The organism is Sinomicrobium endophyticum (assembly GCF_052983315.1).
On record NZ_JBRKIS010000040.1, the window covers coordinates 1 to 57,671 of the forward strand.

Genomic DNA, 57,671 nt, shown 5'->3' on the forward strand with positions numbered 1-57,671 from the left:
CCTAAAATCCGCATGTCTATAGTAAATCATTACCCCCCGTTTTGATTTTGGTGCTTTAAGGATTAAACGTTGCTTTTTTTGTAGGTTTCCGATATCTTTTTAAATGTTGGGGCATACTTCCCCTGTTAAAGTTTTTATACTTTCTCTGTGGAGGTCATTATTTTACGGAGCGTTTTTGTTTTTGCCAGCTAAGTTTTTAAGGGCATATTTCCATAAACCCTGAGGGATACTTGTCTGGAACGTTTTATCCATTTTGATGGCAGGAGGATAAACCTAAAAAGGAATTTTTTAACACGATAGCAAGGCTTTAGTGTTTTGTATTTGGAGGAAAAGCATTCCATGATATGATGGTAAAGGTTGCGGCAGATTGCTGTTAAATATAAAAAAACGGTATTCTTGCCCAAGGCGGAGAAAGGCATCCCGTCCCACCCGAAATCGTTCTTGAGGATATCAAACTGACGCTCCATGTTCCCCCTGTGATTGTAGAGCCGAACCAGTTCGGTGATATGGAGTTCAAGGTTATTGGTGAGTATGGCGCGGTATTGATAAGCATCCCCGGTAAAAGCATCGGTTTGTTTTGTAGGTTTGAACGACCGCTTGACCACCAGTCTGTATTGGACAGGTTTTTCCCCGGCCTTTTTGGCCTGTTGTTCGAATGGGGTCACTAAAACCTGTCCAATTTCCATAACGTTATTATTGGCATCCGATATGGTGTCCCAACTTTCTACTTTTTTGAAATATTTTTCCACATAACTGTTTTTACAGCCAATGTAAAAGTACCTTACCTTTTGTTGCACTAATTTCACAACATCATATTGATAGGAAGCAGCATCGGCCCTGAAGTGGTCAATTTTACGGTCTATATTAGCTTCCAACAAATGGAACAGGCGAGATAATGTATCCCACTGAAAGGACTTTGCGTCACTGTTCCCGTTCCTGTTTTCTATGTAAAGGACCTGGTTCTCATTAATGGTGCAGACCCCGGGTTGATACCCCGGGGCACGCTTATAGGTCATTTTACTATCCTTTTTTTTATTGAAAATGATGGTATTGTCATAATCCACCAGGAGTTCCTTTTGTTTAAAAACACCCAAATGTTTCAATACCTCCATGTTCAATTGCCCCAAGACCGAGTGGGTGCTGTATGTGTGAAGTACAGAACCTCTTTTGGTCTTACATTGGGCAGTGGGTTCGGATAAATTACCTATACGCCGTAGCATCGTGTCGGAACTAGGCATATTCAGGTAAGGATTGCCTTTGAAATGATGTTTAAGATGGGTTTGAAGATCCTCGATACAGTCGCCACCACATAAGTAAATGCTTAGCAATGAATACAAGACATCGCTCCAGGAATATTTGGATTGGGGCGCAAGCTCTGGCAGGTTATTATCCAATAATTTACCTATACCGGATGCCGAGAGATACTCTAAAACAAAATTTAATCCGCCAAAAGCAGAAATAGGTTTACTTTTTTGTATTTTCATCGTGGTATTTTTCTAGCAACACCAATTTAGGTGAAAATACCGAAAACCGCAAACACTTTGCTTATAAAGGTTTGCGGTTGGTTTTATAAAGTATCTTACGGATGTTAGGACCCTTCGCAATACGATTGTCCTTGCCATCATCCGATGTTTTTTTAGAAACTGTTTTGGTCTTATCTCCCGGTTATTCCACTGCCATACCACAAAATCCAATGGGAAAAGCAATACCGTTTTATAACACGCTCAATCTGAGTTATTCTTTAAAATCTATTGAGTTATACACATAGATACTATTTGTATTGATATCATAAACAAAGAGTTAAATATTCGTATACGTATAAAATGAATAGGTATTTCAAAAGAACCTGACTTTGTGGGCTTTGTGAAAAACTTTGAGCCCTTTGTGGTTTTCCCTGTCACGGGTCTTATTGTATCACAGAGATTCACAAAGTATTGTAGAGAAATTAAATGTATAACTCAAAAACTTTATATATCCTTTTCCTCTTCTTCTTCCTCCTTATAAGCGAAATAGAATACTTGTGGCAATACCGTAATGGACAGGATCATACAAACAATAAGTCCTCCCACTATCATTATGGCAAGCGGTTTTTGTATTTCAGACCCCATTCCGGTGGAAAGGGCGGCGGGTAAAAGCCCCATAGAGCCCATCATGGCAATCATCAATACGGGCCGGATACGACCATATACGGCATCGGATATCGCTTTTTTCAACGGCTTCCGCCTTTTCATTTGCTGCCGGATGTTCCCTATGAGCACAATACCATCAATCGTGGCCACCCCGAACAGAATAATAAATCCTATCCCCGCGGAAATTCCAAAAGTGGTACCGGTTATCCAAAGGGACAGATACCCCCCGATAAAGGCAAACGGTATAACAATACATGAAATAAGGGTGTCTTTAAGGTTGCCTTCAAAATTCATCCACAACAAAAAGATTATGAGCACAAGACAAACGGGAACTATGGTGTACAGCCTTTTGGTAGCTCTTTCTTTGGATTCGAACTCCCCGGCCCACTCGGTTTTTATATGTCCCGGAAACTTCACCTTTTCACTTACTACCTGCCTGGCTTCGTCAATGGTACTTCCCAGGTCCCTGTTCTCTATACTGAAACCTACGCCTATATACCTGCTGCTCCCTTCCCGGTAAATAAACGCGGGACCAGTATGGAAATCAATCGTGGCGATCTCTTTTAAAGGGACGCGTTTACCGTCTTTGGTGGGGATAAGGATTTCCCCTATCTTTTCATCCGTGTTCCTGTAGTTTTTGGCAAAACGCAGGCGTACGTCAAACATTCTTTCATTTTCATAAAATGTTGTGGCTGCCTGCCCTCCTATAGCCATTTCTACCACTGCCTGCGCATCGGACATATCTACCGCATACCGGGCCATTTTATGGTCGTGCAGTTGTATACGAAGTTCCGGCAAACCGATGTTCCGGTATACATTGAGGTCTTCTACACCACGCACTCCTTCTAACGCTCCCGCAACCTGGTCGGCATAGTCTTCCAGTTCAAAAAGGTCATCCCCGAATATTTTCACAACCAGGGAACTCTTTACCCCTGCTACGTATTCTTCCACGTTATCCTGTATGGGCTGGCTAAACCCGAATACAATTCCCGGATAGGACTGCAGGGTGCCCCGTAATTCCTCTACCAGTTCCGTTTTATCCATACCTCGTTTCCATTCGTTTTCGGGATATAGCTGTATGTGGAACTCAATATTGAAAAAGCCGGTAGGATCGGTACCATCGTTTGGCCTCCCCGTTTGTGTCAGTACGAACTTCACCTCTTCATATTCCCGAATCTTGTTCTTCATTTCCCTGGTAAGGGTTACGGCTTCTTCGAGGTTGACACTGTTCGGTAACGTAGCCCGGACATACACTGCTCCTTCATTGAGTTTTGGTAAAAATTCCGAACCGTGGTTTAAAAAACCGAATACGGTTACTAACAGCAGCGCACAAAAAGCACCTATGGTTACTTTCTTATGTCTTGTGGCCCATAAATACCAATTATACAGTCCGTCCCTGAAAAACCGTGTAATGAAATTATCTTTCTCCACTATATTTTTGGTCAGGAGCAATTTACACATCGCAGGCACGTAAGTAAGGCTCAGGATCAACGACCCGAGCAGGGCAAAACCAAGTGTAAAAGCCAGGGGTGAGAACATTTTTCCTTCTACCTTCTGGAAAGAGAAAATGGGCAGTAATGCTACTATAAGGATAAACAGGGCGAAAAATATATAGGATGCTACCTCCTTGGCACTCTTTTTAATAATGCCCGATTTGGAAATCTTATTGAACCGTTCCATTCCCAGTTCCTTTGCCTTACGTTCCAGCCCTACAAACACCCGCTCCGCTATAACCAATGCCCCTTCCAGCAGCAATCCGAAATCGAGGGCCCCCATGGAAATAAGGTTGGCCGGCATTCCCATGATCCGTAACATGGTAATGGCAAAGAGAAAAGCGAGGGGAATTACCGACGCAACAATAAGGGTCATACGCCAGTTGTACAGGAATATAAATACGATCAGGGACACCAGTATGATACCCTCCATAAGATTTTTGGTTACCGTATTCACGGTTACGTCAACCAACTCTGTCCTGTCTATAAAAGGCTCTATTTTTACATCCTTAGGCAGTATTCTTTCATTGAGATCTTTTATCTTATCCTTCAGACTGCTAATGACCTCCCCCGGGTTTTCTCCCCGGAGCATGATCACGATCCCCTCCACGAGGTCATCTTCATCCTGCAGTCCCACCTGCCCCAGACGTGGCTTTGCGGCTATTTTCACTTCTGCCACATGTTTTACCGTTACAGGTGTAGACCCTTTTACTTCAATCAGGATATTCTCTATATCTTCCACACTTTCCAGAAGTCCCACTCCGCGTACTACGTAAGCCTGACTTCCCTGCTCTATGATATCGCCACCTACATTGATATTACTTTTGGACACCGCTTCAAACACATCGAGAGGTGACAACCCGTAGTTTATCAGTTCGGTAGGGTGTATCCGGATTTCGTATATCTTCTCTTCTCCCCCGAAACTAACGATATCCGCCACACCGGGAACAGCAACCAATTCGCGTTCTATCACCCAGTCCTGTATGGCCGTAATTTCCTTAATGGGCCTGTCACTTTTTATCACATAACGGAAAATCTCTCCCGTTGCCCCGGACGGCGGTTCTATTTCCGCTTCGGCCCCGTCCGGAAGTTCGACCCCCTGAAGCCGGTTGGAGGCATACTGCTGCGCAAAGAAATCATCTGCCTTATCATTAAACAACACCGTAACTACAGATAAGCCGAAAAGCGATATGGAGCGCACTTCCGTTTTTCCGGGAATGGTATTCATTTCCTTCATTACGGGAAGAGTGACAAACTTTTCCACTTCTTCGGCACTTCGCCCGGGCCATTGGGTAATAATACGCGCCCTTGTATTGGTTACATCCGGGAAGGCTTCTATGGGGGTGTGTATATAACTTACAATCCCCGCAATCAGTAACAGTGCCGTAAAGAAAAATACGACAACGGAATTCTTCAGGGAAAATGCTACTATGCTTTGAACGAATTTAGTCATTTCTGGTATGTATTATTAATTGGAGAAACGAAGGGGTTCCCGCATTCGGATATTCGTTTTTGCAGAACATGCCCGTCCTGCTATCCAGAGAACAGACAGTCTCTTAATCGTTTCCGGAATCTTTGATCTGCTCGTAAATGAGCAACTGGTTCCTGGTCACTACCAGTTCATTTGCTTCCACCCCTCCGGTAATATAAGTCTCATCGCCATTTTTACTGAAGACCTCAGCCCTGCGTACTTCCAGATCACAATCATCTTTATACACCACTACGAAATTCCGGTTGTTATTAAAGATCAATGCGCTGGTAGGGATGGTAACCGCTTTCCTGTCCCGTTGCTTCTTAGCGATAATATCGGCAGACATTCCGGGCTTAAGCTCCTGGTTTTCGTTAGGGATGACAACCCATGCTTTAAGCACTCTTTCTTCGTTGTCAAATACCTGTGATATGGAGGTGATCGTTCCTTTAAAAATCTTATCCGGGTACGAAAGTGTCTGAATATCCACTTCCTGTCCGATGTGTAATTTGGTAACATTCCCGGCGTAAATATTCAGGATCACCCACACTTCACTCAGGTCGGCTACGGTAAACAGTGTATTGCCTTCTGCGGATATCTGCATTCCCGAGGCAATGTTCTTCTCCGTAATAGCACCCGACATAGGTGCTTTTACCTGAAAACCGTCCTTTCCCTTACTACTTCCGTACAGCCCCAGTGTAGCTGTCACATTTTCCAGGGCAGCCTGTTTTGTCTTCAGCTCGCTTTGTGCGGTAAGGAAATCTTTCTGGGAGGCTATACCGTCTTCATACATGGATCTGACGGAAAGCAATTCTCTCTCCGCAACCATTATTTCCCCTTCCAGGCTTTTCCTCTCGGACTGCAGGTTATTCAGTTCCGAGCTTTGTATTTCTGCCAGTACCTGCCCTTTGGAAACCACATCTCCCAAGGAAAAATAAGTTCGCGAAACCACCCCGCCTACAAGACTGGTAAAAGGGACTACCTTGTCCGGGTTGCTTTGTACAATACCGGTAAGAGCTATCCGTTCCTGCACAGGTTGCAGACGGGCCGGCTCCAATATGATATCCTCACGGAACGATTCGTCCAGGCAATATCTTTCCGTTCTGGAAGTCTCCGGTGTTTTTTTATTACAGGAGATAAAAAACGGCAGGACGGTAAGCACTATTGTTACGGTAAATACGGCATACATATTTCTCTTACCGAAAATATTGTGGCCATTGCGGTTTACTTGTTTCATTTGGTTATTACGCTTTAATTTGGTCTATATCTTTTCCTATTTCGAATTGAAGGTCTTCGAGTTTTTCGTTGGCATTTTTTGCCGATTCCAGGATAATATCCCGGTTTTGCAGATAAGTTTCCAGGAAATCCAGGTATTCGAGCATACTAATGTTTCTTTCCCTGAAATTACGGGTGTAGCTATCCAGGAGGGATTCCAATTCGTCTCCGTAAGACGGATCAATACTTTCCAGGAAGGATACGGAAGTCATCAGGTCGTTATAAGCCAGCATTACTCCCGACTTCACTTCGAGTTCTTTTTGTTCGAGCATTAACCTGGCCTGCTCCTGCCCTATTTTCGCGGCTTTGATATTTCCCTGGTTACGGTCGAACACCGGCAGGTCGAGAGAAAAACCGAAGCCCACGAAGTCCAGCATAAAATTACCTCCACGGTCATATCCCGCCTTAAACGTAACATCGGGCACCCTCATGGCTCTTTCATAGGCGTAAGACTTATCAGAATACGTTTTCTCAAGTTCCGCAAGTTTTAATTCCGGCTGATAATCCAGTGCTTTAGTGATAAGGTATTGGGGCAGCACTTCTTTTATCTTTTCTACGGAAGGGACAAAACCTTCTTCGTCCAGGACAAGGATAATTTGTACCGGCAACCGCATCAGCACTTTCAGTTCCTTTTGCACTTTATTGGTTTCACGTTCCAGGCGGTTTATTTCGCCGGAGATCTCCAGGCCCAGGGCTTTAAGCCTTATGTATTCTCCTTTGCCGACATTCCCCTGCTCCACCTGTCGTTGATAGGCGGTTACCAGTTGTTTTACGGAAGACGCTTCTTTTTGATATACTTCCTTATACATCTGCAGGTACTGGAGCTCGGTGAGGTTATTCCGGAACTCCCGTTTGAGGTTTCGCAACAGGTCTTCCAGATATTGTCCTGCCATGTCTACGGACACCTGCTCCAATGCCATCATTTTTTTTCGTTTACCGGCAGTACGGACCAACTGTTCCAGTTCTATATTTATTTGCTGATTTTTCCAGTCATTACCGGAAAGCGGTGGCAATCCTTCCCCGAAATAGTTCAGGTTATTGGTTCCTTTACCTGTAGTCCAAAGGTTAACCTCATCTACGGAAAACGTGGGATTAGGCCATAATTTAGCCTGAAGAAGCCTGGCCTCGGCCTCATCGATCTTTAATCTTTCGGCAAGCAATTGCAGATTGTTTTCCAGAAATACGGTTTCGCATTGCTGACGGCTGAGTACCAGTGTATCCTGTGCCCGGGCTTCCGGAAATCCAAAGCACAGCACCGTTAATACTTGTATAAAACACCTCATGTGGACCTGTTCTTTTATTGAGGTGTAAAGAACCTGATAACGGGCTTAAAAAAAGCTTAAAGCGGATAAAATTTAGCTTAAAGGAAGGGTCACGGTAAATATATTGATATCCCCGTTTTCGGAAGTATAGGATATGCTCCCCCGGTGAAGTTCCATAATTTTATGTATAAAGACCAACCCAAGGCCGAAACCGGGTTTTCCCCGGCTGTTATCTCCGCGAAAAAAATGCTGAAAGAGGTATTGTCTTTCTTCTTCGCTAATGGTTTTTCCTTTGTTGACAATGTCCAGTTCTAACTTTCCGAAGAATGCCTTTATACGTATCCCGGTACGGTCATCACTGCCATAATGAATGCTGTTGAGCATTAAATTGGTAAACGCGGCCCGGAGCAATCTTTCATTTCCCGAGATCATAAGCCGTCTTTCATCTTCCGGGATCTGCGTATACTCCACCTGGAATCCGTGTTCCGGAAAGAGAAGCTTAAGTTCGTCGGCAAGGTCAAAAAGAAGTTCGTCAATACGGATTTCCTTTCCGGTAATACCGTCGGCAGATTCGGCCTTGGCTATTTCCAGCAGTACATTGATGATCTCCCCGAGATTCTTGGTATCTTCTTTCTGGCGACGGATAAGTTCCTGCATAACCTCCGGGTTCGTTTCCTTTTCCAGCTTTTCGAAATTAGATACCAATACCGCGATCGGGGTTTTCAACTCGTGGGAAATATGATGTATGGCATATTTCTGAAACGCGAAAGCTTCACGGATACGATGTATGAGTTGGTTAAACCTGTTGGTCAGTAACAGGATTTCCTTTTCCTTACCCTTTACTACAATAGGCTCGGCTTCTTTCTCCAGGTCATAACGGGTAATCTTCCGGGTAATTTCCGCAATAGGGCCGGAAATCTTACGGGACAGGTAATAAGACAGGAGCACAAGCACCAGGGAAATAATAATGAAGATCAGCACCAGGGTATTCCTCAGAAACCCGAGCTTCGAATATCCGAGGGCATCATACGCCTTACTGATACCATAATAGGATTTCCTGCCGGACTCAAAATAAATACCTACCACATCGTAAGACCCGTCCTTTTTTTCAATCCACCTGGTATTCGGGGATAGGGCGTTCAATATGGTTTCCGCATCGGGAATAGTGGTATCGTCCAGACTGGTATATATTCTCGTTTTATTATTGTTGTAGATCAGTAACTTTTCATCGTACATAGAATCGATGGTCTTCCGGTCATAGGACAGGAGGATTTCGTTATCTACCTTTTGTACTTCGGCGAGATATTGCAGCGTTGCCGTGATTTTTTGCTTCTGGCTTTGCTGGAATTCTTCCTCCCGGTATTCGTAGAAAAGGGTATAGATGAGAATCAGGGATAACCCCAAAAGCGGGATTACCGCCGCGGTAAAGTATACCAGTATTTTTTTTCGAATGGTCAAAATCGGTTGATCTTTTTACCGGTTAATCTTCAAAATAATAGCCGTATCCCACTTTGGTTTTAATAGAATCTTTACCGAAAGGTTTGTCTACCTTGTTCCGGAGAAAATTGATATACACCTCTATGGTATTGGTATTACCGTCAAAAGAGCTCCCCCATATTTCTTTGATCAGTTCTTTTTTGGATATCACCTCTCCTTCGGCTCCTATTAGCTTTACCAACACCTGGTATTCCCGGGGAGTAAGGGCTATTTCCTTTCCCTGCCGGGTCACTTTTTTATGTGCCTGGTGAATAGTTATATCTGAGGCGGAAAGGACTTCTTTCTGCTTTTTATCCTCCCGGTTGTTCTCCCTTCTTTTCATCAGTGCATTTACCCGGAGGAGTAATTCCCGCATATAAAAGGGCTTGGTAAGATAATCATCTGCCCCGCAATCGTACCCTTGTATTTTATCTTCGAGTTCCCCGAATGCCGTAAGCATTAATACCGGTGTAAAACTATTGTACCTGCGAAAACTTCTGCACACCTCATAACCGTTTTTTCCGGGGAGATTGATATCCAGGATAACGCAATCAAAAGTATTTTTTTTCAATATCCTCTCTGCCAGCAAACCGTCAAAAGCACTGTCTACTTCAAGTTTTTCTGCAGCTAGAGCTTCTTTGATATTGCCGTTGAGGGCCGGGTCGTCTTCTATGAGCAGAATTTTTTTCAATGGCTTGATCCAGGTTTTTTATAAAGTTTACGCTAAGATAGGAAAAGTACTGTCACGGTCTTTCTGTAAAGAATTTCCTGTACTGCAATATCCTGAAATCGATAGTAGTAAATTCCGGATCCCGTTGCTTTTGTTCCTTGTACAAAGGTATACTCCCGACGGCCCTGTTTGCCGATCCGGAAGGCGCGGTGAGGGAAACTGTTCTTATTTCCCTGTTTTTTCCATTGGTTTCCGCCAGTCTGAACTTGTGTATTCTCGGAACTTCATCCGAAACCACTTCGAGTTTCATGTCGTATTCCCTGAGATGCCTTCTAAAGAAATATTCCGGGCCATTTTTACTGTTTCCCCCGGTAAATAACAATGTATGCACCGCAGGATGCTTTTGCAGATAGCCCACGAGGTCGCGATATTCTACGTTTTGCATCCCCAGGTCGGAAGCATCTATTTTTTCGCGCTCACAGCATTCTACGATATCGCAGATTCCTATCTTTTGTTCTTTCAGAAATGTTTTGCGTTGGGCAATGGCTTCGGGTGTGGTTTCGAATTTCAGACGGAGATCAAATATTCTGTCGAGAATAGTCCACAGCTGACCATCTATACTGCCGTAACAAAAATTCACATCGCCTTCTTTTAAAACTCCGATAGAAAACCTTGGCGGGGGCAAAGTACCTACAATGAGACGGGTGGCCCCCTCCGGAATGAAAGGTGGAAAGGGATGCCGGTGTTTAAACAGGGATGGTCTGCTGTTTTTCGGGTTCGGGGTATCGGAATTCATTATCGGGTATTCTTTTCCGCTTATTTATCGTATAAAAACCAGTTCATTCTTCTTTACGGAATGCTCTTCGCTAAAGGAGTATCCTTCGTAATCAAATCCTTTAAGATCTTCGACGGTTTCAGCGCCCGTATCCAGAATATAACGCACCATAAGCCCTCTTGCTTTTTTGGCAAAAAAACTGATAATCTTCAACTGGTCATTTTTCCAGTCTTTAAATTGCGGTGTTATTACCGGGACTTTAAGGGTTTTGACATCTACCGCTTTAAAATATTCGTTGCTCGCAAGATTTACAAAAAGCTCATCCTTTTTGAGTTCTTTATTCAGCGTTTTGGTAACCGTATCTTTCCAGAATTCATAGAGGTTGCTCTTAACCCCTACCTTAAGAGATGTTCCCATTTCCAGGCGATAGGGCTGTATGAGATCCAGCGGTTTTAAAACTCCGTAAAGTCCGGACAGGATGCGCAGTGAATCCTGCAGTTCGTCCAGTTTATCCTCTGGTATGGTATAGGAATCCAGTCCTTCGTAAACATCCCCGTTAAAAGCATAGACGGCCGGGCGGGCATTGTCCGGAGAAAACGGCAGGCTCCAGTCCTGGTTTCGCTGCCAGTTGAGCTCGGCCAGGTTATCCGATATATCCATCAGTTTGGAAAGACTTTTCGGGGATTTCTTTTTCAGTATTTTATTCAGTCGTTCCGCCTGCTTTAAAAATAAAGGTTCGGAATATTTTTTCGTAGGCAAACCGGATTCGTAGTCCAGCGACTTTGCCGGGGATATAACTATTTTCATATACTGTTAATATTTATTTGTTTTTCAAGGGTCATCCCGATGGCCCCGATAACTATCAGGGTCGGGAGTAATGCCCTGATTATCATATCACCCCGAAAGCTTTCGGGAGATATCCGAATTTTCGGCTATAGGCATTTCATAATCTTTTTCTCTTAGTTTTCTTCAAATTTAAAGGAAAAACAAACGGGATCTCCGACATTTCCAACGTTCTTTCTGATAGTAGTATTGTTGTTGTTTATATTTCGGGTTGCAGGTTTCAGGTTCCAGGTTGCAGTCAGTTCCAGGTTGGGCAGTGCTCCAAGCGGAGGTGGCTGAGTGTTCCGGCTCCGCCGGAATGTATCGAAGCCCCGGGTTCCACGTTCTATTTGCTGGCAAAAAGTTCCACATCGCTTTCGCTTACTTCACTACCTCCGAGAATTATAAGTCTTTCCACTACGTTGCGCAGTTCGCGTATATTTCCCGTCCAGTCGTATTCCTGCAAACGTTTTATGGCACCTGCGGAGAACTTTTTCAATGGCATTCCCTGCTCGGTGGCTACTTTTTCCGCAAAATGTTCAATGAGTAATGGTATATCTTCCCGCCGGTCGTTAAGGGCAGGTACGTGAACGATAATTACCGCCAGCCTGTGGTACAGGTCTTCCCGGAATTTTCCTCTTTCTATTTCTTTTTTCAGGTCTTTGTTCGTAGCCGCTATAACACGTACATCTACTTTGATATCTTTATCGCTCCCTACCCGGGTTATTTTATTTTCCTGTAAGGCACGAAGTACTTTGGCCTGTGCCGAAAGGCTCATATCTCCGATCTCATCCAGGAATATGGTTCCTTTGTCAGCCGCTTCGAACTTTCCGGCCCTGTCCTTTACAGCCGAAGTAAAAGCGCCTTTTACATGTCCGAACAGTTCGCTTTCTATCAATTCCGAAGGAATAGCGGCACAATTCACCTCCACCATCGCCGCTTTGACACGCTCACTTTTTTCGTGAAGCCAGTGTGCCACCAGTTCTTTACCCGTACCGTTAGATCCGGTTATCAATACCCGTGCATCGGTAGGGGCTACTTTTTCTATGATCTCTTTTATCCGGGAAATGGCTTCGCTTTCCCCGATCATTTCAAAATTCTTACTTACTCTTTTCTTGAGTTGTTTGTTTTCCCGTACCAGTTCTTTCTTATCCAATGCATTTCTCACCGTATTCAAAAGCCTGTTCAGATCCGGCGGTTTGGAAATATAATCATAGGCTCCGAGTCTCATGGTTTGTACTGCGGTGTCCAGATCGCCATGTCCGGATATCATTACAAAAGGTATATCGGGTTTTATCGTTCCTGCAGCTTCCAGCACTTCCACCCCGTCCATCTTCGGCATTTTTATATCGCAGAGGACCAGATCGTAATCTTCCTTCCTGATCTTTTCTATACCGGCAAGGCCATCTTCGGCTTCTTCTACTTTATAGTCCTTATTCTCCTCTGTCAGTATTTTAACCAGCACTCTTCGTATGGCGACTTCGTCTTCTATTACTAATATTTTTGGCATGGGTTTGTTTTTATCGTTTTTTTTAGTGCATGACAAAATTTGTTTTACACAGATTTATCGGTAAATCAGTTTGACCCTAACCCTAAAGGGAACCTGATTTTCCTCTCCCGATAATTATCGGGATCACCCTTTAGGGCTGGGGTAAAAAATCGAGAAAAATCCACCCAGATCGAATTTTGTCATATACTCTAAAATCATTTTTAATTTCGGAATTGCTTAGTCCGGTGCTAACGGGAACATAAAAAGAACGTCTTCAAAAACTCCGGAACTCCCGGTTCGTCAACTTTAAGAAACCGCTTATTCTCCCTGTGGTATAATATGTATATCTCTCTGCGGGAACGGTATGGCAACTTTGTTTTCGCGGAATTTCTTATCTATTTCAAAACGTATTTCACTTCGCACTCTGGGCGCAGGAAAGCCATCCGGGATATAAAAGTATACTCCAAAATCCAGCGAAGAGTCTCCGAAGTTCTCGAAAAGCACAAAAGGTTCCGGGAATTCCAGTATACCGGGATGTTCGTAAACACATTTGAGCAGCAATTCTTCTACCAGTTTCACGTCCGATCCGTACGCCACTCCTACTTTCACATCGTCCCTTATGGTATTTCCGTTCTGTGTCCAGTTGAACAACGGATCGGACATAAATTTATGGTTAGGTACGATCAGCACCCGGCCTCCGCGGGTTTCCACTCTTGTTGTTCGCAGGTTAATACTAACTACTCTTCCTACTTTATCATCTACCTCTATAATATCCCCGACATGGAGGGATTTATCGGTGATAATAAGTATTCCGGACATAATATCCTGGAACAATTGCTGCAGGGCAAATCCCAAACCTACGGCTAAAGCGGCAAAGGGTGTTAGTAACACCGTAATATCTATACCCGAAGCATCCAGGGTAAACATAATGACCAGGACATAAATAATGTACTTTATAAACTGAAATATGCTTATGAATTTGTTTTTATCCCCTGTAGAAAGCTTTCTAGTCATAAGCCCACGGAGGAACTTTAAAATAAAATTAGCAGCTATGAGGGCAATTATAAGGGCAATGATCATGCCTACGGTTACATCTATTTTCGCTGTGTCAACTAACTTATATTGCCAAAAATCTTTTAAAATTTCCATGGTTTGGGAGGTCAATTATTTAGTTTATGAATATTTCAACCACTTGTATAATTCTTTATAACTGGGCTTTTTACCGTACATAAGTATTCCTACCCGGTATATCTTGGCCGCCAGCCAAACGATGGCCAGAAAGGTAATGATAAGCAGGATTATAGATGTCACAAACTGCCACACAGGGACTCCCCCGGCACCTATTCCTCCGGGTAAGCGCATGAGCATGACAATGGGAGACGTTAACGGGAATAATGAAAATGCTACGGCTATGGGCCCGTGAGGGTTATTGAACACAGAAAAGAAACCTACATAGATGGCCAGCATAAGCGGTAATATTACGGGAAACATAAACTGCTGCGTATCGGTTTCGTTGTCTACTGCTGCTCCTATAGCGGCATAAATGGAACTGTAAATAAGGTAGCCCAAAATAAAATACACCACAAAAGAAAACAACAAAACGCCCCAGGATATATTGAGCAGCTCCATCATATAGAGCTGTACCTTTTCCTGCATACCTCCGGGCATATTGTTCATGGCGTCTACGGCGTTCGGGGGTATTCGGGAACCTCCCAGTTCTCCCATACTTACCCCCAGAAAAGCGGCAAGCAGGAACAATAACAGGCCTGCGGAAATGATCCAGATGACAAACTGGGTTATCCCTGCAAGGGAAGTCCCTATGATCTTACCCAGCATAAGCTGAAAAGGTTTTACCGAAGAAATGATGACTTCTATGATCCTGCTCGTCTTTTCCTCGATAACGCTCCGCATTACAAAAGCACCGTAAATAATAATAAACATCATGATAAGGTATCCGAATGCTCCGCCTATAACAGCCTTCATCTCGTTGATACCTCTCAGTTTTTTCTGTCCCGTAAAATTCTCCACATTAACTTCGTAGGTCTTCCCCATATCTTTCAACACCTCATCGGGAACGCCGAAGTTCCGGAGTTTTACTTCCCGGACCTGGCTGCGGATCACTCCTTCCATAGAAGAAAGGGTTCCCAGGCCGGGGGACTCTTTACAGAAGAATTCTATATTTTCTGCTACCTTTTCAATATCCCCTCCTTTCGGAATGTAAAGCAGGCCGTAATACGCCGCGTGCTGCGCAGAGTCTTTGGCGGTTTCCAGCGATATACCCCGGAATGCTACAAAAGCTATGGAAGCGTCATCTTTAAACTCTTCCCGGAAAAAATCTCCTTCATTGAGCACAGCTATTACTTTCCTGTCTTCGTTATTGGCTTTGGTCAGAAAAAAAACCAATGCCGCCATTCCCACTATCAGTAACGGGCTAAGAATGGTCATTACTATAAAAGACCTGTTGCGAACTTTAGCCAGGTATTCTCTCTTTATGATCAAAGGCAGTTTATTCATTACTGTCACTGTCTTTTACGGTTTGTATAAAAATATCGTTAACACTCGGAATGACCTCTACAAAATGGCTCACCGTTGACCTGGATACCAGGTACTGAAGAAGATCGTTGGGAGAATGCCCGTTTTGCAATTGTATCCGGAGTTTAAGTTCTTCAGACAAGGATTTAAAAGTAGCGTCCGAAACCGTAAAACGCGCTTCCAGTTCCGATCGTAAAGCTTCTTTGTTGTCCGAATCCAGCCCTACTTCAAAAGTATTACTGCGGTATTGCCGTTTTATCCCCACCAGTTTTCCATCCAGTATTTTTTGTGATTTGTTGATGAGCGCTATATCGTCGCAAAGCTCTTCTACCGATTCCATACGATGCGTAGAAAAAATAACGGTGGCCCCTTTATCCCTGAGATGTAGTATCTCGTCTTTAATGATATTGGCGTTGATAGGATCAAACCCACTGAAAGGTTCATCAAAAATAAGCAACCTGGGGTTATGCAATACCGTCACTACAAACTGTATCTTCTGGGCCATTCCCTTAGACAGTTCCTGTATCTTTTTGTTCCACCAATCCCCTATCCCAAGCCGGTCAAACCAGTACTGTAACCTTTCCTTTGCTTCTTTCCTGGACAATCCTTTTAACTGGGCCAGGTAAAGCGCCTGCTCTCCCACTTTCATACTTTTGTACAAACCTCTTTCTTCCGGCAAATACCCGATAAGCGCTATATGCTCGGGTTGCAAGGGCTTTCCGTTGAAAATCACGGTCCCGGTATCCGGATAAGTGATCTGGTTGATAATCCGTATCAGGGTGGTCTTTCCGGCGCCGTTGGGACCGAGCAAACCAAAAATACTACCTTCGGGTACCTTTAGCGAAACATTGTTCAGCGCAGTGTACTGTCCGTATTTCTTGGAGACATTATTCACCTCCAGCAGATTACTCATATTTGGTATGTTAGTTTTCACGTAGTAGCATCCAAAGATATTGAAATCACTCTTAAAGAGGGAAAAATCGGAAAATTTATTTACCGGAGAGCCTGTTTCGGCAGAGAAAAACTGTGATTTCGTCCCTGCAAAACCCCTGAGCCATATCCCGGACTCCTTAAAAAACAATAATTTAATGTTTATATGCCAGGAATATGATATATATTTGCGCCCTCATTTTCGGGGTTGATTTGAGGCAATGAACATCACAAAAACTCCGAAAAAATCACATAGTGTTAAAAATCAAGTCAAAATTATGGCGGACATCAGAAATATAGCGATCATAGCTCACGTAGACCACGGTAAAACCACGCTGGTAGACAAAATAATGTACCATTGCCAGTTATTCCGTGAGAACGAGAATACGGGCGATCTGATCCTGGACAATAACGACCTGGAACGGGAAAGAGGAATTACCATTACCTCCAAAAATGTTTCGGTAACTTACAAAGGCACGAAGATCAACATTATCGATACTCCCGGTCACGCCGACTTCGGTGGGGAGGTAGAACGCGTTCTGAATATGGCAGACGGTGTTTTGTTGCTGGTAGATGCTTTTGAAGGGCCTATGCCGCAAACACGATTCGTATTACAGAAAGCTATCGACCTGAAGTTGAAACCCTGCGTGGTTATCAACAAGGTAGATAAGGAAAACTGTACACCGGAAGAAGTACACGAAAAAGTATTTGACCTGATGTTTGAACTGGGTGCGGAAGAATGGCAGCTCGATTTCCCTACCGTATACGGTTCGGCCAAAAACAACTGGATGTCCGAAGACTGGCAAAATGTTACGGAAAACATCGAACCTTTACTGGATATGGTAATAGAGCACGTACCCGAGCCGAAGGTTTCGGAAGGAACGCCGCAAATGCTCATTACTTCCCTCGATTTTTCCAGCTTTACCGGGCGTATCGCCATAGGAAGGCTGCAAAGGGGACTACTTACCGAAAATATGCCGATAGCCCTGGTAAAAAGGGACGGAAGCATCCTGAAAGCCAGGATAAAAGAACTGCATATCTTCGAAGGTCTTGGCCGTAAAAAGGTATCGGAAGTACATGCGGGTGATATCTGTGCCATCGTTGGCCTGGAAAGCTTTGACATCGGCGATACCGTTGCCGATGCGGAAAACCCGGAAGCACTGGCTTCTATCGCTATAGACGAGCCTACCATGAGCATGCTCTTTACGATTAACGATTCCCCGTTTTTCGGTAAAGAAGGTAAATACGTGACTTCCCGTCACATCAAGGACCGTCTGAACAAGGAACTGGAAAAAAACCTTGCCCTCAGGGTAAACGAAACCGAAAGTGCGGATAAATTCATGGTGTTTGGCCGTGGGGTACTACACCTTTCCGTGCTGATCGAAACCATGAGACGTGAAGGTTATGAACTCCAGATCGGGCAACCGCAGGTTATCATCAAGGAAATAGACGGTGTAAAGTGTGAGCCCGTGGAAGAACTCACCATTGACCTGCCGGAAAATCTTTCCGGAAAGGCTGTGGAATTCGTCAGCCTCCGAAAAGGAGAAATGCTGAGCATGGAGCCTAAGGGAGAACGTATGGTTTGTGTATTCCAAATCCCGTCCAGAGGTATCATCGGTCTCCGGAATCAATTACTGACCGCTACGGCAGGTGAGGCCATCATGTCGCACCGGTTTATAGAATACCAACCGTACAAGGGAGAGATCCCCGGCAGGAATAACGGTTCCCTTATCTCTATGGAAAAAGGTAAAGCCATTCCGTATTCTATTGATAAATTGCAGGAAAGAGGTAAGTTTTTTGTAGACCCTAACGAGGAAATTTACGAAGGACAGGTGATCGGAGAAAATTCCCGTGGGGATGATATGACGGTTAACGTAACCAAGACAAAAAAGCTTTCTAATGTCCGTTCTTCAGGAGCTGATGACAAGGCAAAGATTGTCCCTGCCATAAAATTCTCGCTGGAAGAAGCACTGGAATACATTCAGAAAGACGAATATGTGGAAGTTACTCCCAAAAGTCTCCGGTTGCGAAAAATATACCTGACAGAAAACGACAGGAAACGCTTTAAAATAGCGTAACGACATACTAATAATATAATAAATCCGGGAAGTGGCTCTGTCGCTTCCCGTTTTTTATTGCAGGTTGCAAAGTTGTGGAGTTTTTTAGTTGGTAGTTCTGAGTTGATTCTACGCAATCATCATGTTTAGTAGTTGAAAAAGTTTTTTGTATTTATATAAGTATTTTTAGTAAGTGGCAAAAATTGTTTTAGCCACGTTTCTCATAAAATCAGTTTACCTCTTCAGGACTAGAGGGGGCCTAATTTTCCTCGTCCCGATAATTGTCGGGAGAAGAGGGGTGGACCGCTTTGCGGGACGGGGAGTTTTGACCAGCCCGAACCTTGGCGTATATACGCAGTGTTTACGGTCATACCAATGGTTAGGGATTTCAAACCCTCCCCCTTCGCTGCGCTCGGATACCTCCCTCCTCCTTCGGCGGACAAGATTCATCTGAAGGGAGGAGCCTTTTGGATTTTCCTAAACATACTTCTTTTTAAGCCCACTATAACACTAACTAAATGACATTGCTCTTTAGATCTGGGGTAACAAATCGAGAAATTATCGAAATTCGGTTTTTACCTTGTATCAAAATAAATATTACTTTCCTATACTTTCTTCCTTGGATTAATATTTCAATTTCCTCATAACTCCGGAACTCCCAAAAAAATGTATTCACAGGATTCATAATGACTCTTCCGGGAATATTTTCATGGCATTATTCCTGTCCGGATTCTCCTAACAAGTCTTCCAGTGCGGGCCTTATACTGGAATATGTAAACAAAAATCCCATATCTGTTATTTTCCGGGAACTTACCCGCTGGCTGCTAAAAAGCAGGTAAGACATTTCTCCGAGCAGGCAACGCATAATAAAGCGGGGGACGTTGGGCAAGAAAAGCGGTTTATGAAGTACATGTGCTATTTCTTTGGTCAGTTTTTCGTTAGTCACCGGGTTAGGCGCCACCCCGTTAAAAACACCCGAAACACCTTTTTCCGCCACAAACAGGAATATTTCTGCCAGGTCTTCGATATGTATCCACGACTGCCATTGCTGACCGTTGCCGAGAGCTGCGCCGACAAAATACTTTACCGGTCTGGCCATTTTTGGCAACGCCCCGCCTTTCGCGGAAAGAACCAGGCCTATACGTATTTTGGCCACCTTTATTCCTAAACGCTCCACAGAATCAGCAGCAGCTTCCCATTCCTGTATTACTTTTCCGGGAAAGGAATCATCCGCTTCCGGCTCATCTTCGTCATAATAATGAACTTCCGAATCCGGGTAATAACCGATAGCCGAAGCCGAAAGCAGCATTTTCACCTGATGCCCGTCCTCACACGCCAGTGTCCGGTGGAGTAATTGCAGGGATAATCTCCGGCTGTCCAGGATACGTTTTTTTCGCCCGGGGGTCCATCGTTGTGCTATGGTTGCGCCTGCCAGGTTAATTATAGTATCCACACCGTCCAGGCATTCCTTGTCTATCTCACCCTTATCCGGGTTCCAGTAGAATCCCTTACGCGTATCCGTCTGCTTTATCTTGGAACGGCTCGTGCTGAGATAGTGCACTTCAATCCCTCTCCGTTCACATAAACGAACTATCTCACTGCCTATCAAGCCTGTCGCCCCGGTAATTAAAACTCGCATTTTTTCTTTTCTTGATCTTCTTAAAGATACGGCATATTGCAGTAGCGACATAACTATTTAGAAAAGGTTTAACGTATGGTGATCTTTGATTTACGGGCAGGGTAAACGCATTAAAAAAACTATAATTGGAACGTTTAAAATTCCAGGTTGCAGGTTGCAGGTTACAAGTTTGGGCATGAATGAAACCTGCAACCTGCAACTTGTAACAAAAAAATCCCCCAACTCCAAACTGTAATACGGTTACCGCTTACGGATTACCAATTATCTCTCCTATATAATGCGTTCGTCCTGGATTTACGGGTTACGATTGTCGGTTTATCGGTTGCCATTTCTATGTTTCTCATAGGAGAACACGATCTATTCCGCTTGCAGGTCACAATACCAGAATGCATTGTCCCAGGCAGGTGTACTATCACTCTCCGCTCCGTATGTTCTCCGTACTTTTTCCCCGATCCGAAATTTTATGGGATACCGGAATATCGGGCCATCGTACACAAAAGTATGAAACTCCCCGTTCTCCCCGCAAACATCTACCCCGTCGGGTAAATCCCGGATAAAATCCCGATCGATCTCCCGCCCGCAGAAGTCTTCTCCCAACAGCCTGGCATTCACACATACCGTTATTGCTTTAAAACCCAGGTCAAGAAATTCTTCGAGAAGCGTATGCGTATCTTTTTTCCACAGGGGAAAAATTGCCTTTAGTCCGGTTTCCGCAAGCTTTGTCTCCCGGTATTGTTTCAGGTCTTCCAGGAAAATATCCCCGAAAGCGGCGTAGCGATATCCCTGTTTGCCGAACTTTCCGGTTTCTTCTTTCATTGTCCGGTTATAGGTTTCCATATCCACGGTTGCAGGAAAATAGATCTTGTGTAGCGGTATCCCTATACTGGCTGCCTGAAGGTCGAGTAACTCCTCCGGAAGCCCGTGCATGGACACCCTGCCGAAGTCCCTGTTCACCGTGGTCACCAGGCTTTGCACGTCGTATATCCCCTCTTCCCGTATCTTATACAGGGCCAATGCGGAATCTTTACCGCTACTCCAGTTAAAATATGTCTTTTTCACAGGATTTGTCATTAAAAAATACCATTACAATCCGGTCATTTCCATATATTTGTGCTCGAACACAACTCTAATCTCCATGAAGACACCTATTTTTACATTCATTCTCCTTCTAATTTCGGTCACGACCATAGCACAAACTTTAGATCCGGTATGGGAAAATCCCGATGTCACGGAAATAGATAAACTTCCTCCGCGGGCTTCCTTCTTTGCCTACGAAAATAGCACTCTTGCGGGACAAGGCAAAAAAGAAAATTCCAAAAGGTTCGTATCGCTGAACGGTACATGGAAATTCAACTGGGTGCGTGATGTTGCGGACCGTCCCGAAGATTTCTACCAGGAAGATTACGATATTTCGGGCTGGGATGACATCCGGGTGCCGGGTAACTGGGAATTACAAGGATATGGTGTCCCCATATATGTAAACCACCCTTATGAGTTTAAAGTAAAAAACCCCTCCCCTCCCGATATTCCGGACGGGTATAATCCGGTTGGTTCTTACAAACGGACATTTACACTTCCGGCGGACTGGAAGGATCAAAAAGTATATATTCACCTGGGCGCCGTGAAATCTGCCTTCTATATCTGGGTAAACGGGCAGAAGGCGGGTTACAGCCAGGGGTCCAAACTTCCTGCCGAATTTGATATCACCCCTTATATAAAACCGGGTGAAAACCAGGTGGCCCTCGAAGTATATCGCTGGAGTGACGGCAGCTACCTGGAATGCCAGGATTTCTGGAGAATTTCCGGTATTGAAAGAGACGTTTACCTTTACTCCACACCCAACACCCATATTAAAGATGTGGATATACTGGCCTCCCTAAACGAGAAATACACCGACGGTATTTTTAAACTGGATGTTGCACTGGCCAACCTGCCACGTAGAAAAAGTAGACATACCATATCCGTACGTCTCCTGGATGACAATAAAACGATATACGAAGATTCCCGGCAACTCACCGACAGTGTTATTTCCTTTTCGAAAACGATTCCCGGAGCAAAGCAGTGGTCTGCCGAATTCCCCAACCTGTACCGCCTGGAAATTGTCCTTTCCGAAAAAGGACAGGAACAGGAAGCCATATCGCAACGTGTAGGTTTCCGGACTACCGAAATTAAGGGAAACCAGTATTTCCTGAACGGGAAGCCTATCCTTATCAAAGGGGTCAACCGCCATGAGCATGACCCGGTTACCGGACATGTGATCTCCGGGGAAACCATGGAAAAGGATATCGAAATACTAAAACAGTACAATATCAATGCCGTGCGTATGGCGCACTATCCGAACGATCCGTATTTCTATGAACTATGTGATATATACGGTATTTACGTAGTGGACGAGGCCAATATAGAGTCGCACGGTATGTATTACAACCTGGAACACACCCTCGGCAACGATCCGAAGTGGCTCAAAGCCCATATGGAACGCATACAACGCATGGTGGAGCGGGATAAAAACCATCCCTGTATCATCACCTGGTCTTTAGGCAATGAAGCGGGTAACGGATGGAATTTTTACAATGCTTATAACTGGATCAAAGAACGGGACCCCTCCCGCCCGGTACAATACGAACGCGCCCAGAAAGAGTGGAATACAGACCTAATTGTACCACAATACCCTTCTCCGGTCTCTATGGCAGACTTTGCAGAAAAAGGATATAACCGTCCCATGATCATGAGTGAATACGCCCATGCTATGGGAAACAGCCTGGGGAATTTCAAAGAATACTGGGATGCCATTGAGAAATATGATATTTTACAAGGCGGATTTATCTGGGATTTTGTAGACCAGGGTATTTTAACCGAGAAAAACGGCAAAAAGATCTATGCTTACGGCGGCGATTTCGGACCCGAAGGCACTCCCAGTGACGGAAACTTTCTCATCAACGGACTGGTCATGCCCGACCGGACACCCAACCCACATATGTACGAAGTAAAAAGGGTACACCAAAATGTAAAATTCGCAGTTAAGGACACTTTAAAAAAGGCTTTTACGGTTAAAAACTGGTATTTCTTCCGGGATATTTCCAATTACCGCGTAGACTGGGAATTATTGGAAAACGGGCTTGTTGTAGAAAAGGGAAGCCTTGATAATTTTAATCTTCAACCACAGGAAGAAAAAGAAATTTCCGTTCCGGTTACGTACGATTTTACCGCCGGAAAAGAATACCTTTTGAATTTTTCGGTGAACCTGAAAGAGGAAGAACCTTTTGTACCTGCCGGGTTCGAAATTGCTTATGACCAGTTTATACTGCAACCGGGGAGCCTTACCGTAGAGAAAGCCTTCGAAGGAAACATTGTACCGGAAGATAGAAAAGGTGTGCTACGTTTAAAAGGAGATACCTTTTCCATAGATTTTAATACGACACGGGGAATTATCTCCGGGTACACCTACAACGGTGACATATTACTGGAAGAAGCCGGACAGGTAAACTTCTGGCGTGCCCCGGTAGACAACGATTACGGTGCGGGAACACAACGGAAATATGCGGAATGGAAAAAGGCCGGAAAATCGGGAGAAAAGGTCACTTATAAAACAGCCAGGTCAAAAAAGGAAAACGCCATTGAAATAATCTTTAGCAAATCGTTGCTGAACGGCGATGCGGAATTTATACAGACTTATACGGTATACGGAGACGGCAAGGTACACGTAAGCAATAGCTTTAAAGCCGAAAAAGGCGAGCATCCCCCGATGTTTAAATTCGGGAATACTATGATACTTCCGGAAGGTTTCGAGGAAGTAGCATGGTACGGGAGAGGGCCTTTCGAATCTTATGCCGACCGGAAAACGGCTGCGAGGATCGGGCTTTATGAAGGTACGGTTTCCGGGCAATACCACCCATACGTACGTCCGCAGGACAGCGGGAACAAAACGGATGTCCGTTATGCTACGCTGCGTAACGGCAAAGGTGTTTCTTTACGCATCGCGGGAGATGCCCCGGTGCATTTCTCCACTTTACACTACAGCACGGAAGACCTGGACGGTGGTATGGAGAAAGCGCAGATGCACTCCGGTGAACTCGTGCCGCAAAAAAGGACTTTCATCAATGTAGATGGTATGCAATCGGGTGTGGCCGGTATTGACAGCTGGTACAGCCTGCCGTTGGAAAAATATCGTTTGCCATATGCTTCTTATAACTATGGCTACTGGATAATACCTTCCGAATAGAAAAAAAGCAATCAAAAAGCACCCTTCTTCAGGTGAGGAAAGGCGCTTTTTATTTTAGAGTATGTTTAAAAAGGATTGATTGTAGCGAAAAACACCCTTGCGCCGGCTGGCTCGTTCGCTAAAATAACCCACAGGGTTATTTTTATACGCTCCGCCCTGTTCCATATGAAGGCTTTTTTGAGCTGTATAGCCGTAGCTATGGGGCGAGAAAAAGACAGGATCGAACGTTAAGAAAACAGCCAGTGGCTGTTTTTAGTGAAGGGGCCAGGTGGCGCGTTGGCAACAAAAAGGGCATTTTTTAGCCTCCCGATAAGTATCGGGATGAATTCTTTTTAAACATGCTCTTATATCATTCAAATCATCCCTTTCGTTACAGAACAAAACTACGAATAGCAAGAATATAACTCTCCAGTCCGAAACCGAGTATCACACCTTTCGCATGCGGGGAAATATAGGACTGATGCCGGAAGGATTCCCGCCCGAAAGTATTGGATATATGTACTTCCACGACAGGAGTGGATATTCCCTTTATCGCGTCTCCTATACCAATGGAAGTATGGGTATAAGCTCCTGCATTGAGAATAATGCCATCGTAGCTAAACCCGGTTTCATGGAGTTTATCTATAATCTCTCCTTCTATATTGGATTGATAATAACTGAGTTCAATATCAAGGAATTCACCACGAAGTTTTTCCAGAAAATCTTCAAAGGTTTCGGAACCGTATATTTCGGGCTCACGCTTTCCGAGGAGGTTCAGGTTAGGCCCGTTGATGATAATGAGTTTCATACTTTTTGTTTCTTTAGATCGGAACCCCGTAAAAGTATCTATTTTCGGGAGTATAAAAAAACAACCCCGGAAGATTTTGTAAAACTTCCGGGGCTATCACCAACTATAAAACATCACCTATATACGGATCTGGCCATCACCGTATACGTAATATTTATTTGTTACCAGTTGTTCCAGTCCCAATGGGCCCCTGTGATGTAATTTATCCGTACTTATAGCCAGCTCGGCTCCTACACCCATCTGCCCCCCGTCGGTAAAACGGGTGGAAGCATTCTGGTATACTGCCGCGCTGTCTACCTGTTCCATAAAGGCAAGGGCAACATCGTCATCTTCCGTAAGTACACAAGCGGAATGTCCGCCGGAGTACTTGTTAATCCGATCTATGGCTTCTTCTACATTATCTACGGCTCCGATTACTGCTTTCAGCGCGAGGAATTCTTCATACCAGACAGATTCTTCGCTTACCGGAGAAGCATCCGGAAGTATTTTCTTTATATCGGTATCCGCAAGAAGTTCCACGGAGTTTTCGTGTAATTCCTTTGCCAGTTCTTTTACCTTGTCCTCATACCCGGGAATATTTTTGTCCACCAGGATCTTATCCAATGCGTTACACGCGGATATTTTGTGGGTTTTGGCATTGACAATTACCTGAAGGGCCTTGTTCCAGTCCGCATCTTTATTAATATACAGGAAATTATTTCCCCGTCCGCTTATCAGTACGGCACATTGCGCGTGGTCTTTTACGAACTTAATGAGCCTTTCCCCTCCACGGGGTACGATAAGGTCCAGTTTTTCGGGCGGATTTTTCAGGAATTCCTGGGTTTCCTGGCGGTTCATGTTCAGCAACCGGATCCAGGCTTCGGGTTCCAGCCCGTTTTCTTTCAGCGCCTTGTGCCAGAACTCTTCCAGTTTTTTATTACTGTTCCAGGCTTCCTTACCTCCTTTGAGCAGTATTTTATTATTGGCTTTAAAGGCCAGAACGGCTGCTTCTATAGTCACATCAGGACGGGACTCGTAAATAATCATTATGGTACCGAATGGGGCTGTCTTGTTCAATATTTTCAACCCGTTATCCAGTTCCCGGGACGATTTCAGTTTTCCTACGGGATCGTCCTGTTCCCTGACTTCTTTTACCGCCTGGATCATACCGTCTACTTTAGCCTGGTTGACCACCAGCCTGTCGTACATGGCACGATCCGAACTGTCAAAGGAATCGAGGTCCTTTTTATTCGCCGCTATAATGGCTTCACGTTCTTCATCCAATATGCGTTCCATGGATTTCAGGACGTTGTTTTTTATATCTTTTGCTAATAGTTTCATTGTCTTTGTTTTTTGGGGTCCGAAGCTCGGAGTACGAAGTCAGAAGTGAAGTTAATTCATACACAATACTTCTGACTTCGGATTCCTGACTTCCGACTGTTCTTTATTCCACGATCCGGGTCCCCACGTCTTTTCCTTCTACTATATCGAGGATAATACGGTCTTTTTTACCGTTGGCAATATACGTAGGGATATTTTTGGCCGCGGTATCCTTGGCTATCTTCAGTTTGGATGCCATACCACCACGACCGGAGGTTTCCCCCTTATCCGTTTCCTCAATATACTGCTCTACTTTCTGATCTACTTTAACTTCGGAGATCAGTTCGGAATCATCATTATCAGGGTGACCGGTATAGAAACCGTCTATATCGGTAAGAATGATAAACATATCCGCATGGATAAGCTCGGCGATGAGGCTTGCGAGCTCATCGTTGTCAGAGAACATGGAATGTGTTACCGAAACGGCATCGTCCTCGTTAGCAATGGGTATTACTCCTTCGGACATCAGCCCTTCGTAACAGTTGATCATGTTCTTGCGGTGCTCTCCGGGATTAAAATCCCTTTTCGTGGCCAGCACCTGTGCACACCGCATCCCGTAATCGTGGAAAAGGCTATAGTAATAGCGCATCATCCTCGGTTGTCCTATAGCGGAATACACCTGTCTTCGAATAGATTTGTTCTTAATTTCACTATCTCCCAGTATCTCCCGTCCTGCGTTGGCCGAACCGGAACTGACCAGTACGGTCATAATATCCTGTTCGTACAGTTCGGCGATCTGGTCTACCAGTTTTTTTAAGATAGGCTGTACAATGCGATTGTCTTTATTGATCATTACATTAGTACCTACCTTAACTACTATTCTTTTTTTATACATATTCCTTATTGTTTTCTTTACCCAGCTGCACTGCTCTCTCGAAAGCAGCATGTGCCGCGTCCTTAATAAGCTCTTTTACATTGTTTTCTTCCATAGAATCCAAGGCTGCGCGGGTAGTTCCTCCCTTGGAAGCCACTCTATCCATCCATGCGGTGGGGTCGAGATCGGAGCTGTTGAACAGCTCCACTGCTCCCTGGAAGGTCTGGGCCACCATAAGGCGGGCATCTTTCTGGGAAAATCCCATTTTCACGGCAGCCTCCATCATGGACTGCATAAAATAGAATATGTAAGCGGGACCCGATCCGGAGATCCCGGTTGATTTGTCTACTTCCATTTCGGTAGCCAGGAGTATGGATCTTCCCGTAGTATCGATAAGGCTTTCTACGGTAAGCAATTCCAGCCTGGAAACCTGCTTGGATGCGGTAAAGGAGGTAAATCCGTGTCCTACTTTTGCCGCCAGGTTAGGCATGGCACGTACCACCTTTTTAATACCCATAGCTTCCTGCATGGTTTTGATGGTTACACCGGCCATAATAGAGATAAAGATCTGTCCCGGCTTTTTGTGTTCTTTAATGGCTTCAAAAAGCGCATCGCTGTTATATGGTTTTACCGCGATGAACACAATGTCCGCCTGGGGCAAACAATCCTCAATTTTTTCGTAAACGTCAAACTCGTCGTTTTTCCGCAGCTCATCGGTTTTCTCCCGTGCACTGTCTAAAATCAATAGGTCCTTTTTCTTTAATAAGTCTGATTGGGCCATTCCCTGGGCATAAGTTAGCCCCATGTTTCCGGCGCCAATTACTAGAACTTTCATTTGATAAAGTTTTATAGTTATTATTTATATTTGTTTTTATACCCGCAAGGAACGTGCTGAATTTTGTCCGAATCAACAAAAACACAGCAGAAACTGCAAAGTCAAAACACGTAATATACTAAAAAACAATAACTTATTTGTGTTTGAATATTTTTTTAACATTTTTACACAAATTTCTGTACACCAAAAATAAATAGGAAAAGACCGACATATCTGCATAAACCTGAAAAAAAGGCAGGTTTTATTTTTTAATCTAACACTTTGTTAATAAAATAAAGCAGTGTCAGGTTATGTCACTATGCCCTTTTAGCTGTCAATCACCGATATCCGGACATAAAAAAACGGGGACCCTTTCGGATCCCCGTTATTTCTCTTTCTAAAAAAGGTTGTTATCTAAAATCTGTAACCGAAACCTACCTGGAAATTTCTGGTTTTTATATCTACACCAGAGAAAATTAAATCTCCGATATATATATCGTCAATCTCTGTTATATCAGTTAACCCTAAACTGTACCTGGCGTCAAAAAAGAAACCTCCGGGCAGTTCATATCCAGCTCCAAAACTCAAACTGAAATTTGTTGTATTAAAACCTTCCGTTCCACCATCCGCATCTACTAATATTCCTAATTGTGGACCAGCCTGTATATTAAAGCCTTCCACCACATAGAATTTGGCCAGCACCGGAATGTTTATATAAGAAAGATCTCCGTCCTTAAACCCTTCATTGGAAAAAAGGGCTTCGGGCTGAATATGAAATTTTTCGGAAATTCCGAAATCCACAAGTCCACCGATATAAAACCCGGTTTTACCATCCGGTGAGCTGCTTCCCCAATTATCAATATTTGTTTTAATATTCGAAAAGTTCAAACCCGCCTTTACTCCGAAGGTAACATCCTGTGCAGCAGCACTAAATACAAAACCAAGGGCCATTACGGCAATAAGTAATAATTTTTTCATATTGATGAATTTTAAAATTAACGGGGCTAATATAAAGTATATTTTTATTTAAGATTGTAAAAAAATGTTTTCCTGAACAAACCCGGACTCCATCAGAGTACGGATATGCCGTGAGTGCACCTGAAACACTCTGGAAATTATCTGTCCTGTACCCCGGGGTAACGCTTATACATCACCTTTATATCGTCCTTCCGTAAACCTTTCGCTCAAGCTTAGAATAAATTATGGCCTACATTTCACATCTATTAATGACATTGCCTTACCACAACATAAAGATGAATATTCTTATTAAAATACAAATTATTACGCAATAATATCCTATTTTTATTGTCACATAAATTCTTTCTTAACTCAAATCATTACATAACATGAAAAGACCTTTGCTATCTTTCCCAAAAAAGACGGGTGTATTTCCCGCATTGTTTTTAACTTCTGTCCTGTTCCTGTCGGGTTGTACAAAAGAAGACGAAATGTCTCTGGCTCCCGGTAAAGAAAACATGCACAACGCTGCTAAGCCCGAAGAGGCATATCCCGGCTACGAAGGCGAAATAGTGACCATCAACTACCTTCACCAGGAACTTACGGTAGTAAAGCACGGAAACGAGTTTATTTTAGACGGGGATATTATCATTGACCAGAAGACTTTGGACGATTATAACAAAGCTTTCGATAAATTAAAGGTACAAAACGCAAACCGTAATACACCGGAGGACATACAAGCCGTTGCCCTGGAAGCAGCGCAAAGCAAGCGATGGAATAATGCCAGGATACCGTATACCATTAACCCAAACTTACCGCGTAAAAACAGGGTAACAGATGCCATTGCACATTGGGAAGCCCGTACAAAACTGAGATTTACACAGCGGACAAACCAGACCGACTATATAGAATTCACGGATAACGGGGGATGTTCTTCTTACATAGGAAAAAGAGGTGGAAGACAGACCATAAGTGTCGGGTCCGGATGTTCTACGGGTAATACCATCCATGAAATCGGGCATGCCATAGGCTTTTTTCACGAACAGACCAGGAAAGACAGGGACAATCATGTTATCATTCACGAGAATAACATAGAAAGCGGTAAGGCCCATAATTTCTACAAATACACCACCCGCACCTCTACCGGGGCGGACGTGGGAAGCTTTGATTTCGGGTCCATTATGATGTACGGGCCGTATTTCTTCTCCCGAAACGGGCAACCTACCATTACCAGACGGAATGGCTCTACGTACAGCTACCAGCGCAACGGCTTGTCCTCGGGCGATATAGCGGGTGCCAATTATCTTTATCCCTGATGCTTTATAGCCAAACCAAATCCATACTACATTCCAAAAACCTGTTTTCCCATAGGGCAAGCAGAAGGTATAAAAAAAGCGAAAGTTGAACAACTTTCGCTTTTTCAGATTTTATTTTTATCTCGTTTCTTACTTAAAAGAAAAGATACCCCACAGACAATTGGAATACGGAGTTTTTAGCGGATACATTATCTGCTATATCGCTGAATCCGAAGTTATATCTCGCCTGTGCAAAAAGGCTGCCAAATTTGTATCCTACACCAACTGCGCCTCCCATATCCAGGGTTTTAATATCCCCGAAACTATCCGGGAAGTCATCATCTTTAACATTAAATCCGAATTGCGGGCCGGCTTCAATGCTCAGATTGGGTATAACGTAATACTTGGCCAGTATCGGGATATTCAGGTAGTCCAATTCCAGATCATCTACTCCTTGTGCGGAATAAATAACCTCGGGTTGTATAGCAAATTGGCTAAAGCCTATCTCTGCCAGTAAACCTATGTGGTATCCTGTTCTACCGCTTCCGCTGACATCGCTCAGATCTGCAAAGTTAACCCCTCCTTTTGCTCCGAAATGAAGGGACTGGGCATTACCGTAAAACGACATACCTGCAACGGCCATAATCACTAAAACAATCTTTTTCATCACTAATGGTTTTTTGTGTTTTATAAAGTAAAGATAGCCATATTTTGTCCAAATCCACAAAAAGTGTATTATTTTTATTACAAGATTTTCGGTAAATCTAAAAAACTGATGTACATCGGGATAGAAAGATTCCGGCTGGCGTATGTGGGGATAAGTCCGGCTTTCTTATGGATGTTCCCTATATATTCTGTATATTTATCGATATTCAACATATATTTTCTCACCATGAATCACAATATCAATATTATCGAATTTCCATCCAATCTGGGACTAAAAGAGCCTGAGCCGGGAGTCGAACCGGGGGTCCGGAATTTACCGGACTGGCTTCGGGAAAACGGTTTTTATGATCTGATAAAGCCTCAAAACATCTATTCGCTGGCACCTCCTCCCTATTCTATGAAAATGGATAAAGATGCGGGGGTCCGGAATACGGGAACCATAATCCGTTATGCCAAACAACAGGCGGAATTACTGGAAAAAGTTTTTGACGAGGGGCCATTCCCCGTTATCCTGGGCGGCGATTGCAGCATTGTGATGGGTAGTGCCATGGCCCTGAAAAAAAAGGGGAATTACGGCTTGTTTTACCTGGACGGGCATACGGATTTTATGTTGCCGGAACTGTCGCAAACCGGCGGACTTGCCGGTATGGACCTCGCTGTGATAACCGGGTACGGACACCCGAAACTGACGGATATAAACGGATTAAAGCCTTATTTTAAAGAAGAAAACGTATGGTCTGTAGGCAACCGGGAATACAAAGTGGATTATGTGGCTCCTATACTGGAATCCGACATCCATTACTACGACCTTGAGGACTTGCAGGAAAAGGGAACGGAACAGTGTACCAATGAATTCCTTCAAATGGTTGAGGAAAATAACCTGGACGGCTATTTTATCCATGTAGATGCGGATGTCCTCGATGATATTATCATGCCGGCGGTAGACAGCCGGGCAAAGGACGGACTCACGTACGCGGAACTGGATCACATCCTGGAAAAACTACTGGCCCACGAAAAAGCTGTCGGCATGGAAATCACTATCCTGGATCCGAACCTGGACCCTACGGCAGAATACACAAAGGAGTTTATCGCTAACGTGGGGAAATGTATCCTGGATGCCCGAAAATATCCGGATATATGACCTGACTTTACTTCTATCAGGATTTATTGGCCAGTTGCCCGCAGGCAGCATCTATATCTTTTCCCCGTGAGCGACGGATGGTAACGGTAATTCCGTTTTCTTCCAGTACTTCACGGTAAAGTTCCAATGCGGCAGGGTCGGCCTGGGCAAATTTTTCGTCTCCTATTGGGTTATATTCTATAATGTTTACCTTGGAAGGCGCGAAACGACAAAACCGGGCCAAGGCTTCGGCATCTTTTCTTTTGTCGTTAATACCTCCCCATACGACATATTCGTACGTGATCCTGCTTTTGGTTTTCTGATACCAGTATTCCAGGGCTTCCCGGAGTTCCTGTAAGGGGAAATGTTCGTTAAAAGGCATGATAGACGTACGTACCTCTTCTATGGCCGAATGCAGGGAAACGGCAAGTTTGAATTTCACCTCATCATCCGCCAGTTTCCGGATCATTTTCGGAACACCGGAAGTAGAAACAATGATCCGCCTGGGAGACATGCCAAGGCCTTCGGGAGAAGTGATCTTCTCAATGGCTTTTAATACATTGTTGTAATTCATAAGAGGTTCTCCCATGCCCATGAAAACGATATTACTCAATGGCCTGCCATAGTACAAACGGCTTTCGTTGTCTATGGCTACCACCTGGTCATAGATCTCATCGGGATTCAGGTTACGCATGCGTTTCAGGCGTGCGGTGGCACAGAACTTACAGTCCAGGCTGCATCCCACCTGACTGGATACACAGGCAGTAGTACGCGTATCTGTAGGTATGAGTACGGATTCTACGATAAGGCCGTCATGCAGACGTATGGCGTTTTTAATGGTACCGTCATTACTGCGTTGCATACGGTCTACTTCTATATGATTGATCACAAAGTGATCTTCCAGCATCTGCCGGATATCTTTGGAGAGGTTTGTCATTCCTTCAAAAGAATGTACGCCCTTGCTCCAAAGCCATTCGTAGACCTGGTTACCCCGAAAGGCCTTATCGCCCCGGTCTGCAAAAAAATCGCGAAGCTGTTCCTTACTAAGGGCTCGTATGTCTCTTTTTACTGCCTGCATATGGGTACAAAGGTAATGAACTTTACTGGTTTCAGGTTCCAGGTTCCAGGTTCCAGGTTCCAGGTTCCAGGTTCCAGGTTTCAGGTTTCAGGTTTCAGGTTTCAGTTCCAGGTTCCAGGTTTGGTTTGGTTTGGTTTGGGTTCATCAGGTGACTGAGTGACAGCCGCAGGCTGTTGTATCGAAGCCACCGGGTTTCAGGTTTAAGCCATGAGCGGAAGTCTCTGAGTGTTCCGGGCACAGCCCGGAATGTATCGAAGCCTCGTTTTCCGAACACACCTGTAAACCATAAATCCCGGATCCCGTACATTTTAAATATGTTCCGGGATCCGGGATTCTGATGTTACATCTGCAACAGACGCTTACAGTATAAGCATGGCATCCCCGTAGGAATAGAATTTATATTTTTCTTTTACCGCTTCTTCATACGCCTTTTTGATCAGGTCGTGACCTGCAAAGGCAGAAACCATCATCAGTAATGTGGATTTCGGCGTGTGGAAATTGGTCACCATACAATCTGCAATACTGAAATCATACGGAGGGAAGATAAACTTATTCGTCCATCCTTCGTAAGAGTTCAGCAATCTTTCGGAAGACACGGAACTTTCCAGTGCACGCATTACGGTTGTTCCCACGGCACAAACTCTCTTCTTATTGTGCTTGGCTTGGTTGACCACTCTTGTAGCTTCTTCCGGAATAAGCAATTCCTCACTGTCCATTTTGTGTTTGGAGAGGTCTTCCACTTCTACGGGGTTAAAGGTACCGAGCCCTACGTGAAGGGTTACTTCGGCAAATTTTGCCCCTTTTATCTCCAGACGTTTTAACAGGTGTTTAGAAAAATGCAGCCCTGCGGTAGGTGCTGCTACTGCTCCTTCATACTTGGCGTAAATAGTCTGGTAACGCTCTTCGTCTTCGGGTTCTACTTCTCTTTTGATATATTTCGGAAGCGGGGTTTCCCCTAGTTCCTTCAGTTTTTCCCTGAAATCTTCGTACGAACCGTCATAGAGAAAACGCAGGGTACGCCCCCTGGATGTCGTATTGTCTATAACCTCTGCCACCAGGCTTTCATCATCCCCGAAATAGAGCTTGTTCCCTATACGGATCTTCCTTGCAGGGTCCACAAGAACATCCCACAAACGCTGTTCTTCATTAAGTTCGCGGAGCAGGAACACTTCTATCCTGGCACCGGTCTTTTCCTTATTACCGTACAGACGGGCCGGGAACACCTTGGTATTGTTCAGTACCATTACATCGCCTTCACCAAAATAGTCGATGAGATCTTTGAACATCTTGTGCTCTATGGTACCGTTTTTTCGGTTTACCACCATCAACCGGGCTTCATCCCTGTTTTCAGAAGGATATTCTGCCAGTAATTCTTTCGGAAGATCAAAATTAAAATGAGATAACTTCATGTGTTTTATTTTTTTACACCTATAACCGGTGCACTCTCCTCCCGCCTTGCCCCGGGATTCGTTAGTTCTGTATTTTTTACGAAGCTGCAAATATACGACCCCCGGACAGGGGTTGTCAAGGAAATGACCAAATTTATTTGGAGGACAGGCACTTCCCCTCCGGAAACACCTGAAAACCTCAGGAATATTTATCTATGATCCGGCGTACTCCCAGTTGATACCCGGAACCGAAAAGGTTGAGATGTACCAGTAAATAATACAATTGCCAAATGTCCAGGCGCTCCTCCCAGCCTTTGCCAAGTGGAAAAACCTCGTTATAGGCATCCGTAACTGCTTGTGGAAATCCTCCGAAAAGGTGCATCATGGCAATATCGGTCTCCCGATGGGCAAATGCAACGGCAGGGTCTATAAGGCAGGGATTACCGTCCCTGCATACCAGGTAATTACCATTCCACAGGTCTCCGTGTACCAATGCCGGGCGTTCATCCGGGATTACGGTTTCCAGGTTTTTGTACAGGGTATCGGTATGAAAGCGGTACCCCTGGTCGTATGCCATACGAAACTGGGGCTGTAACCGCTGGGTAATATAAAACTCCGCAGCATTTTCACACCGTTCGTTATACTGGGGTAAACTGCCTATATAATTAGAATTTTCAAAGCCGAACCTGTCTGAAGTATTCCCGTGTAATGCGGCCAGCTGTCTCCCGAACACGTGCCAGAAATTCGGGGCGGGGGTTCCCGCTTCCATATGTTCCAGTACCAGGTAAGCTTCGTCCCCTTCTTTTCCATTGGCTATAACTGCCGGAATATGCATGGCACCGGACCTGCTCAGAACTCCTAATCCTTCTACTTCCGCCGGGAACATCCCCGGATAACGGGAATCGCTGTTGAGCTTTACAACAAATTTTCCCGAAGCGGTATCCAACAGGTATACCTCATTGATGTCTCCCCCGGAAAGCTGGATTGCATTTCGTATTTCGGTCCGAAGAGCTTTGCTAAGCGAATTTCTGACGGTATCGGTGATCATTTTTCGGGGTGTTTAGGATGTATGTAAAGACGGACTCCTGCCCGTCTTTACAGAATTTTCATATCGCTTCTGCCTGAAAGTGTAGTTTTACCAGATCTTTCCAGAAATCCGGGTAGGATTTGCTCACCACCTCAGCTTCTTCGATGATAACGGGCACTTTCAGTCCAAGCGGGGCAAAAGCCATAGCCATACGATGATCGTTATATGTAGGGATGGCTATGTTTTTGTTAATGGATACGGAAGGTTCGAGGAACAGTTCGGCATCTGTCACTTTTATGGATGCGCCCAGTTTGGACAATTCGGTCTTTAAAGCTTCGAGCCTGTCGGTCTCTTTGATCTTCAGGGTATGAAGCCCCGTCAAATGGCATCCAAGCCCCATACCGAAACAGGTTACCGCTATGGTCTGGGCTATATCCGGGGCATTGGCCAGGTCAAAACGGATATTTCCTGCTATATCGCTTTCTTTTTTCCGTAACGTTACGGTGTTTGCGTTAAAGATGGTTTCCACGCCAAAACTCTTATAGAGTTCCGCCAGTACGCTATCGCCCTGAAGGCTGGACTTTTTATAGGCGGAAAGGGATATTTCCGTTCCTTCTTCGCACATGGCGGCAATACTGTAAAAATAGGATGCCGAACTCCAGTCCGATTCCACTGTAAGGGTAACAGGAGTAATCTCTTCTTTGGGAAGAATCCGGATAACATTTCCTTCAAAAGAATGTTCCACCCCTATTTCGCCGAGCAATGCCAGTGTCATTTTTATGTAAGGTACGGAGGTGATCTTTCCTTCCAGGGTAAGTTCGAGTCCGTTTTTCAATTTTGGCGCTACCAGTAAAAGCGCGGATATATACTGGCTGCTCACATTGGCCCGTAGAGACACCTTGTTTTTCTCCAGTTGCTTTCCCTTTATTTTCAGGGGCGGGTAACCTTCTTCTGCCACGTATTCTATTTCCGCTCCGAGTTGTTTCAGGGCATCTACAAGTATTTTTATAGGTCTCTCTGTCATTCTCTTAGAGCCGGTAAGGGTTACTTCCCCGCCTTCCCTGGTTGCAAAAAATGCGGTGAGAAACCGCATGGCTGTACCTGCATGATGAATATCCGCTACTTCCGAACCGGAAGCCAGTGCTTTTTGCATGACACCGGAATCGTCCGAATTGGAAAGGTTCTCAATTTTTATCTGCGGATACAGGGCCTGCAACAGCAACAAACGGTTGGATTCGCTCTTGGACCCGGTGATCCGTATATCTCCGGTTATCCTGCTCTCGGAATTGAAAATTTTAATGTTCATCGGATTTTTAGACTATCTCTTTGTAGACGCACGGCCGTGTGTATCCACAGAGGCCGTGCGTTTCTACATGTATTGTGATTTTATTTTAATTTTTCGTTATTGTGATGGCGGTCATGGTCTCGTTTGGTCTTTTTGTCCATCTTTTTATCAAAGGCCGCCTGCAGGTCTATACCGGTCTGGTTGGCCAGGCAAAGGACCACAAAGACCACATCGGCCAGTTCTTCTCCCAGGTCTTTCTCTTTGTCGCTTTCTTTCTCGCTCTGCTCTCCGTATCTCCTTGCTATAATGCGGGCTACTTCTCCCACTTCTTCGGTGAGCTGCGCCATATTGGTCAATTCATTAAAATAACGTACTCCATGCTCTTTTATCCATGTATCTACTTCCAGTTGGGCGTTCTTTATATCCATGATCATATTTTGGTTAAAACTATTTTTTCTGTCTCTTTTTCCACAAGTTGTTTGAAAAATTCCTTGACGGCTCCGTAATATACCGACGGTAATATTGCGGAGTTCATCTCTGTCTGTACCATAACCTGTATTATGTCTCCCGCCTCGTTTATATTAAACATAAAGGAACCGAGATTGTCGGGTAATATCAACCTGGATGGCTCTGGAAGTATTTCTGTTTTATACCCGGAAGGAATGTGGATATTGATAATGTATTTATCCGCCCAGGGATATGAAAAATCTATGGGATACTCCCGATTATCCAGCTTGAACGGATTTTCTTCCGTAGCAAAAAATAACATAGGCGAAAGATACACTTTATCTGCTATACGGTCACAGGCATTTTCTTTGGAAAAGCTAAAAGTTTCTACTATGGGTTTGGTTATATCGTCTTTATTTTCCAGTTTGTACCCGGATATTTCCATGCCGTTGTATACGTTTTCCAAATCTTCCAGATATTGCTCTTCGTCCGTAGTATAGTATTTTTGACGAAACGACAATGCGTGATGATCGGTAAATTGCTTTCTGATCATTCCTTCTGCTATCCCCTCTTCCGTAATATCATAATTTACGGATATGAGTTCTTTGGACATCTCTTTCGGCGTAAGGCTGATCTCTTCGGAAGTGCCATCTTTTTGTATCAGCCTTCCCATCCAGTTATGTGCCCTGGGAGGCAGCATACCGGGAGTACTGAACTTAGCGGTACCGTCGAGCAACACGTGGCCGCCCTCCAGGGAAACGGCACTGACTACATAATTAAATCCTTCGCGGGTGGGAAAGAGCGGTACACCATGGGATCGGGTACTCACCAGAACGGGATTGGCATCCAGGCCGGCATAGCGAAGCATCGCAGTCAACATTAAATTGATCTCCGCTACATTGCCTGTTTTCTCTTTATACGCTTTTCGTACGCCATCATTGCAATAATAACCGAAATAGCCGTTCCAGTCCATCCTGTTTTTGACGTATTGAAAAATAAGCGTTGTTTTCTGCAAAGGGTTGGACACTCCTTCAAGAAGGGAGTTGATGTCGTTTTCAAAATATCCCGTCTTTTTCACTTCACTTCCGAAAGACGGGTTATCGTAAATACTTTTGGCTACGTCTGTCCATGTTGTGGAGTAATAATCTATGGAGGAATTGGGAAATTTTACGTATTGCAATTCGTACTTTATGCCCGATCTGTAGTTGTTGATATTGTTTACATAGGGTTCTTCTTTCAGGGCAGGCACATTTTCCAGGTCTATTTTGGAAATATTGGTGGTGTAATCCACTTTGTTACTCTCATAACTTGTCTGGGTAGAGGTAAATCCGCCGCCGGATCGTACTTTATTGGTAAAGTTGATGGATTCCCTCTTGGTTTCCGAACCTATCTGAAACGGGTAGTACCCTTTCATCAACGGTTTGAAAACAAAATACTCCGGACTTTCCACCTGTACTTCTATTTTCCGTACCGGCAGTTCATATTGCAGGGCTATTTCATCTATGTTGGACAGGAAAGGAGAGGTTATGGTATACTCATATTCTATAACGGAACCCGGCCGGATATCGGGCATGGTAAATTTGGTGCTGCTCCAGTAACGGGATTCTTTTTCATCAAAAATGTCACTCTTTTTCAGTTTGGTTTCTTCTATCTTCCCGTTGTTCAGGTTATAGGTAACGGCCTTCAGTGCTGTTACCTTTTCTTCATTTCCGCTACTCGGGGTGTAATACATGATCTTTTTCGTGGCATAGTCAAACCCTTCCTGGTTATAGAGTTTTATACGTTCCTGTACATCTGTAATCAATACAAAACCGCTATGGTTGTTATAGCGGTAATACACTCTCATTTTTTTATACAATATGGCGGCATTGGCGGATGAATCCTGTGGGTAAACTTTTTCTTCCAGTTCTGCTTCGGATACTTTCCCGAACTTGTAATTCTGGGCCAAAGCCCGGTTCAAAGGAAACATCCCCAGTAAAATCACATAGAGTAAAATTCTTTTCATGTCGGTGAGTTTTGTGTTTTTGTGCGGTGGTTACTGTTTTAACAATACTACTTTCGATCGATCCGCACGTGCCACTTCCTTCCGGAAATCCCTGTACGCATCGTATTCTTCTTTAGGATATGCCCCTTTGCGGATGGTTAACTTTCTCTTGTATAAAAGTGTGTCATCGTCCGTTTGTTCTACTTCCATACTATATTCCCCGAAGTGGTTTTGCAGGGACACTTTTCCCGGGATGGCTTCTACTTCATATCCCTCCGGCAGATGCACCGTAAATTCATCTTTGTCCAGAAATCCCCTGTTGATCTCAAAAGGCAGTTTTCTGTTCCGGTAACGGTCCGGAACAAAGTCGTTACGGTTGAATGCATTGACAACAAAGAGAAGCCTGTGACCGCTTCCGGAAGCATAGCCGGAAGCTTCTACCTGTACTTCTTCGGTAAATTCTACTTTCTTCTTATCATTGTTAAACCCGTACTTATTAACCTTGAGATTGTTTACCGTATTCCAGTAATGCTTATATCTCTTGATAATGTCTTCATCCGTTTGTCTGTCCAGGTATGCTCTCTGGTCGTACTGAACTCCCCCGGTGACCATCCGGATGTCTCCACGTAATATCCCTTCGGTATCCAGGGTATATTCGGCAAAGGTCTCCTGGTAGTTCTGTTCATCCATATATGCTACGGTTTTCACGACTTCTCCCCCTTCGGGTTTCATTACCAGTACATCCCTGTCGTCGGTAAAATCTCCTATAAAACCAAAAGGGTGTATCTGGCTTGTACAATCGATCCAGACATATTTATCGTTGTCCGGAATGGCCAGGATAGCATGGTTGCCCTGTGCCAGGGAGGCAAAATCCGGTTCGAAACCTATTTTATCATCTCCGGCTTCTACATGTGTATAGTACGACTTTACCCCGGCAACGTCCAGGAGGCCCTTAGTATAGTTGGACAATCCTTTACAGTCGCCGTACTTTACCTTGTCTACTTCGGCAGCCATAATGGGCTGCAAACCGCCTATACCTACCTGAACACTTATATAACGGGTATTGTCCTGCACATATTTATACACTATTTCAGCCCGTTCCAGGGGATCTTCCACTCCGGCAACCAAAGCTTTTATTTTTGTGGCGGTAGTTTCGGGTATTTTGTCCCTGCCTTGCAGGAGATCTTTGTATATCCAACGGCCTAACTGCTCCCAGTTCTCCGCTTCCCCGTCATAACCGTTCATATGAAATTTATCGACGGCAACCATTAATTTGGGAGCAAATTCTGTAAATGCAGGGCTTAGGCTTTCCTCTTTTACCGCTTTTATGGATTTCCCGAGAAATTCAATCCCTTGTGATGTTTCCTCTTTTTGGATACCATATTCCTCCAGATGCTTTCCTTTGAACCTGAGACGGAACCGGTTTTTATCGTATAATAAACTATAGCGGCTCTCCCGGGTACTCACATTATAGCCATCCAGGAAATACCAGGAAGGAATGACCCCGGTGTTAGGGGTGTGTACTTCATAGGTGAATTCCACCGTATAGGGATACGTGACAGGCACATAATCGAGATAAAGGATTCTGTGATCCGAATACAGCGTCCCCCGGATTACAGCACTGACATCTTTAAAGTCTTTTTTACGGAATTTGCTTATCTCCTTACCGAAAGCATCGAAAACCAGCGCCCCGAGGCTTTTTACTTTTCTGCTGTTATCATAACCTACGGAAGCCCGGACATATTTATTCCCTTGTTTATTGAACACGGTAACGATCCGTTTCTGTGTAATTACCATATCTTTTTGCGACTTTATTTCTACCTGGCATTCCTCCAGGCGAACTACCGCATCCGCGTTTTCGGTAAGCTCTTTGTCCAATAACAGGGCCTGGTATTTACTTACCTGTGCTTTTACGGTGAGGGAACAAGAGAAAAAACAAAGAAGAAAAAAAGTATAGATATTCATATTTTTTGACATCCTGTATTTATTAATTTTTTCTAAAAATAGAAAAATCAGGGGAGAGATTAATACGTTTTTCCGTAAAAGCTTACTCTACCGGGTAAAAAGCAGAAACCTCTTTCACTGCCCGGAAAAATTACCTGCTTTTATTCAGAGACCGTTTAATTGTTTTTTGATGGAGAGGAAAAACTTTAAAAAGTTTATTCCCTGTTTTTGGTATCTATGACAATGGTAACCGGTCCGTCATTGATAAGGCTCACTTTCATGTCTGCACCGAATTCCCCGGTGCCTACCTCTTTACCGATATCTTTTTTCATTTGCTTCACAAAAGTCTCGTAGAGGGGGATGGAAATCTCAGGCCGTGCTGCTTTTAGGTATGAAGGACGATTTCCTTTCTTTGTCGAAGCATGCAGGGTAAACTGGCTCACTACAATGACATCCCCGTCCGTTTCCAGGACAGACCTGTTCATTACGCCGTTTTCATCGTTAAAAATGCGAAGATTTGCTATTTTTCCGGATAGCCAGATGATGTCTTCGGTAGTATCTGCATTTTCAATACCCAATAAAATAAGAAGTCCACTCCGAATAGAAGATTTTACTTTGCTGTCTATGGAGACACTTGCCTCATTGACACGCTGTATTACTGCACGCATATTGGTATTCTTAAAAAACGTTATTTATTACGTACCCGATCAGGGCAAACGCATCATAAAATTATAAATAGTTCCGGGTTTCAGGTTCCGGGTTTCAGGTTCCAGGTTCCAGGTTTCAGGTTCCAGGTTTCAGGTTTCAGGTTCCAGGTTTCAGGTTCCAGGTTTCAGGTTCCAGGTTTCAGGTTTGGGCATAGAGCGTAGGTGACTGAGTGTTCCGGCTCCGCCGGAATGTATCGAAGCCACCGGGTTCCAGGTCTCCCGATCATCTTTATATTCCCTATCCTCTCATTCCCAAAACTCCTTTACCTCATGGTCACCTTCTCACCCTCTCACATTCTCACCCTCTCACATTCTCACCTTACCGGATTAGAAACTGCTTAAGTTTTATTCTCTTCTCCGTAAATATCGGTACGATAATTTTCATCTTCTCCTTCCAGTATCTGAAGATAGCTTTTATACCTGCTCCAGGGAATTTCACCGTCTTCCAGGGCTTGTTTTACGGCACAATGCGGCTCATCGACATGCAGGCAATTGTTAAACCTGCACTTTCCTTTCCTGGCAAAAAACTCGGGGAAATAATCGCCTATCTCCTCTTTTTCCATATCTATGATACCAAATCCTTTGATCCCCGGAGTATCTATGATTCTGGCCCCGAAATCGAGATCGAACATTTCGGCAAATGTAGTGGTGTGCTGCCCCTGCTTATGTTGTCCGGAAATTTCGGCGGTTTTTAAATTCAGCTCCGGTTCAATAGCATTGACCAGGGTGGATTTGCCTACACCGGAATGCCCGGAAAACATACTTACTTTTCCCTGCATTCGTTCTTTTACCTTATCTACATTTTTACCGGTTACGGCAGATACACCTATACATTCATAACCTACCTGACGATACATGGCGGCAAGATATTTCACTTCCAGGAGTTCTTCTTCGTCATACTGATCGGCTTTGTGGAAAAGCAATATGGCTTCTATGTCATAAGCCTTGGCCGTAACGAGAAAACGGTCGATAAAAGTGGTTAATGTCAGTGGATTTTTCAGGGTAACCAGCAAAAATACCTGGTCGATATTTGCGGCTATGATGTGTTTTTGCTTGGATAGGTTTACGGACTTGCGAACGATATAGTTCTTCCGGTCGTGAATATGGGTGATGACCCCGGTATCGGCATTGCTGTCCGATTCCCGGTCAAAGTCCACCACATCACCAACGGCGACAGGATTGGTGCTTTTTATTCCTTTAATACGGAATTTCCCTTTGATCCTGCAATCGAACACCTGTCCGTCGTCGGTCTTTACCGTATACCAGCTGCCGGTTGATTTGTAAACTATTCCTGTCATAGGCTAAAAAAGAAGTGTCCGGAAAAATAATATAACGGTCTCTGCCCCCTTTCCACCGGTCCGGATTACAGATAACTGAATTTTCACATTTCCGGACACTCCCTAAATATTAATTACGAAAATTTGTATAGTCTACAAATTTACGCTTTTAATATCTTTTCCTGGTGATTAATAGATTCCTGGTGAATAGCCTTGAACATTTTCAGGATAAATTCCTCGCTTAATCCTTTTTCCTGGCCTTCGAGTATCATTCTTCCCAGAATTTCATTCCATCGTTTGCTTTGCAAAACGGCAACGTTCTTCTGTTTTTTCAGGGATCCTATCTCATCGGATATTTTCATTCGCTTCCCGAGGGTATCGATAAGGCCGTTGTCTATAACATCTATCTGTGCACGGAGCATTCCCAGTTTGTTGTTGTAATCGGCCTCCGCATCGCTCTCTTTTCTTATTTTGAGATCCTGCATGATCCGAACAAGTCTTTGGGGGGTAACCTGTTGTGATGCATCACTCCATGCGTTGTCCGGATCGTTATGTGTTTCTATCATCAACCCGTCATAATTCAGGTCCAGTGCGGTCTGTGCCACATCAAAGATCATATCCCGTTTACCGGTTATATGCGACGGGTCGCAGATAAGGGGAAGATCCGGAAATCTGTTTTGTAATTCGATAGCAAGCTGCCATTCGGGAATGTTCCTGTACTTGGTTTTTTCGTAAGTGGAGAACCCTCTGTGAATTACTCCCAGCTTTTTAATGTCGGAAGAGTACAGACGTTCTATACCTCCAAGCCACAAAGACAGGTCGGGATTTACCGGGTTTTTTACCAGCACTACCTTATCTGTTCCTTTAAGCGCATCGGCTATTTCCTGAACGATAAAAGGGCTTACGGTAGACCTTGCGCCTATCCACAACAGGTCAATATCGTGCTCCAGCGCCAGTTTTACGTGGGCCGCATTGGCTACTTCCGTTGCTGTGAGCATCCCGGTTTCTTCTTTGGCTTTTTGTAACCATTTCAGTCCCAGTGCCCCTACTCCCTCAAAATTGCCCGGACGTGTACGCGGCTTCCATATTCCGGCACGAAAATAGGTAACATCGGTATCTTTCAGCTCATGCGCTATTTTCAATACCTGTTCTTCTGTTTCGGCACTACAGGGCCCGGCAATTACCAGAGGGTGATCCAGTTGCAGGTTATCCAGCCATCCCCTCATCTCTTTCGAATTTTCCATGATCTTTTTTAATTTGTAAATTCCAGTTTTGGTTCTTTATTTTTTTGTTGTAAACATTCTTTATTTCCTTACTGAGACATACTGCCGTATGTCTCTACGGGATATGGATATCCCGTTATTGGGTGGGGACATTGATCCCTTTCAGGATTTCTTTTATCCTGTTGGTATTCTCCATTTCACTGTAAATGGCATTGAATTCTCCCTTTTTCATCAGGTCCAGAAACTGTTGCAAATTGGCGATGTACTCTTCAAGGGTTTCGACAACATTCGCTTTGTTCTGTTCAAAAATCGGCGCCCACATGGCCGGTGAACTCTTGGCAAGACGCACGGTGCTTTCAAATCCACTTCCGGCCATGTCAAAAATATCGCGTTCATTCTTTTCTTTTTCAATAACCGTCTTTCCCAACATAAAAGAGCTTATATGTGACAAATGGGACACGTAGGCTATATGCCTGTCATGTGATGCCGGGTCCATATAACGGATACGCATTCCTATATCGGTAAACAGTTTCAATGCTTTTTCCTGTAGTTTGAATGCTGTTTTTTCCACTTCACATATAATATTCACCTTGTCCCTGTACAATCCTGTAAGGGCGGCGGAAGGTCCTGAAAATTCGGTCCCCGCAATAGGATGAGCCGCGAGGAAATTCCGTCGTTTCGGATGACCGGCTACGGCTTCGCATATCAGCGATTTGGTAGAGCCCGCATCGAACACCACGGCATCGTCCCGGACCAGGTCCAGCACCTCGGGTAACAGCTTCAGACTGGTATTTACGGGAACGGCCACGATAACGACATCTGCCTTTTCCACATCTTCCAGCCTGGCTTTTTTATCGATCAGTCCCAGCTCCAGGGCCTGTACCAGGTGGGCATCGTTGGTATCGACACCGTAGATCTCCGCTTTTTCGTATACCGATTTGATATCGAGTGCGAAAGATCCTCCTATCAGTCCGAGCCCTATTACAAATACATTTGTCATTTTACATTTATTTATCTTTACCGAAGGCGTTCTCCTTCTCTTTTATATACGGTCTATCGCTTCCTGTATCTTTTCTTTCGGAGTACACAGGGAAAAGCGGATATAACCTTCGCCATTCTTCCCGAAAATAGTTCCGGGGGTAATAAATATGCTTTTGTCGTACAGTATCTCATCGATAAAAGCTTCCGCCGAAACAACATCCGCAGGCAATTTGGCCCATACGAACATACCTACCGCATTGGTGTCATATGTACATCCCAGTTTTCCGATAAGCCGGTACATAAGTTCTCTTCTCTCCCCGTATACTTCATTGATACCAGAATACCATTCCTCCGAGCAACGGAGTGCCGCTACAGCCCCTTTCTGAATCCCGTAAAACATACCGCTGTCCATATTGCTTTTTACCTTGAGCACGGCATTGATGTTCTTGTCATTCCCCATCACCATGCCCACACGCCAACCGGCCATGTTAAAAGTTTTGCTCAGGGAATTGAGTTCCAGGGCTACTTCTTTGGCGCCTTCTACCCGCAAAATACTCGCCGGGCTGTCATTGAGAACAAAGCTGTATGGATTATCATTCACCAGAAGAATATTATTCCTCCTGGCGAAAGCCACCAATTCTTCGTATAACTCCCTGGTACCGTTGGTTCCGGTAGGCATATGCGGATAGTTGAGCCACATCATTTTCACCTTGGAAAGCCCTTGTTTTTGCAGGGCATCCAGGTCGGGTAGCCATCCGTTACTTTCGGTCAGGTCGTAATATCTCGGCACGGCACCTATCAGTTTGGTCACCGAAGTATAGGTAGGATAACCGGGATCGGGGATCAGCACCTCATCGCCTTCGTTTAAAAAGGCCATAGAGATGTGCATAATACCTTCCTTGGATCCCATAAGCGGCAGTATCTCCGTATCCCTGTCCAGCGTAACCCCGAACTTTTCTTTGTAAAAATCCTTTACGCCTTCGCGCAGTTCGGGCAATCCCTGGTAGCTTTGGTACTGGTGTGCCAAGGCATCGTCTACGGAATCGCGGAGCGCCTTTATCACTTCGGGGGCAGGATGCAGGTCCGGACTTCCTATACCCATATTAATAACCGGCTTGCCTTCAGCCATAAGCTGTCTCACTTCCCGCAATTTCCTGGAAAAGTAGTATTCTTCTACCGTATTTAACCTTTTGGCTACCTCAATCATAGTTTTACATTTTTGTATTCGCCGAGTATTTTAAAATCTTCCGTCATGATCTCTAAAAGGGATTTTGCCTTTTTGAAATCGTCGTACTTCTCAAAAGTAACATCGACGAAAAAGGAATATTTCCAGGGGGTTTCGATAACCGGAAGGGATTGTATTTTGGTGAGGTTCAACCGGCAATCGCTCATTACATTAAGTACGGTTGCCAGGCTTCCGCGTTTGTGATCGGTCTTGAATTTTATCGATGCCTTGTTTATTTCTTCTTCGGGCAATACGGAATTCTTTGTCTGTACGATGACAAAACGGGTAGAATTGTCCTGAATGGTCTGGATATTTTCTGCCAGAATCTGCATATCGAAAAGTTCGGCAGCAGTTTTACTGGCTATCGCGCCTATTCCCTTCAATCCGTTTTGCCGGATCCTTCGCGCCGTTTCTGCCGTATCGGCGTCTTCCACCAGCTTGATGTGCGGATATTGCTTGAAGAATTTTTTGCACTGTAACAAGGCCATAGGGTGGGAATAAACTTCCAGGATGTCTTCCAGTCCCTGGCCGGGCAATGCCATCAGGTTGTGGTGTATGTTCACATAATGCTCCCCGATAATGTGCAGTTGGTTACTATCTATCAACGCATAGTTGGGAATGATAGAGCCTGCGATGGAATTTTCAATGGCCATGACAGCACTGTTTGCGGTCTTGTCCAGAAGGCTGTCTACTAAACTGTCGAAAGAAAGGCATTCCAGAATATCCGTATCGTTGCTGAAATATTCTCTTGCCACCTGGTGGTGAAAAGACCCTTTAATTCCCTGTATGGCTACTATCTTATTCATGCTGCTGTAATTACCTGCATATTTTTTGTTATTACGAGTTTTAAGGCCAAAAAAAAGTCCCGGAAAATCCGGGACTCGTCATATATTTTTGCTCAAAATAACCTATAACTGTCCCGTTCTCCCTTTAAAAAAGTAAAAGAAGAAGAAATAAAAGTTCCAGTTATAAATAGTGTGAGCCATTTGTTTATTCTATTTGACGCTGCTAAAGTAATTATAAATTTGAAACGGGCAAGACCGGAGATGTATTTTTTTCATTTTTCCTGAAAAAGAGGAAAAAAATCACAAATCGGAAATCTGATCCCTGTATTATTATCAAACTCATTTACGTTTTTTTAAAGGATACGGAAATCCAATGTCCTTTGACAATAACCATACACTCCGCAAATTCTCCTGACCATAGACATTCCCCGTCCCCTCCGGATACGATACTTTATCTTCCAAACCCGGGAATAAGACATTCTGCTAAAGAAGTACTGTAAAACATTTATCCTTAATAAGCGTTTATGTATTTTTGAAGACCGATACTATCTGCTAAATATCCGTTCCATGTCCATAGAAGTTACCGATATATCCAAAAACTACGGAAACCAAAAGGCCCTCAATAATGTATCTTTCTCCATTGATAAAGGAGAAGTTGTTGGATTTCTCGGCCCAAACGGCGCCGGAAAATCTACCATGATGAAGATACTTACCACTTATATCCCTGCCGATTCCGGTAAGGCGAAGGTAAACGGCTTTGATGTGGTTTCCGGAAAAAAGGAGGTACAGAAAAGCATCGGTTACCTTCCGGAACACAATCCGTTATACCTGGATATGTATGTAAAAGAGTACCTGGACTTCAGTGCTTCGATATACCGCTCGGCCGGAAAAAAGATAGATAAGGAACGTATTGAAGAAGTTATACATCTTACCGGACTTGCGCCGGAAGCACATAAAAAAATAGGACAACTATCCAAAGGATACCGACAGCGTACAGGGCTGGCCGCTGCCATGCTCCACGATCCGGAAGTACTTATACTGGACGAGCCCACAACGGGACTGGATCCTAACCAATTGATTGAAATACGGGGACTAATCCGCAATATGGGGAAGAAAAAGACCGTGTTGCTCTCCACGCACATTATGCAGGAAGTAGAGGCTATTTGCGACAGGGTTATTATTATTAACCACGGGGAAATCGTGGCCGATAAAAAAATGGAAAGTCTCCGGGAAGCTTCGGAACAGGTAATCGAGGTGGAATTTGATTACCGGGTAGAACCGGTCTTGCTGGAAAACCTTCCCAATATCCGTTCGGTAAACAATATTTACGACTTTGTTTACGAACTGCGTTTCCAAACTTCGGTAGACATGCGACCTGCCGTATTTGATTTTGCCCATGACAACGGATTAAAAACCCTGCAACTGCACAGAAAAAACCGGAACCTGGAAAGTTTGTTCCGGGAACTGACCCAGGCGTAAAACGAACAAGAATATTCATAAATCCCTCATCCTAAAAAATGAATACCACAAGTAGTATTTATCTCAAAAAATTTTCTTCCGGCGACTTTAACCGGTATTTTTCCCTGGTAAACAACAAAAAGGTTATGGCCATGATTACAGAAAGGGCTGTTCCGGCAGAGGAAGCCCGCAGGGATTATGACCTGATCCTGGAAAAGAATACTCTGCACAAAACACTGGGCACCTACCAAATAATAGACCGGGCAAACGATTCTTTTATCGGCCTGGCCAAGATGGAAATTACAGAACCAGACGCCAGAGAAGCCGAACTCGGATACATATTATTGCCGGAATACTGGGGAAAAGGATTAGGTAGTAATGCCGCAGAAATACTTATGGGAATTGCCAGAAAAGAATCGCAACTGGAAAAGGTAACGGCCATTATAGATCCGGGCAACATCCCTTCCAGGAAAATCCTGATACGCCAGGGATTTACTTCTGTTAAGGTCGGAGAAATGGAAGGCCTTCCTGCGGAATTTCTACAGGTAATCCTGTAACTTCTCTTTATTTCTTTCCGGTTCGGTTCACCCGATCACGGTTTCATTTTCATTCTTTTAACACTCTCTTCCCCCGGGATTCACATTTTTAATCTTAATTTAATACCTTCTATTTGACATAAGTGCCCGTTAACCAAAAATACCATACCATGAAAAAACTGTTATTTCTTTTACTGATAACGAGTTTCATCGGCCATTCTCAAAACGGCCTGAACGAAAATAAAAGTTCCACACCGGTCAACATATCTCCCCTTACCGATAACGATCGTCCGCAATACCTGAAAGAAGATCCCCAAAACACGTATAACAGCCAGGATATAAACACACTGGACCTGGTAGAAGCACTGGATATTGCAGGAATTCAGATTTATAAATTCCGCACCGGCAAATTTGACAAGGATTATCGACTGTATATCTTAAAGGACAAATATGAAAACGGGAAGTTAACGGAACAGGACACTATAGCCCTGATGAACACTAAATACCATTATTATTCCGGAGACATTCTAATGCATGACTACATGGATCAATTTAAAATGTTTGCCAAAACGGAAGATAACAAAGGTTCCCTGAGTATCCGCACCTACAGTATGAGACTGAAAACCAATGTAGAACTGAAAAAAACTTCTGATATGCAGTTTTTCATGTGGAAGGAATATGTAAACCCCTCCTGGAAGTTAAACAGGAAAATTCCGCTGATGATCTTTGCTTCTTCCTGGTACGATGAAAAATATAAAGTAGAACGCTTCTGCGGTGTTGCAAAATTAAAGGATGGGGATAAAGACTCGGAAGAACTTCTCAGTTCTTCCCCAAGTTATTTATTAATAAGCTATCTTGTCGAAAACAAACCGGAATAATTATCCTCCGCGATGACAAAAGAAATCTGGATTTATTTATGCGGCATCTATTCCTTTGGGTTTGCGGTCTTTCATGTATTCTTCTGGAAGCTCTTCCGATGGAAAGATGATCTGCAAAAACTAAGTCGCCCGAACCGGGGGATCATACAGATACTGAACCTGCGTATTATTTACTATTTCATTTTTGTAGGGACAATATGTTTTGTTTTTCCGGAGGAACTGGGCGAAACCCAATTGGGAAAGTTCTTTCTGGCGGGCAATGCTCTTTTCTGGGCCGGGAGAACCGTGGAACAATTTATTTTTCTGAGAATAAACCATCGCATGGTACATGTACTCACCTTATTATTTATTTTAGGGATATTCCTGTTTGCCATACCTGTTTTCGGAAAATAAGCTACTCCGGACTTGCTGTCCGGAGGTTTAGGAAGTATCAATTCTGCCCGTCCGGCGGGGAAATTGCCACAATTATTAAGTCAACACGTAATAACCCATTAACTTAATAACTACATAACATAAAAACCAAAGTAGCTGCAATAGCTCCCGATCAATCCTCTTCAAACCGTAGCTTACCCCGGTAATGTTCCGTTATTTCCACCTGGGACGGACGGTTCACGGATATAACATCACCGGTACTGTATATATCACCCTGAATGTGTTGTAAAGGATGTACGATAATATCGTTGGAACCGCGATGATACAGGGTTACCTCATCTGCCACAAAACCCGCCGCTTCCACACGGGAGTTCCCCGCCGCGAGGTAAATGTTCATTTTACCGGTGCTTCCCTCCAGATAGCAATTGGACAGGTTATTGAACACCAGGCCGAAACTTTTGTTTTCCAGGTGCAGGTAAAAATTTCCGGTGTTCTGATAGTCGCTTTGATAATTTTCGGAAATAATCCTGAGGTTCGGGTATGTGAGCACACCATCCGAACGGATATCCCATTGGGTGGAACTCCTGATTTCTGTGATATCGGGTGCCGTCACATACACAATGGTCTGATCGTAATCCCGGAAAAAATTACAGGTAGTACTATTGGAAAGTACCAACTGCCCTTCTGTTACTTCGGCATGAACATCGTTTACCAGGTTCTTTCCGGTTTCTATGGTCACACTGTACCCGGCAGATTCTTTAAGAACCATCTGCACGCCTTCTTTTACCAATATCCTGGAAAAAGCAGGTACATCAATTTCCCTGTTTACCGTGTCTCCCGCGGTTTTAAAACAGTCGCCGGCATTTTCACTATCGCAGGAAAGCAGCAGAAAAACTATTATGTATACTATTTTCTTCATTACGTAAAAACCAGATGTGATATCAAAGGCGTATACCTATTCCAAATTCGACTGCTTCGGCTTTTGCAGCATGTGTTTTCAGTGTCAGCGCTGCGAACATCTTGTCCCCGAAGTAACGTTTCAATCCTATCCTCTGGTAAAAACGCCCTTCGAAATCCACCGGGTAATACACATAATATCCCAGTTGCGTTACCAGCGAAAGCCGGTTTACAAACAGTTCGTGCCCTACAAAAACACCTGCTCTTTTAAAATCCTCGTTGCCGGATATACCGTCTTCCGGATAGGCTATACTTTTATAACGGATATATTCTTTCAGGAAATTGGAATAGAACACATCTGTACCCAGTTGTACCGCACTTTTTCTACTCAGTCTCTTATCTGCATAAAAGGAAAAAACGTAAAAGGCATATTGCCCGCTGTTCACCACGTCACTTTCGTTTACCCCGGAACGGAATACGGCATTATACCGAACGGGTTCCGTAAACCCGCCGGATGTAAACGTATGTATAAATTCCGGCTCTTCTTTCTCCAGTTGATAGTTCACACCAACGTTAAATACTATACTGTTTATGCTGGTATTCGGAGCCTTTACATTGGCATTGGAATAATGGATAAGGGAAAAACCCGCCTGTATGCCAAACCTGTCCAATAACCGTTCTTTTTTGTAATTCAGCATCACATAGGTACTGCTCATAATCCTTGATCCGAAGGCAATATTGCGATAATTATCTTCTTTATCGTACGGATTGGTAGTATAGGCAAGCCCCTGCCCTATGCGGAGCATGAGGTTTCTCTGCAAAAAATAAAAATTATAGTGGGCATACAGTGCGTAATTCTCTCCCAGATATTCGTTTTTCAGATTCTGATAGCCGAAGGAGACTCCGTAATCCGGGTAGTTAAAACGCTGCTCCCAGGCTTCCTTCCCGTAAGTCTTCCTGTTCCAGCTCAGGATAAGGCCTTCCGGATGACCGGTTATAAGATGCTGAATATCGGTGTTATGGAGTGCTGTATTGCCATAAAAGTAACTGGCATCTATATAGGAAAAGTGTTTGTTTCCGTCCTTCTTCTCCTGGCCGGAAACAAACACCTGAAATAATACAACTAAGGCAAAAAAAATTTTCTTCATGCTGCCGGATTCGGCACAAAAGTATGTTTTATTTTTAAAATACTGACGAAGCTACTGCCTTGATGTTGTCAGATTTTCCCATAGAATAGTAATGTAAAACCGGAACACCGGCATCTTTTAATTCTTTGGATTGCTGTATACACCATTCTATGCCTACCTGCCTTACTTCCTTGTTATCCCTGCATTTTTCAACGGCATGAATAAGTTCCTCCGGCAAGTCTATCTTAAATACCTGCGGAAGTAACTGTAAATGTCTTTTTACGGCAATAGGTTTTATACCCGGGATAATGGGTACATTAATTCCTATATTTCTCGCTTTCTCCACAAATTCGAAAAATTTGCTGTTGTCAAAAAACATCTGGGTAACGATATAGTCGGCCCCGGCATCTATTTTATCCTGTAGTTTTTTCAGGTCGTAATCCAATGAAGGGGCTTCCAGGTGTTTCTCCGGGTATCCTGCCACCCCGATACAGAAATCCGGCCTGTTACTGGCTTCTACCACATCGTGCAGATATTTTCCCCTGGTAATATTCTTGATCTGCCCTACCAGTTCATTGGCATAGGTATGCCCTCCTTTCGTAGGTTCGAAATAACGCTGGTGTTTCATGGCATCTCCCCGGAGCGCCATAATATTCTCAATACCCAGATAATGACAGTCCACCAGCATGTATTCGGTCTCTTCGCGGGTAAATCCGCCACAAAGCACGTGAGGCACGGTATCTACCTGGTATTTGTGCTTTATGGAAGCACATATACCAACGGTGCCCGGACGCATTCTCACGATCTTCCTGTCCAGCAGACCTTCCCGTTCTATATAGATATATTCTTCCCTGGAGGTCGTCACATCGATAAAAGGCGGATTGAACTCCATCAGGGGGTCTATGTTATTGTATAATTCCTGTATGTTTCCACCTTTCGGGGGTGGTACGACTTCAAACGAAAACAGGGTCTTTCCTTTGGCCTGTTCTATGTGTTCTGTTACTTTCATGTTATGCTTTCCGGTTATGCCCAGGATTTGGTTAATTTTATTTATTCCGGTTACGGGTTGTTCTAAATACGGGTTCTTTTCCCGGGGCCATGTTTGTTAATCAACTATATTCGGATTCAGCCATTTCCTGGCTTCTTCCAGGGGGATGCCACGTCTTACGGCATAATCTTCTACCTGGTCTTCTTTTATTTTCCCCAATCCGAAATATTTACTCTCCGGATGCCCGAAATAATACCCGGATACTGAAGATGCCGGCCACATGGCCAGGCTTTCGGTAAGCCGTACCCCGGTATTTTCCTCTGCCTTCAGCAACCGCCACAATGTTCTCTTTTCCAGGTGATCCGGACAAGCGGGGTAACCGGGAGCAGGGCGGATGCCTTTATAGGATTCTTTTATGAGTTCTTCATTCGTCAGGGTTTCATCAGAGGCGTATCCCCAGAATTCCTTTCGCACTTTCTCGTGCAGGTATTCGGCAAAGGCCTCGGCAAACCTGTCGGCCAGGGCTTTTACCATTATGGAATTATAATCGTCGTGTTCTTTTTCAAATTCAGCAGCTTTCTCGTCCACACCAAAACCTGTAGACACACAAAAAGCCCCGACATAATCGCGAATACCGGAAGTATCCGGGGCTACGAAATCGGCAAGGGCTATATTGGCGGCCCTCTTATTCTTTTTGGATTGCTGACGAAGGGTAAGCAGGGTATCTACCCGGTTGCCATTCTCGTCGTAAATAGCAATATCGTCCTCATTCACCTGGTTGGCAGGGAACAATCCGTATACTCCTTTGGCCTGTAACCATTTTTCACGCATCAGGTCAGTCAGCATTTTCCTTGCGTCCTCAAAAAGTAAGGTTGCCTGTTCTCCTACTACCGGATCGGTTAAGATCTCCGGGTATTTGCCATGCAGCTCCCAGGTACGGAAAAACGGGGTCCAGTCTATATACTCCAGTAATTCCTCCAGGGCCACTTCTATGCTGTGTACCCCTGTTTTTTTTGGTTTTACCGGTTGATAGTTTTCCCAGTTGAGCTGCAATTTATTTTTTCTTGCTTCTGCTATTTTCAGGTATTCTTTTACCTTGGAGCGATTGAGAAAACCTTCCCGCAGTTTATCGTACTCTGCTCTTATGGACCTGCAATATTCGCCTTTGGTCTTTTCGTTGAGCAAATTACTGGCTACGGTTACTGCCCGTGAGGCATCGTTTACATGCACTACGGTTTCCCGATAAGCCGGAGCTATCTTCACTGCAGTATGTGCTCTCGAAGTGGTGGCCCCTCCTATGAGTACGGGAATATTGATACTCAGTTTATCCAATTCCTGGGCCAGATAGACCATTTCATCCAAAGACGGGGTGATAAGGCCGCTAAGCCCTATGATATCCACATTTTCATCTATAGCAGTCTGAATGATCTTTTCCGGGGGAACCATAACACCCAGATCTACTACTTCGTAATTGTTACATCCGAGAACTACGCTTACTATATTTTTCCCGATATCGTGGACATCGCCTTTTACGGTAGCCATGAGTATCTTACCTACGGCCCGGGAACCTCCTTCTCCTGCGGGAAGGCTTTTCTTTTCTTCTTCTATAAAAGGTAACAGGTATGCTACAGCCTTTTTCATTACCCGGGCGGATTTCACTACCTGTGGCAGGAACATTTTTCCGCTTCCGAAGAGGTCGCCCACAACATTCATTCCGTTCATCAGGTAGATCTCTATAACCTCTATGGGCCGGGCTACCAGTAAACGGGCTTCTTCCACATCTGTTTCGATAAACTCGTCTATACCTTTTACCAGGGCATGGGTTATTCGTTCCTGTAAGCCTTCGGAACGCCATTCCTGTTGTTTTTTCTCCGAAATTTTTCCACTGCCCTTTACCTCTTCCGCATAATCGAGCAGGCGTTCGGTGGCGTCGTCCCTACGGTCGAGAAGCACATCTTCTATACGTATAAGCAGTTCTTTGGGAATTTCGTCATAAACCTCCAGCATTTCCGGGTTTACAATCCCCATGTTCATGCCGTGTTGTACCGCATGGTAAAGGAATGCGGCATTCATCGCTTCACGTACGACATTGTTCCCCCGGAATGAAAAGGACACGTTACTCACCCCTCCGCTTACATTGGCATAAGGCAGGTTCTCCCGTATCCATTTGGTTGCCCTGAAAAAATCCACCGCGTTTTTACGGTGTTCTTCCATCCCCGTACCTACGGGGAAAATATTCGGGTCGAAGATAATGTCTTCCGGGGCAAACTTTACTTCGTTCACCAGGATGTCATAGGAACGTTTGCAAATCTCTATCCTTCTTTCGTAGGTATCTGCCTGTCCCGCTTCGTCAAAAGCCATGACAATAACTGCCGCACCGTATCTTCTGATGGTCCTGGCATGTTTTACAAAAGTTTCTTCCCCTTCTTTTAAGCTGATGGAATTAACGATACACTTTCCCTGAACCACCTTGAGCCCGGCTTCTATGATCTCCCATTTGGAACTGTCAATTACAAGGGGAACGCGGGCTATATCGGGTTCGGATGCAATCAGGTTCAGGAATGTGGTCATGGTCTGAACCCCGTCTATCATCCCTTCATCCATGTTCACATCGATGATCTGTGCACCTCCTTCTACCTGTGCCCTGGCCACATCCAGTGCCTCCTCATATTTTTCTTCTTTTATCAGGCGCAGGAACTTCCGGGAACCGGTTACGTTGGTACGTTCCCCGATATTGATAAAGTTGCTCTCGGGAGTTACAATCAAAGGCTCGAGCCCCGACAGCTTTAGCGGCCGGATTTTCTGTTTTTCCCTTCCTTCCGATGGCGGGTCGTCATATTGCTTTTCGTCTGTATTTCCTTTTCCCACGGATCCTCTGGTGTTTTAATCGTCGTTATTTGTCTGCTGCCCGATGGCAGCTTCTCTTTGTTTTCCATAGCAGAACTGTGCTGTTTGCTACGGACCTTCATTATTGTTTTCTACGGTATTATCACATCAAAGTTTAAGCCAAAGCGCCCAGTTTTCTGGGCTTATACCGGGCTGCAGCCTCTGCTATAAGCTTTATATGATCCGGCGTAGTCCCGCAGCATCCCCCGATAATATTTACGAGGTTATCATCCAGGTATTCCCTGATCAGTTCCTGCATTTCTTCCGGTGTCTGGTCATATTCCCCGAAAGCATTGGGCAGTCCCGCATTGGGATGGGCGGAAATATTAAGATCTGTATTCTGCCCGAGCCGCTTCAGATAAGGTTTAAGCTGATCGGCCCCGAGAGCGCAATTGAACCCTACACTTAACAGCGAAATATGCGATATGGATATCAGGAAGGCCTCCACGGTCTGTCCGGACAGTGTTCTCCCGGAAGCATCGGTAATCGTTCCACTGACCATTACAGGGGTGTCCAGCCCTCGTTCTTCCTTCATTTCCTCAATAGCGAACAGGGCAGCTTTGGCATTTAACGTATCGAAAATTGTTTCTACCAGCAGTATATCCACACCACCGTCTACCAGTGCTTCCACCTGCTGTTTATAAGCTATTCGAAGTTCGTCGAAGGTAATGGCCCTGTATCCGGGATCATTAACATCGGGCGACATGCTTGCGGTCCTGTTTGTCGGGCCGACAGCCCCGGCTACAAATCTCGGTTTTTCCGGGTTTTCTGCCGTGAACTTATCTGCTACTTCCCTGGCTATCCTGGCTGATTCGTAATTTAACTCGTAAACGAGGTCTTCCATATAGTAATCTGCCATGGCAATGGTAGTGCCCGAAAAGGTGTTGGTCTCCACGATATCCGCCCCGGCTTCAAAATACTTGGCATGTATCTCTGCAATGGCTTCGGGCTGAGTGAGCGAAAGCAGATCGTTGTTCCCTTTCAACGGGTGGGCGTAATCTTTAAAACGCTCCCCGCGAAAGTCCTCTTCCGTAAATTGGTATCTCTGAAGCATGGTACCCATGGCCCCGTCCAGTACCAGTATCCTTTTTTGAAGTTCTGCTTTTATAGCACTCATAAGATCGATC

At 44.3% G+C, this 57,671-nt stretch carries 46 protein-coding genes; 8 read left to right on the forward strand and 38 right to left on the reverse strand.

Features of this window, described 5'->3' with window-relative positions; all coding sequences use genetic code 11:
• Nucleotides 1-188: 188 nt before the first annotated feature.
• The 12 genes from ACVBDU_RS14890 to ACVBDU_RS14945 all read right to left on the reverse strand — a co-directional run bounded on the left by ACVBDU_RS14890 (nt 189) and on the right by ACVBDU_RS14945 (nt 16,304).
• Nucleotides 189-1,484, reverse strand: a complete 1,296-nt coding sequence (locus ACVBDU_RS14890) for an IS1380 family transposase (RefSeq protein WP_447180304.1) — start codon at nt 1,482-1,484, stop codon at nt 189-191.
• 483 nt (nt 1,485-1,967) lie between these two features.
• On the reverse strand, nt 1,968-5,075 hold the full coding sequence (locus ACVBDU_RS14895; protein WP_447180530.1) for an efflux RND transporter permease subunit: 3,108 nt from the start codon (nt 5,073-5,075) through the stop codon (nt 1,968-1,970).
• 103 nt (nt 5,076-5,178) lie between these two features.
• Nucleotides 5,179-6,327 carry an efflux RND transporter periplasmic adaptor subunit gene (locus ACVBDU_RS14900; protein WP_447180531.1) on the reverse strand — a complete coding sequence of 383 codons (1,149 nt, stop codon included), beginning with the start codon at nt 6,325-6,327 and terminating at the stop codon, nt 5,179-5,181.
• 7 nt (nt 6,328-6,334) lie between these two features.
• On the reverse strand, nt 6,335-7,648 hold the full coding sequence (locus tag ACVBDU_RS14905; protein ID WP_447180532.1) for a TolC family protein: 1,314 nt from the start codon (nt 7,646-7,648) through the stop codon (nt 6,335-6,337).
• A gap of 72 nt (nt 7,649-7,720) precedes the next feature.
• The gene (locus ACVBDU_RS14910) at nt 7,721-9,085 is read right to left on the reverse strand and encodes a sensor histidine kinase (protein WP_447180533.1); all 1,365 of its coding nucleotides are present in this window, start codon (nt 9,083-9,085) and stop codon (nt 7,721-7,723) included.
• Nucleotides 9,086-9,107: 22 nt separating this feature from the next.
• Nucleotides 9,108-9,794 carry a response regulator transcription factor gene (locus ACVBDU_RS14915; protein WP_447180534.1) on the reverse strand — a complete coding sequence of 229 codons (687 nt, stop codon included), beginning with the start codon at nt 9,792-9,794 and terminating at the stop codon, nt 9,108-9,110.
• Between the two features lie 52 nt (nt 9,795-9,846).
• Entirely contained in the window at nt 9,847-10,569 is a 723-nt protein-coding gene (locus ACVBDU_RS14920) for a uracil-DNA glycosylase family protein (protein WP_447180535.1), read from the reverse strand.
• Nucleotides 10,570-10,593: 24 nt separating this feature from the next.
• Nucleotides 10,594-11,355, reverse strand: coding sequence for a peroxide stress protein YaaA (gene yaaA / locus ACVBDU_RS14925; RefSeq protein WP_447180536.1), 762 nt, complete (start codon nt 11,353-11,355; stop codon nt 10,594-10,596).
• 361 nt (nt 11,356-11,716) lie between these two features.
• Nucleotides 11,717-12,880 (reverse strand): sigma-54-dependent transcriptional regulator, encoded by a 1,164-nt coding sequence (locus ACVBDU_RS14930; protein ID WP_447180537.1) that lies wholly within the window; start codon nt 12,878-12,880, stop codon nt 11,717-11,719.
• Nucleotides 12,881-13,177: 297 nt separating this feature from the next.
• Complete coding sequence (locus ACVBDU_RS14935) at nt 13,178-14,008, reverse strand: mechanosensitive ion channel family protein (protein ID WP_447180538.1); 831 nt, start codon at nt 14,006-14,008, stop codon at nt 13,178-13,180.
• A 24-nt stretch (nt 14,009-14,032) separates the two neighbouring features.
• Entirely contained in the window at nt 14,033-15,373 is a 1,341-nt protein-coding gene (locus tag ACVBDU_RS14940; RefSeq protein WP_447180539.1) for an ABC transporter permease, read from the reverse strand.
• On the reverse strand, nt 15,366-16,304 hold the full coding sequence (locus ACVBDU_RS14945) for an ABC transporter ATP-binding protein (protein ID WP_447180540.1): 939 nt from the start codon (nt 16,302-16,304) through the stop codon (nt 15,366-15,368). The genes ACVBDU_RS14940 and ACVBDU_RS14945 overlap by 8 nt, the downstream gene beginning before the upstream one ends.
• Nucleotides 16,305-16,599: 295 nt before the next feature.
• Here ACVBDU_RS14945 and typA point away from each other — a divergent pair, with 295 nt between their 5' ends.
• The gene (gene typA, locus ACVBDU_RS14950; RefSeq protein WP_447180541.1) at nt 16,600-18,399 is read left to right on the forward strand and encodes a translational GTPase TypA; all 1,800 of its coding nucleotides are present in this window, start codon (nt 16,600-16,602) and stop codon (nt 18,397-18,399) included.
• A gap of 694 nt (nt 18,400-19,093) precedes the next feature.
• Here typA and ACVBDU_RS14955 read toward each other — a convergent pair.
• Both ACVBDU_RS14955 and ACVBDU_RS14960 read right to left on the reverse strand, forming a co-directional pair.
• Nucleotides 19,094-20,068 carry a TIGR01777 family oxidoreductase gene (locus ACVBDU_RS14955; protein WP_447180542.1) on the reverse strand — a complete coding sequence of 325 codons (975 nt, stop codon included), beginning with the start codon at nt 20,066-20,068 and terminating at the stop codon, nt 19,094-19,096.
• Nucleotides 20,069-20,374: 306 nt separating this feature from the next.
• The gene (locus ACVBDU_RS14960; protein ID WP_447180543.1) at nt 20,375-21,076 is read right to left on the reverse strand and encodes a Dph6-related ATP pyrophosphatase; all 702 of its coding nucleotides are present in this window, start codon (nt 21,074-21,076) and stop codon (nt 20,375-20,377) included.
• 76 nt (nt 21,077-21,152) lie between these two features.
• On the opposite strand from ACVBDU_RS14960, the gene lacZ reads away from it, so the two are divergent.
• Nucleotides 21,153-24,239 (forward strand): beta-galactosidase, LacZ type, encoded by a 3,087-nt coding sequence (lacZ, locus tag ACVBDU_RS14965; protein WP_447180544.1) that lies wholly within the window; start codon nt 21,153-21,155, stop codon nt 24,237-24,239.
• Between the two features lie 370 nt (nt 24,240-24,609).
• Here lacZ and aroQ read toward each other — a convergent pair whose 3' ends face one another.
• The 5 genes from aroQ to ACVBDU_RS14990 all read right to left on the reverse strand — a co-directional run bounded on the left by aroQ (nt 24,610) and on the right by ACVBDU_RS14990 (nt 28,991).
• The gene (gene aroQ, locus ACVBDU_RS14970; RefSeq protein ID WP_447180545.1) at nt 24,610-25,026 is read right to left on the reverse strand and encodes a type II 3-dehydroquinate dehydratase; all 417 of its coding nucleotides are present in this window, start codon (nt 25,024-25,026) and stop codon (nt 24,610-24,612) included.
• Nucleotides 25,027-25,143: 117 nt separating this feature from the next.
• Nucleotides 25,144-26,346, reverse strand: coding sequence for a glutamate-5-semialdehyde dehydrogenase (locus ACVBDU_RS14975; RefSeq protein ID WP_447180546.1), 1,203 nt, complete (start codon nt 26,344-26,346; stop codon nt 25,144-25,146).
• 103 nt (nt 26,347-26,449) lie between these two features.
• Nucleotides 26,450-27,220 (reverse strand): glutamate 5-kinase, encoded by a 771-nt coding sequence (gene proB, locus ACVBDU_RS14980; RefSeq protein ID WP_447180547.1) that lies wholly within the window; start codon nt 27,218-27,220, stop codon nt 26,450-26,452.
• Nucleotides 27,213-28,034: a pyrroline-5-carboxylate reductase gene (gene proC / locus ACVBDU_RS14985; RefSeq protein WP_447180548.1), complete on the reverse strand. Its 822-nt coding sequence runs from the start codon at nt 28,032-28,034 to the stop codon at nt 27,213-27,215. Before proC ends, proB begins: the two co-directional genes overlap by 8 nt.
• 393 nt (nt 28,035-28,427) lie before the next feature.
• Nucleotides 28,428-28,991, reverse strand: coding sequence for a porin family protein (locus ACVBDU_RS14990; protein ID WP_447180549.1), 564 nt, complete (start codon nt 28,989-28,991; stop codon nt 28,428-28,430).
• 368 nt (nt 28,992-29,359) lie between these two features.
• Here ACVBDU_RS14990 and ACVBDU_RS14995 point away from each other — a divergent pair, with 368 nt between their 5' ends.
• On the forward strand, nt 29,360-30,286 hold the full coding sequence (locus tag ACVBDU_RS14995; protein WP_447180550.1) for a M12 family metallopeptidase: 927 nt from the start codon (nt 29,360-29,362) through the stop codon (nt 30,284-30,286).
• 133 nt (nt 30,287-30,419) lie between these two features.
• Here ACVBDU_RS14995 and ACVBDU_RS15000 read toward each other — a convergent pair whose 3' ends face one another.
• On the reverse strand, nt 30,420-30,932 hold the full coding sequence (locus ACVBDU_RS15000; RefSeq protein ID WP_447180551.1) for a porin family protein: 513 nt from the start codon (nt 30,930-30,932) through the stop codon (nt 30,420-30,422).
• Between the two features lie 225 nt (nt 30,933-31,157).
• Between ACVBDU_RS15000 and ACVBDU_RS15005 the strand changes: the two genes are divergently transcribed.
• Nucleotides 31,158-32,072 carry an arginase family protein gene (locus ACVBDU_RS15005; RefSeq protein WP_447180552.1) on the forward strand — a complete coding sequence of 305 codons (915 nt, stop codon included), beginning with the start codon at nt 31,158-31,160 and terminating at the stop codon, nt 32,070-32,072.
• A gap of 16 nt (nt 32,073-32,088) precedes the next feature.
• Here the strand turns inward: ACVBDU_RS15005 and rlmN are convergent, their stop codons facing one another.
• From rlmN to ACVBDU_RS15070, 13 genes are all read right to left on the reverse strand, one after another.
• The gene (gene rlmN, locus ACVBDU_RS15010) at nt 32,089-33,129 is read right to left on the reverse strand and encodes a dual-specificity RNA methyltransferase RlmN (protein WP_447180553.1); all 1,041 of its coding nucleotides are present in this window, start codon (nt 33,127-33,129) and stop codon (nt 32,089-32,091) included.
• Nucleotides 33,130-33,488: 359 nt separating this feature from the next.
• Complete coding sequence (gene queA, locus ACVBDU_RS15015; protein WP_447180554.1) at nt 33,489-34,538, reverse strand: tRNA preQ1(34) S-adenosylmethionine ribosyltransferase-isomerase QueA; 1,050 nt, start codon at nt 34,536-34,538, stop codon at nt 33,489-33,491.
• A 178-nt stretch (nt 34,539-34,716) separates the two neighbouring features.
• Nucleotides 34,717-35,565 (reverse strand): fructosamine kinase family protein, encoded by an 849-nt coding sequence (locus ACVBDU_RS15020; RefSeq protein WP_447180555.1) that lies wholly within the window; start codon nt 35,563-35,565, stop codon nt 34,717-34,719.
• 58 nt (nt 35,566-35,623) lie between these two features.
• Nucleotides 35,624-36,850, reverse strand: a complete 1,227-nt coding sequence (locus ACVBDU_RS15025; protein WP_447180556.1) for a 3-phosphoshikimate 1-carboxyvinyltransferase — start codon at nt 36,848-36,850, stop codon at nt 35,624-35,626.
• Nucleotides 36,851-36,930: 80 nt separating this feature from the next.
• Complete coding sequence (locus ACVBDU_RS15030; RefSeq protein WP_447176273.1) at nt 36,931-37,257, reverse strand: nucleotide pyrophosphohydrolase; 327 nt, start codon at nt 37,255-37,257, stop codon at nt 36,931-36,933.
• A gap of 2 nt (nt 37,258-37,259) precedes the next feature.
• Nucleotides 37,260-39,281: a transglutaminase family protein gene (locus ACVBDU_RS15035; RefSeq protein WP_447180557.1), complete on the reverse strand. Its 2,022-nt coding sequence runs from the start codon at nt 39,279-39,281 to the stop codon at nt 37,260-37,262.
• 30 nt (nt 39,282-39,311) lie between these two features.
• A complete protein-coding gene (locus tag ACVBDU_RS15040; RefSeq protein ID WP_447180558.1) occupies nt 39,312-41,225 on the reverse strand; it encodes a DUF3857 domain-containing protein in 1,914 nt (637 codons plus the stop codon).
• Nucleotides 41,226-41,419: 194 nt separating this feature from the next.
• On the reverse strand, nt 41,420-41,872 hold the full coding sequence (dtd, locus tag ACVBDU_RS15045; protein ID WP_447180559.1) for a D-aminoacyl-tRNA deacylase: 453 nt from the start codon (nt 41,870-41,872) through the stop codon (nt 41,420-41,422).
• Between the two features lie 377 nt (nt 41,873-42,249).
• Nucleotides 42,250-43,209 (reverse strand): ribosome small subunit-dependent GTPase A, encoded by a 960-nt coding sequence (gene rsgA / locus ACVBDU_RS15050; protein WP_447180560.1) that lies wholly within the window; start codon nt 43,207-43,209, stop codon nt 42,250-42,252.
• A 140-nt stretch (nt 43,210-43,349) separates the two neighbouring features.
• Nucleotides 43,350-44,432 carry a chorismate mutase gene (locus tag ACVBDU_RS15055; protein WP_447180561.1) on the reverse strand — a complete coding sequence of 361 codons (1,083 nt, stop codon included), beginning with the start codon at nt 44,430-44,432 and terminating at the stop codon, nt 43,350-43,352.
• Nucleotides 44,433-44,547: 115 nt separating this feature from the next.
• A complete protein-coding gene (locus ACVBDU_RS15060; protein ID WP_447180562.1) occupies nt 44,548-45,411 on the reverse strand; it encodes a prephenate dehydrogenase in 864 nt (287 codons plus the stop codon).
• A gap of 42 nt (nt 45,412-45,453) precedes the next feature.
• Nucleotides 45,454-46,599, reverse strand: coding sequence for a pyridoxal phosphate-dependent aminotransferase (locus ACVBDU_RS15065; protein WP_447180563.1), 1,146 nt, complete (start codon nt 46,597-46,599; stop codon nt 45,454-45,456).
• Nucleotides 46,596-47,423 (reverse strand): prephenate dehydratase, encoded by an 828-nt coding sequence (locus tag ACVBDU_RS15070; protein ID WP_447180564.1) that lies wholly within the window; start codon nt 47,421-47,423, stop codon nt 46,596-46,598. The genes ACVBDU_RS15065 and ACVBDU_RS15070 overlap by 4 nt, the downstream gene beginning before the upstream one ends.
• A 546-nt stretch (nt 47,424-47,969) precedes the next feature.
• On the opposite strand from ACVBDU_RS15070, the gene gldA reads away from it, so the two are divergent.
• The 4 genes from gldA (at nt 47,970) to ACVBDU_RS15090 (ending at nt 50,667) form a co-directional block, all read left to right on the forward strand.
• Complete coding sequence (gene gldA, locus ACVBDU_RS15075) at nt 47,970-48,881, forward strand: gliding motility-associated ABC transporter ATP-binding subunit GldA (RefSeq protein ID WP_447180565.1); 912 nt, start codon at nt 47,970-47,972, stop codon at nt 48,879-48,881.
• Between the two features lie 38 nt (nt 48,882-48,919).
• Nucleotides 48,920-49,417, forward strand: coding sequence for a GNAT family N-acetyltransferase (locus ACVBDU_RS15080; RefSeq protein WP_447180566.1), 498 nt, complete (start codon nt 48,920-48,922; stop codon nt 49,415-49,417).
• Between the two features lie 149 nt (nt 49,418-49,566).
• Entirely contained in the window at nt 49,567-50,274 is a 708-nt protein-coding gene (locus ACVBDU_RS15085; protein ID WP_447180567.1) for a DUF5041 domain-containing protein, read from the forward strand.
• A gap of 12 nt (nt 50,275-50,286) precedes the next feature.
• Entirely contained in the window at nt 50,287-50,667 is a 381-nt protein-coding gene (locus ACVBDU_RS15090) for a hypothetical protein (protein ID WP_447180568.1), read from the forward strand.
• A gap of 151 nt (nt 50,668-50,818) precedes the next feature.
• Here ACVBDU_RS15090 and ACVBDU_RS15095 read toward each other — a convergent pair whose 3' ends face one another.
• The 5 genes from ACVBDU_RS15095 to ACVBDU_RS15115 form a co-directional block, all read right to left on the reverse strand.
• On the reverse strand, nt 50,819-51,565 hold the full coding sequence (locus ACVBDU_RS15095) for a head GIN domain-containing protein (protein ID WP_447180569.1): 747 nt from the start codon (nt 51,563-51,565) through the stop codon (nt 50,819-50,821).
• Nucleotides 51,566-51,587: 22 nt separating this feature from the next.
• The gene (locus tag ACVBDU_RS15100; protein ID WP_447180570.1) at nt 51,588-52,691 is read right to left on the reverse strand and encodes an acyloxyacyl hydrolase; all 1,104 of its coding nucleotides are present in this window, start codon (nt 52,689-52,691) and stop codon (nt 51,588-51,590) included.
• A gap of 34 nt (nt 52,692-52,725) precedes the next feature.
• A complete protein-coding gene (metF, locus tag ACVBDU_RS15105; RefSeq protein WP_447180571.1) occupies nt 52,726-53,679 on the reverse strand; it encodes a methylenetetrahydrofolate reductase [NAD(P)H] in 954 nt (317 codons plus the stop codon).
• A 96-nt stretch (nt 53,680-53,775) separates the two neighbouring features.
• A complete protein-coding gene (gene metH, locus ACVBDU_RS15110) occupies nt 53,776-56,457 on the reverse strand; it encodes a methionine synthase (protein ID WP_447180605.1) in 2,682 nt (893 codons plus the stop codon).
• 202 nt (nt 56,458-56,659) lie between these two features.
• The gene (locus ACVBDU_RS15115; protein WP_447180572.1) at nt 56,660-57,661 is read right to left on the reverse strand and encodes a homocysteine S-methyltransferase family protein; all 1,002 of its coding nucleotides are present in this window, start codon (nt 57,659-57,661) and stop codon (nt 56,660-56,662) included.
• Nucleotides 57,662-57,671: the final 10 nt, after the last annotated feature.

Coding starts and splice junctions, on each gene's coding strand:
- ACVBDU_RS14890 (WP_447180304.1), bottom strand. CDS start 1,484: ATGAAAATACAAAAAAGTAAACCTATTTCTGCTTTTGGCGGATTAAAT.
- ACVBDU_RS14895 (WP_447180530.1), bottom strand. CDS start 5,075: ATGACTAAATTCGTTCAAAGCATAGTAGCATTTTCCCTGAAGAATTCC.
- ACVBDU_RS14900 (WP_447180531.1), bottom strand. CDS start 6,327: ATGAAACAAGTAAACCGCAATGGCCACAATATTTTCGGTAAGAGAAAT.
- ACVBDU_RS14905 (WP_447180532.1), bottom strand. CDS start 7,648: ATGAGGTGTTTTATACAAGTATTAACGGTGCTGTGCTTTGGATTTCCG.
- ACVBDU_RS14920 (WP_447180535.1), bottom strand. CDS start 10,569: ATGAATTCCGATACCCCGAACCCGAAAAACAGCAGACCATCCCTGTTT.
- yaaA (WP_447180536.1), bottom strand. CDS start 11,355: ATGAAAATAGTTATATCCCCGGCAAAGTCGCTGGACTACGAATCCGGT.
- ACVBDU_RS14930 (WP_447180537.1), bottom strand. CDS start 12,880: ATGCCAAAAATATTAGTAATAGAAGACGAAGTCGCCATACGAAGAGTG.
- ACVBDU_RS14935 (WP_447180538.1), bottom strand. CDS start 14,008: ATGGAAATTTTAAAAGATTTTTGGCAATATAAGTTAGTTGACACAGCG.
- ACVBDU_RS14940 (WP_447180539.1), bottom strand. CDS start 15,373: ATGAATAAACTGCCTTTGATCATAAAGAGAGAATACCTGGCTAAAGTT.
- ACVBDU_RS14945 (WP_447180540.1), bottom strand. CDS start 16,304: ATGAGTAATCTGCTGGAGGTGAATAATGTCTCCAAGAAATACGGACAG.
- typA (WP_447180541.1), top strand. CDS start 16,600: ATGGCGGACATCAGAAATATAGCGATCATAGCTCACGTAGACCACGGT.
- ACVBDU_RS14955 (WP_447180542.1), bottom strand. CDS start 20,068: ATGTCGCTACTGCAATATGCCGTATCTTTAAGAAGATCAAGAAAAGAA.
- lacZ (WP_447180544.1), top strand. CDS start 21,153: ATGAAGACACCTATTTTTACATTCATTCTCCTTCTAATTTCGGTCACG.
- aroQ (WP_447180545.1), bottom strand. CDS start 25,026: ATGAAACTCATTATCATCAACGGGCCTAACCTGAACCTCCTCGGAAAG.
- ACVBDU_RS14975 (WP_447180546.1), bottom strand. CDS start 26,346: ATGAAACTATTAGCAAAAGATATAAAAAACAACGTCCTGAAATCCATG.
- proB (WP_447180547.1), bottom strand. CDS start 27,220: ATGTATAAAAAAAGAATAGTAGTTAAGGTAGGTACTAATGTAATGATC.
- proC (WP_447180548.1), bottom strand. CDS start 28,034: ATGAAAGTTCTAGTAATTGGCGCCGGAAACATGGGGCTAACTTATGCC.
- ACVBDU_RS14990 (WP_447180549.1), bottom strand. CDS start 28,991: ATGAAAAAATTATTACTTATTGCCGTAATGGCCCTTGGTTTTGTATTT.
- ACVBDU_RS14995 (WP_447180550.1), top strand. CDS start 29,360: ATGAAAAGACCTTTGCTATCTTTCCCAAAAAAGACGGGTGTATTTCCC.
- ACVBDU_RS15000 (WP_447180551.1), bottom strand. CDS start 30,932: ATGAAAAAGATTGTTTTAGTGATTATGGCCGTTGCAGGTATGTCGTTT.
- ACVBDU_RS15005 (WP_447180552.1), top strand. CDS start 31,158: ATGAATCACAATATCAATATTATCGAATTTCCATCCAATCTGGGACTA.
- rlmN (WP_447180553.1), bottom strand. CDS start 33,129: ATGCAGGCAGTAAAAAGAGACATACGAGCCCTTAGTAAGGAACAGCTT.
- queA (WP_447180554.1), bottom strand. CDS start 34,538: ATGAAGTTATCTCATTTTAATTTTGATCTTCCGAAAGAATTACTGGCA.
- ACVBDU_RS15020 (WP_447180555.1), bottom strand. CDS start 35,565: ATGATCACCGATACCGTCAGAAATTCGCTTAGCAAAGCTCTTCGGACC.
- ACVBDU_RS15025 (WP_447180556.1), bottom strand. CDS start 36,850: ATGAACATTAAAATTTTCAATTCCGAGAGCAGGATAACCGGAGATATA.
- ACVBDU_RS15030 (WP_447176273.1), bottom strand. CDS start 37,257: ATGGATATAAAGAACGCCCAACTGGAAGTAGATACATGGATAAAAGAG.
- ACVBDU_RS15035 (WP_447180557.1), bottom strand. CDS start 39,281: ATGAAAAGAATTTTACTCTATGTGATTTTACTGGGGATGTTTCCTTTG.
- ACVBDU_RS15040 (WP_447180558.1), bottom strand. CDS start 41,225: ATGAATATCTATACTTTTTTTCTTCTTTGTTTTTTCTCTTGTTCCCTC.
- dtd (WP_447180559.1), bottom strand. CDS start 41,872: ATGCGTGCAGTAATACAGCGTGTCAATGAGGCAAGTGTCTCCATAGAC.
- rsgA (WP_447180560.1), bottom strand. CDS start 43,209: ATGACAGGAATAGTTTACAAATCAACCGGCAGCTGGTATACGGTAAAG.
- ACVBDU_RS15055 (WP_447180561.1), bottom strand. CDS start 44,432: ATGGAAAATTCGAAAGAGATGAGGGGATGGCTGGATAACCTGCAACTG.
- ACVBDU_RS15060 (WP_447180562.1), bottom strand. CDS start 45,411: ATGACAAATGTATTTGTAATAGGGCTCGGACTGATAGGAGGATCTTTC.
- ACVBDU_RS15065 (WP_447180563.1), bottom strand. CDS start 46,599: ATGATTGAGGTAGCCAAAAGGTTAAATACGGTAGAAGAATACTACTTT.
- ACVBDU_RS15070 (WP_447180564.1), bottom strand. CDS start 47,423: ATGAATAAGATAGTAGCCATACAGGGAATTAAAGGGTCTTTTCACCAC.
- gldA (WP_447180565.1), top strand. CDS start 47,970: ATGTCCATAGAAGTTACCGATATATCCAAAAACTACGGAAACCAAAAG.
- ACVBDU_RS15080 (WP_447180566.1), top strand. CDS start 48,920: ATGAATACCACAAGTAGTATTTATCTCAAAAAATTTTCTTCCGGCGAC.
- ACVBDU_RS15085 (WP_447180567.1), top strand. CDS start 49,567: ATGAAAAAACTGTTATTTCTTTTACTGATAACGAGTTTCATCGGCCAT.
- ACVBDU_RS15090 (WP_447180568.1), top strand. CDS start 50,287: ATGACAAAAGAAATCTGGATTTATTTATGCGGCATCTATTCCTTTGGG.
- ACVBDU_RS15095 (WP_447180569.1), bottom strand. CDS start 51,565: ATGAAGAAAATAGTATACATAATAGTTTTTCTGCTGCTTTCCTGCGAT.
- ACVBDU_RS15100 (WP_447180570.1), bottom strand. CDS start 52,691: ATGAAGAAAATTTTTTTTGCCTTAGTTGTATTATTTCAGGTGTTTGTT.
- metF (WP_447180571.1), bottom strand. CDS start 53,679: ATGAAAGTAACAGAACACATAGAACAGGCCAAAGGAAAGACCCTGTTT.
- ACVBDU_RS15115 (WP_447180572.1), bottom strand. CDS start 57,661: ATGAGTGCTATAAAAGCAGAACTTCAAAAAAGGATACTGGTACTGGAC.